This is a genomic window from Brevibacterium yomogidense, from assembly GCF_900163715.1.
Lineage (GTDB): Bacteria > Actinomycetota > Actinomycetes > Actinomycetales > Brevibacteriaceae > Brevibacterium > Brevibacterium yomogidense_A.
In genome coordinates this window covers 1-57,457 of sequence record NZ_FWFF01000004.1, presented here as the reverse complement: position 1 = coordinate 57,457, position 57,457 = coordinate 1, and the positions used below count along the sequence as shown (strand labels likewise).

Here is a 57,457-nt window from a genome sequence, read left to right as displayed (position 1 = left end):
AGCCACGGAGTCGATCGTCGCGCACCGTTGGCGGGACGTCTTGGAGCTCGCCCAGTCGGTAGCGGTGGTCGGCGACTGCTGCGCGGGTGAAGAGCGATTGATTGCAACAGGCGCCGTGCCCGCGCCTGCGTGAGCTGTGCTGACTTGCAGCGCGCAAGCCCCCGATATGAGATTTTGACCACATCCAGCTGTGTGCGTACAGTGAACAGGTGCCCGTATGACGAACAAGATGTGAGGTGGGACAGATGGTGAAACCAACTGCGGCGATCGGAGTGTGGGACGGTCTGAGTGCGAAGGCGGCTGAGGCGGCCGGGGCCCAGATGCTGTGTGCGTCAGGGTTCGCGATCTCGGCGTCTCTGGGACTTCCCGATGCTGAGCTCTATACCGCGACGGAAAACCTGCGGGCGGTCGCGGGGATCCGTGAGTCCTCGAGCCTGCCCGTAATCGCGGATATCGACACTGGTTACGGCAATGCACTCAACGCCGCTCGGACAGCCAGGAAGTATCGTGACCTCGGTGTGGACTACGTCTTCATGGAAGACCAGCAGTCGCCCAAGGAATGTCCAGTCTCCTCCGCCGCTGAACTTCCCCTCGTGACCACGAAGCAGTTCGTTGGGAAGATTCGAGCAATCAAGGACGCAGTCGGGGGCAGTCTTAAACTCGTGGCGCGTACTGACGCCCACGGCGAGCAGGCGATCGCCAGAGCCGTCGCCTATGCGGAGGCTGGTGCCGACTTCGTGATGCCAGTGAGTAAGACGTTTACCACGCAAGAAGAGTGGTTGAGGTGCCGCACTGCCTCCGGCCTGCCCCTGGTGGCCACACTGACTCCGTCCACGTGGATCGAACGAGACTTTACCGACGAAGTGATGGAACGACTTGGCATCAGCATCGCCATCCTCCCTACGCAGGGCCTAATGGCGGCTACCCGGGCAATGACGGACGTATTCGCCAATCTGGCTCGAAATACCGACCATCGCCAGGACTGGGGCATGGAGCACAGCGAGTTCTCCGACTTCATCGGGTTCGAACAGGTCCATGCCGACCAAGCCAAGTACCTGCCGGCCGAGGTGACTGCGTGATGCGTGCCGAGACCATTACAGAAAAGATTCTGGGCGGGACCATCGGCCACGCCGTTGTGGCTGGCGAGTCCATCAAGGCCCAGCCAGACTTCATGATCGCCTATGACTTTCCCGGTTACACAGACAAGATGTTCCGGCAAATGCATGACGACTTCGGAATTACCCAGCTTGAAAATCCGGAGCGGTACATCGTTTTCATGGATCACATGCTCACGCAGCAGTCCGCGAAGGAGCGGGACATCCACCAGGTCACTCAGGAGTGGTGTGACTTCTACGGGATCAGGGCCTACGAGGCCCAGGGGATCGGGCATCAACTAACTGTGGAGTACGGTTTCGCTCAACCTGGACGCTTCCTGATCCACTTCGATGGCCACATCAGCGGTGTCGGCGCAGTCAACGCTTTGGGCTGGGGTGTACGGAGAGATCTCATCGAGGGGTGGGTTAGCGGAGCCGTAACAGTCACAGTGCCCGAGACTGTCCGGATCAACCTCTATGGAGACCTGCAGGACCACATAGATTCTCGAGATCTGCTGCACACCATCATTCGGGACCAGGGTGCTGACGGTTGCGCCCATAAGGTAATCGAGTTCGGCGGCCCGGGCGCCGCAAGCTTGTCCATTGACCAGCGACAGGCGCTATGCGGCATGGCGATGTTCACCGGTGCTGTCAGCGCAGTGTTCGAGCCAGACCTGGTCATCACGGACTACCTCGGCCATGCGGAAGGCCTCGTGTATCCGGATAAAGGCGCCAGCTACGCGAAAGTCGTCGAGATGGACCTGGGTGCGGTAGTCCCTCAGGTGGTCTTACCTGGCTCGGCCAAGGCCACGAACACCCTCCCTGAGCTCGAGCTGCGTGGCACCCAGATTAATCGGGCCTTCATCGGCTCTTGCGTGTCTGGCCGGGTGGATGACTTCCGGATCGCCGCCGAGCTGTTGCGCGGACGCAAGGTCGCCGAAGGGGTGGAACTGAATGTTGTTCCCTCGTCGCGCACGATCTACAAGCAGGCTGAGGAACTGGGGTACGTGGCGGTATTGCAGGAAGCAGGCGCACAGATCGCGGAATCAAGTTGCGACTTTTGCTTCGGGTACCAGAAGCCTCTGGTTAAGGGGGAGAAGAGCATTTCAACTGGGGTGCTGAACATCTCTGGCCGCATGGGTGACCCAGAAGCGGAGATATATATGGGCTCCGCCGCGACTGTGGCCGAAAGTGCCGTTCGCGGGCACATCACGTCTCCTCTGGCTGGAGGTCACTGATGGCCTACGCGAATGCACTCATCACAGGACGGGTCCAGGCCGTCTTCGGGGACGACTTCGACATCGACCTGACTATCGGCGTTGAGAACATCAAAGGTGGGGACCTCGACTTCCTCAAGGAGCAGTGCATGCAGCGCCTGGACCCGGACTTCCGGTCACGGGTGGCGCCGGGGGACATCTTGGTGGGCGGACGAAACTTTGGATACGGGCACCCGCACTACCCACCGATGGTGGCCCTCAAAGCCTGGGGAATCCAGGCAATCGTGGCGGAATCGTTCGCACCTGGCTTCTGGCGGGGGGAGACTCACAATGGCTTCCCGCTCATCGCCATCCCCGGCGTCTCACGGTCTGCGGCGATAGGCGACCGAATCGAACTGGACTGGAGGAACGCGTCTCTCTCCTTCACGGCGAGCGGCGAGGTCCTTACCGGTGAACCACTGAACGACCATCAGGTCCGAGTTATCGAAGCAGGTGGGGCGTACAACCTGCTTCTGAACCAGTACGCACTCCGCACGGCTGAGACCGTCTGATCTTTCAGCGTCGAAAGGCACATCATGAGCACAGCCCCAACTGAACTTAAGGTAGACCGCACCAAGGCGAAAAAGGCTGCCCTTGCCGGCGGTGTCGGCACACTAATTGAGTACTACGACTTTGGTGTCTATGGATTCCTCTCCATCTATATCGCCCCGCTGTTCTTCATCTCTGATAACCCTGCGGTGCCTCTGTTGGCCACACTTGCGGTCTTTGGCGTCGCGTATGTGGCGCGACCCTTCGGCGGGATCTTCTTCGGGACTCTAGGAGACAAGGTCGGGCGCAAGTCCGCCCTTGTACTGTCTGTCATCTTGATGGGCGTCGCCTCGAGTGTCCTGGGACTGTTGCCGACCTATGCGGCGGTGGGTGTGCTTGCTCCGATCCTACTCGTGCTCGTCCGGCTGGTGCAGGGCTTTTCGGCGGGTGGCGAGATCGGCGGCTCGGCCACCTACATCGCCGAGTCGGCCCCGCCGAACCGCCGAGGCATGTTCGGCAGCTTCACTCCCATCGGATCGACGCTCGGATTCTCCGTTGCGGCGGCAGTGGTCGGGCTGACCACCCTGATCGTGGGTGCAGACAACATGGCTGCTTGGGGGTGGCGCATCCCGTTCCTCATATCTATCCTGTTGACCGCAGTCTGCCTGGTCATCCGGCTCAGGCTCGAGGACACAGACACTGTCCGAGAGCTCGCAGCCACAGACCAGAAGGCTTCCAACCCGTTCTGGACCGTCGTCAAGAATCATCCCCTGGCGGTGTTACGGGTTGTTGGTATCGCCATTGCTACGAACGGCACCGGCTACGTAGGCCTGACGTACTTCTCCGTGTACCTGATCAACGACGTGGGGTACTCGCCACAGACAATCCACTGGATCTCTGCGCTGGGCATAGCATTGGCCTGCCTGACGTACCCACTGTCCGGTCTGTGGTCAGACATCGTTGGCCGAAAGAAGGTGTTTGCAGCCGGCTGCATTGGCTATCTGGTGCTGACCTATCCAATGCTCTATGTCCTCGGCCTCGGCAACTCGCTGATCGTGGTGCTCCTGGTCTACGTCGTCTACATCGGTCTCAATGGTGTGCTGCAGGTACCTGCGTTCCCGCTCTTCACGGAGCTGTTCCCAGGGAAGGTCCGATACTCAGGGGTGGCGCTGGGCTTTAATGTCGGCACTATCATCGCCGGCGGTACTGCCCCGTACATCGCTGCTCAGCTGGTGGCTTCCACCGGGGACCCGGTTTCTCCAGCTTTCTGGGTCATCGGGGTGGCGATTGTCGGTCTTGCCACGGTGCTCACCATCAAGGAGACATCTAGGATGGAACTTCCAAAGTAGTGGGCGCCCGATAGCGAGCGGACAAGGCTCCGGGCTCAGCCGGCGTATGGAAGGCAACGAGCACACGTATGGCGAATGATGAGGGAACCAGCCCACGGAATGACGTGGTGTCTGCCGTGATGCGGGCGTGTGATTTGATGTCAAGGTTCAGCCCGGACCAGGAGCTGTGGACGTTGGCCGAGCTGACGAAGGCAACCGGGCTGAACCGGACCACGGCTTACCGTCTCGTGAACACCCTCGTGGATGCTGGCTGGCTCGTCCGAATTGACGAGACGCATTTCGGAGTGGACTGGCGGGTCTACCGGATTGGCGCGAGCGCCTACTCCCGGAATGACCTGCGCGGCATCGTCCGCCCTCATCTCCAAAGGCTGGCGGACACCTTTGGTGACACGGCCTACTTCATGATCCCGGACGAACAGTCGGTGGCCTGTGTAGACATGGTGGTGGGCCATTCGCCCTTGCAGATCCACGGGATGCAGATCGGCTCCCGGCTTCCGTTAAACGCAGCCGCGGCCCCGCTGGCGATGCTAGCCCGGTCCCCGGCTCTTCTGGAGCAGGCGATGGCCTCGCCGTTAAAGTCGTACACCGAGCAGTCGATCACGGATTCCCAGACGCTGAAGGAGACGGTGGGTGCCGTGCGGCGTGACGGCTATGCCGTAAGCCGGGACGATTTTCTGAACGGGGTTTCCGCCGTGGCCGTGGCCGTGATGCTAGGGGAGGACCTATTCGGCACGGTGAGCTTGGGTGGGGCGTCGGTCCACTTCGGTTACGACGACCTTCAGCGTCGGATTGGGGGAGTGCGGGTGGCAGCGCAGGAACTCTCTGCGCAACTCGAGACTATGCCACAGGCTCATCAGCTCGCTCCTTGGATCACCGCCGCGAGATCGTGACACTGGCCGGGTATTGGCCGAGATTTGCTGGGTCTTGATGCGTACGGCTCTGTCGAAGTTCTGGTCTGCGTATCGACGTACTGTCGTGGGGGAACGAAAGCCAGGGCACGTCACTTCAAGGCGCGGTACTGGAAGGGCTGGCGGAAATCCGCGATAGTCGTCAACTGTTCGAGTTGGCACTTCTGTCACGTGTGACGGTCCGTCACTTGAAGATGGATCGGTGTGGCGGCTTCGACTGTGAGCCACCAGTGAGCGTCCGCGCGGTGCGGTATCGGGGCGAGTGCGCGGTGCCCTGCCACGCGCAACGATTCTTCCGGCCAGGGGCCCAGGAGCAGAGTCGGCCCGGCCCCGTCCACGGGGGGCGCACCTGATGGCGGACCGGTGGACGGGCCGCCGAACCTGGCGGTGTGTGAGGCGCTGTGAGGCGCGGCTGGGTTTCCGGATACGAGGCGGTTTCCAGAGATGATGCACACCGGTCTGCGCTTCGCGGCAGCGGCATCCGCTGCTGCACGCTGCGCGGGATCATCGGAGTCGAGGACGACGGTCGTGCCCTGGTCTCGCAGGTTGCCGACGAATGCAGTGAGGACAGCAGGTTCCTCTGCGGCAGCGACGAGAACGGTGAGGACGTGTCCGTGGACTTCAGGTTCCCAGAGGACCTCGGTGCCGGCCGGATCGCAGCCGATGCGCACGGCGCCGGCCGAACGGCCCGGCTGGGTGTGTTCTGGCTCGGCTGCGGTGAAGTGGGACCACAGCAGGTGGGGTCGAACTGGTTCCCCAGTCGGTTCCCCGATCGGGGCCCGGTCGGTTCGCAGCGATTCCCTCACGATCTGCAGGTCTGCTCCTTCATGGCTGTCGGTGACGGCTGCCTCGCCGATGATGGCGGCCCGTCCCGGCGGCCAGTCTCCGGAGAACCGCGAGGCACTCAGCCCGAAGAACACGGCGTCCTGCTCGGAGGCGGGAGGAAAGACGATCCGTGTCTGAGCGGTCTGCGCGAGCCTCTGTGCGAGTGCTCGCCGCTGACCCGACACGACGAACTTCATGCCCGCGCTTCCGGTGAGCAGCCGTTCCAGACGATCGACGCGCGGAGAGGTCTGGTGTGCGGTGATGAACTCGTCCCAGTCGTCGACGGCCCACACGACGGGGCGACGCATCCGCTCGCACTCGGCGATGAGGTGATCGATCGCCCAGGCCTCCGCATGCCCCAGGCGGAGGATCCCCTCAGCGTCGACGTGCGGCGCGTCGGACTGCGGTCCGATGTGGATGACCGGCAGCCCGGCTGAGTGGAACGCGCGAGCACAGGCCTCGACCGCGGTCGACCAGCCGCGGCCTCGGCCCCCGGAGACCGTGATGGAGCCGGAATCGGCTGAGAGGTCGACGTGTGCCACACGGTTCTCGTCCGGCAGATCGACGAGGCCGATGGTCGTGGTGTCGGTCCACGGGAGGTGATCGGGCAGCAGGTGATCGGGCAGTGCGGGGGCGATGACCTCGTGCCGCGGTCCCGGAGGCCCGTCCGAGACGACGGGCAGAGAAGGGGGGCGGAGCGGAAGCGGGAGGACGACCTCGGCAGCGCCCGTCAGGGACGTCACCGTCACGTGCGGCCCGGAGGACGCTGCGGGCTCGGGATCTCCGGGACGTGCAGAACGGAAGGCGCGGATGCCGTTGTCATCGGACACGAGGGCGGTCCCCGGGCGGTGTGGGTCGAGCCACGCGGCGTCAGGCACTCCCAGGACCTCGTGCGAGTCTGACTCGTCGCGCACTCGCAGGCAGATGCGGAGCGAGATGTTCGCCCGCATCCGTGCGGAGACCACTCCGGACGGCCGCTGGGTCGCCAGCACGAGGTGGACGCCCAGCGACCGGCCGACCGCGGTGAGGTGCTCGAACTTCGCGACGATGTGCGGGCTGAGCGATGTGAGCACGTGGAACTCGTCGATGACGACGAGCAGACGCGGCAGCCGGCGGACTGAGGGGTCGTGCCGGGAGCGTTCGAGCAGCTCGTCGATGTCGCGGCACCCCGAGTGGGCCAGATGCCGCTCGCGGCGCGCGATCTCTGCGGTGATGCTGCGGACGGCCCGCAGCGCGGCGGGTTCGTCGAGGTCGGTGACGAGGCAGTCGGTGTGAGGGCGGTGCAGGAATCCGCTGAGGCTTGCGCCGCCCTTGAAATCGAGCAGGACGAGGCGGAGGTCGTCGGGTGAGTGGGTGCGGCAGAGTGCGTCGAGCCACGCCTCGAGGAGGACCGATTTGCCGCTGCCGGTGGTGCCGGCGACGAGTGCGTGGGGGCCGGAGGTGCGCAGGTCGAGCACGGCGAGCGGGTTCTCGGGTCGGAGGGTGGCGGCCACATCCTTCGGGGCGCCGATGCTGCCGCGGCCGGGTTCGGGACGGATCGAGCCCCGCGGTGCCTCCGGCATCGGAACAGGAGGCCCCAGCGGAACGGACAGCGGACCTGCGTCGGGCTGACCTGTCGCGACCCAGTGCGCGAGGACGTCGGACACGAAGCTCGATGAGTCAGCGTGTTGAACGCGGGGGCCCTGAGAGTGCACGTGCGATCCGAGAGTCCTCGCGGCCAGGAGTCGGAGGAGCGTCGAGCGATGCATGCGATGAGCGTCGAAGAGTCCGCTGAGCGGCGAGCCGACGACGGAGGAACTCGTCGTGTCGAGTGGGGTGGAACCGATGCGGTGTGCCTGCGCCGAGTGGGCTCCGTCTGATCCCGGTCGGGTGAGGGAGTCGGGCCGTGCTGGGCTTCCGCAGAGGATCTCGAGTGGCGGTGCGTTGAGGGCATCGGGGCCGGTGACCACATAGGAGACCTCAGTCGGATCCGTCGTGGCTGAGGTCTGCGGCGGCGAGACACGGCACGAGTTCGCGGGATCGGCGAGCCCGGCGAATTCGGGGAACGCTTCATCGGCGACGCATCCTCCGCCCGCGGAGAGGTGTGCGGCGACGACGGACCGCACGATCGCGTGTGCTCGCTCGGGCGGACCCGTCACGCGGACGCGCGCACTGCGGGGTATGAGGAGCGGCTCGTCCTCGAGGATGAGGAGTGCTGTGTCGCCGTCCAGCTGATGGGGCGGTAGACGGCGCTGTGCGTGAGCGCGCTCGTCCTGATCGCGCGGGAGCCGCACGCCCACGGTGCTGAGGCACCGCCCCGTGCCGAGCACCAGCAGATCCTCCCGCTGCGGCGCAGCGCTTCTGCGACTCGTCCCGCCGTAGGCGATCTCCTCCAGACGGCGGGAGAACGTGCGGCACTGCGCGTCCACGCCGGCGAGGGTGCGTGTCACAGCCTGGGCGTGCCGCCGTCGGCTCTCGATCGTCTCGCGGGCGAATCGGCGGCGTTCGACGCGCAGCGTGACGGCAGCCGTCGCAGGTCCGGCGAGGCTGAGGAGGAGGAACCACCACGTGCCGATCACCAGAGCGAGGATGATCCCGATCCCGATCGGTGCGGCGTAGACGAGCCAGGACGGGGACCGGACCGGCGTGACGTCCTCCGGCTCCGGCCACGCGAGGGGTGCGGGGGAGGCATCGGTCCTGTGGTCGCCGCTGTGGCCACCAGCAGTCGGATCACCGCTGTTCGCGAGGGTGAGGGTCGTGGATCCGACGACGCAGCGAGATGGGTCCGCTGCCGCATCGTCGAGTGTGGCAGAGCGGAGCAGTGCTCCGTCCACGGTGATGCCGGCTGGACCGTTCGCCAGGGTGAGGGGGCGTCGCGAGAGATACGGGTCCGCGAGGTCGACGTCGAGTCCGGCACCGCGTCCCAGTGTCCATTCGCCGCGCGGCACTGCGATCGCGAATCCGGATTCCGGCCCGGAACGGACGATGACCCGTGCGTGGCCCCCGGGAGTGGGCTGCGCGGGTGTGAGGAGCGTGAGCCCGGGGGAGTCGACGGTGACCGGGTGGGCCCCGGCCCAGGTCGCCCACGGGAGCGGATCCGCGGCAGATGAGGTCCCGTGCGCGGCCCGGTCGGTTCCGAATGCACGGACTGCGCCGACCGCACTCAGCACGCGGGCTGCGGGAGCCCACCCGGGGGCGACGATGCGATGACTGGACGTCCGGGTCCCGGAGACGGAATGGAGGATCGCTGAGTACACGACCTCCACGATCTGTGGGAATGCGCTGTCGGGGAAGGCCGATTGTGCACGTGTGGACGAGGACCGCGGGTTCCACAGGTGCGTGTGCGGGTGGTCGGCGTGCCGAGTCGGTGGCCTGTGACGCGAGCAGAGGTGACTGGCAGAGGTGAGTGATCGTCACAGCCGAAGAGCGCCGCGGACCGTCGCGGTCGCCTCGAGCTCGATCCATGACGGTGCGAAGGGGGACAGGAGCGCGGGCACATACGCCGTGCGGAGGGTCACCTCCGCGCTGAGTCCGTCGGGGCTGCGACCGGAGACGGAGACGTCCGTGTAGCCGGCAGGGACCTCGACGGCCGACAGGTAATGGCGGGCCGACTCCGTCACTCCCTCGTCGGTGAGAAGGATCGCCGGTTCGTCGGTGGGCGCGGCGTCGAAGGATTCCGCAGAGGCGAGGGCCGCGGAGTCCGCGAGGGCGAACAGCTTCCGCTGCGCGAGCCACATGTCGGTGATGAGCGCCGCGAGCAGGATGAGCGCCAGCGCGATCGTCGCGAATCCGATCGCCAGCGGAGTGATCGACCCGTCGTCACGTCGACGGCGGGGTGCCGGGGTGCGTCTCATCATTCCTCCGCGGGTGCGACGAGGTCGGTGTGGCTGGAGCGGACGGTGAGGGCGGGAAGCCTCGTCTCACCGAGCACGGCGGGGATCCCGGGAATCGGGATCCGTGCGACGACGGTCGCGGTGACCCGCGTTCCGGCGGTGGTGCAGGTACCCGAGCAGCTGAGGTCGATCTGCCAGTCCGCCTGTTCGAGACCGTGGTCCGCGAAGTGCAGGGCCCCGAGGTCGCGCGCAGTCGTCTGCGCGGCGGTCGGGTGGCGGGCCGCGGAGTGAGCGGCGTCGATCGCCGTCGACTGCGCCGCGTACGCGCCCGCCTGCACCTGCGCGAGGGCGACGAGCAGGTAGAGGAGGGGGATGAGGAGGACGACGGAGCCGAAGACGAACTCGATGAGGGCACTTCCCTCGTCAGCGCGGCCTCGGGCGCGGGGCTGGAATCGGGGTCCGCGGGAGCTCACAGGTCCGGACCCTCCAGGTCCAGGCCGTCCAGATCCCGATCGTCCAGGTCCGGATCCTCGACCAGGGCACGGCCCTGCAGCTCCCACATGTCGCCTGGACCCACGAGTCCGGCGACGGGCACCGGAGTCCGCACCGTCACCGTGACGAGGGTGTGCGGTCCGGCCGGCGACGTCGTCACATGGACGTCTTCGGCGTAGGACGAGCTGAGCGCTGTCGAGATGAGCTGGGCGGTGTGCTTCGCGCCATCGTCAGTCGTGCGGTCGGCCGCCGCTGCGATCCGTGCACCGGCGATCGCCGAATCGACGACTGTGTTCCGCACGTGCATCGCCAGACCGATCTGCAGCACTGCGGCGAAGACCAGGGTGAGGAGCGCGGAGACCATGACGAACTCTGCGACTGCTGAGCCTGAGTCCGCGGGGCGAGCGGGTGCGACGACCCGGCGGGGCGCTGCGCGCCGAGGGGGTGCGAGGGGCACTGCGATTCCGTCCGCCGTGGTTCAGCCCGCCTGCCGGACCTTGTTGATGCTGTCGGTGAAGAGCGAGGTGAACGCTTCGCCCGCGAGCGCCCAGAGCGCGACGACCAGCGCGGCCGTCATGACCGTGATGAGGACCCAGCCGGGCACATCGCCGCGGTCGGGCCGGGAGTCGCGGCGGCCTCGGCGGCGGGATGGTGAGGCCGGGGAGGCGAGGCCTCCGACCAGCGCGAGCACGCTGAGCAGGGCGGTGATGAGGAGGGCGCGGGTGCGGACGAGCATGGTGTGTCTCCTTCGTGAGGGGTCGGGTTCGTGAGGGGTCAGGGGCCCAGTTCGAGGACAGCGAGGGTCGGATAGATGGCGAAGAGCACGGTGACGGGGAGGACGAACGCCACGACTGGAATGAGCATCGCCACCTCCTTGCGACCGCTCACCTCCATGAGCGAGCGCCTCCCGTGCTCGCGGACGTCGGCGGCCTGTGCCCGCAGGACCTCCGCCAGGGGAGTGCCGCGGGAGGTCGCCACTGCGATGCCGTCGACGAAGCGGATGATCGACGGGTTCCCCGTGCGGGTCCCCATCGCGTCGAGTGCCTCGACCAGCGGTGTGCCGGTGCGCACCTGGGACAGCGCCCGGGTCAGTTCCTGGCTGAGCTCGCCCGTCGTGGACCGGCAGACGCGCTCCAGCGCGTCGATCGTGCCTTCGCCGGCGGTCATGGACAGGGCCAGGATCTCTGCGACGGTCGGGAACTCCGCCATGATGCGCCGTTCGCGTCCGCGCACCTGCTGCGTGAGCCACCAGTCGTTGACGATGTGCCCGATGACGGCGCCCAGACCGATCAGACCCAGGAGGACGACGGGAGAGAAGCCGCGCGTGACTGCGGAGACGGCGCCGAGTACGGCGCCGGAGGCCAGTCCCGCGAGGATGCAGAGGACCTGGCGCGTGCGGAATCGCTCCACCGTCGTCGCGCCGCCCAGTTGCTGGAGTCGCCGCAGGACGGACGAGTCCGTCGTGATGCGGGAGGCGAGCCAGGTGCCCCACGACGACGCCGTCGTGTGGAGTATCCCCATGAGGCCGGTCGTCGGCGCGGCGGGTGCGCCGTAGAGGGAGGCGACGCGCGGCTGGTCGCGCAGGTAGGGGCCGATCCGATCGGCGAGCGTGGGCCGGCGGAGGATGGGGAGACTCGCCGCCGTGAACGCGGCGCTGAGTCCGAGGACGAGTCCCACGATGATCGCGACGGCCGGATTGAAGACGTCGACCTGGGACCACACGGCGGTGCTCATCGACGCGGTGCTCGTCTCAGCGACGCTCAACGGTGCCGCGCTCATCGGTGCCGCGCTCATCGGTGCCGCGCTCATCGCAGCACCCGCGGCTCGTTCGGCAGGCGACCGATCCGCTTCATGACCCGGTAGGCGCTGAGTGAGACGACCATCCCGGTGAGCAGCAGGACCATGCCGCCGGGCGTGCTGTAGGCGGCAGCGGCCTCGGACCGGGTGGCGAGGAGCGCGAGGACGATCCATGGTGCGGCGACCGCCAGCCGCGCCCCCGTGACCGTCCAGCTCTGGCGTGCCTTGAGCTCGGACCGTGTGCGCGCGTCCTCCCGCAGAAAGTGCGCGAGGGTCCGCAGCAGGGTGCCCAGCTCCGTCCCGCCGACGTCGCGCGTCACGGCCAGGGCTGCGACGATCCTGTCTGCGACGGGGTCCGCGCTCGCCCTCTTGAAGGCGTCGAGCGCCATGGTGAACGAGCCGGTGGCCCGGTACTCGTCCTCGAAGACGTGGAACACCGGGCGGAGACCGTCAGGACCGCGATGCGCCAGCGCGGCGAGGGCCTCGGGCAGGGACATCCCGGCGCGGACTCCGGAATGCAGATGGTCGATCGCATCGGGCCACAGGACTCGGCGCTCCACCTCGCGGGAGCGCGAACGCCGGCGGACGTAGGCGAGCGGCACCGCTGATGCGAACACGGCGAAGCACGTGCTGATGGGGGCGGAGGCCGTGACGGCGTATCCGATGAGCCAGACGAGGGCCGCTGCTCCCGCGCTGATCGCTGCGAGGTGTCCGGGTGTGACGCGCGGGAAGTCCGCTGCGACGAGGTCGTCCGCGAGTTCGTCGACGAAGGGCGACCGGCGGCGCGTCCGCGTCCGCGTCTCCCAGAAGGACGACCAGATGAACAGGAGGCCTGCGGCGAGCACGACGCCGCAGAGCGCTCCCATGAGCGTGGTGGTCACGCGGCCTCCAGCAGGGAGTGGACATCCTTGCCGATCGCGGCGATGCGCTCGCCCAGATGGCTGAAGCCGCTCCCGCGGATCAGGGGACCCGACCCTTCGGTGTGGAAGATGGTCTCGAGTTCGACGGTTCCGGACTCGACACCGCCGGGGACCGCCACGATCTCGTGCACGCGCCGCGAGCCGTTGCGCAGGAGGGTGAGGTGGACGACGAGGTCGATGCAGCCCGCGACGGTGGGGGTGACGAATGACGACCCGATGTTCGGACCTGCGAGCAGCGGCAGTGTGCACATCTTGGTGATCGCGCTGCGTGCGGAGTTCGCGTGCAGGGACCCCATCGCCGGCAGGCCTGCGTTCATCGCGATGAGCATGTCGAGGCTCTCCGCCTCCCTCACCTCGCCGACGATCACCCGGTCGGGCCGCATCCGCAGCGCTTCCTTCACGAGGCGGCGCAGCGGCACCTCTCCGGTCCCCTCGAGACTCGGTTGGCGGCACTGCATGGCGATCCAATCGCGTGCGGGGACGGAGAGCTCGAACACCTCCTCGCAGGTGATCACGCGTTCGCGGGCCGGCACGGAGCCGCAGAGGGCGTTGAGCATGGTCGTCTTGCCGGCCTGGGTCTGCCCTGTGACGAGGATGTTGGCGCCTGCCACGACAGCGGCGTCGAGGAACCCCGCCGCGGCAGGAGTGAGGGAACCCGACTCCACCAGGTCGTTGAGGCTGCGGGTCCGTGCGATGAACTTCCGGATGTTGATCGCCGGGTGGCTGCGGGTGATGTCCGGAAGCACGATGTGCAGGCGGGAGCCGTCCGGCAGCGCCGCGTCGACGAACGGGGAGGACAGGTCGACGCGACGCCCGGTGGTGCGCAGGAGGCGCTCGATGAGCTCCGCGATCTCTGATTCAGTCAGGACGGTGGTGGTGAGCTCTGAGACGCCGTGCCGCGAGACGAACACCGCGTGCGGCCCGTTCAGCCAGATCTCCTCGACGGTGGGGTCGTCCAGGTACTTCTGGATCGCGCCGAAGCCGGTGAGGTCGTCGAGCACGCTGCGGCGCAGGGCGTCCGGATCGCCCATGACGGGAAGGGATCCGGACAGGGTCCGTTCGTCGTAGGCGCGGATGACCTCGTCGATGAGGTCTGCCGTGGGCCGAGCCTCCGATCGCGGATCGATGCCGCGCGCGCGGATGAGTTCGCGCACCTCCGCCCGGACGATCTCCACGGCTTCCACAGGGTCTTCCCAATCCTCGGGGTCGTGAAGGCGTAGGTGTGATCCGCTTCACTCTCGGTACGAGAACCAAAGTAGCGGTAAAGGTCCGGTACTGGAAGGGCTCACGCAAAGTTGTGGACAACCGCCGCGTCGTCCACGGAGGCAATCGACCGTCCGCACCCCGCTCTGATCGAACGTTCTACTATGGGCCCATGCCTGACAACGCCGCCCGGCCCGATGCCGTCACCCTTCCGACCGACGAGCCCCAGCGCCTCCGCTCCATCGCGGACGATCTGAGGATCCCCGGATTCGTCGACATCCACACGCACTTCATGCCGGAGAACGTGCTGGCCAAGGTGTGGGCCTACTTCGACCGGGCGGAGGAGCGCGGACTGCAGACATGGCCGATCGCCTACCGCTGGTCGGAGGAGGAGCGGGTCGCCCGCCTGCGTGACATGGGCGTCATCGGCTTCACCTCGATGCTCTACCCTCACAAGCCCGGCATGGCCGCATGGCTCAACTCCTGGTCCGCAGACTTCGCCGCGCGCACGCCGGCGTGCGCGCAGACGTCGACGTTCTTCCCCGAGCCCGAGGCCGCCGCCTACACCCAGCGCGCGCTGGAGTCGGGGACCCGCGTCTTCAAATCCCACATCCAGGTCGGCGGCTACGACCCCTCCGACCCGCTGCTGGAACCCGTCTGGGCGCAGATCGAGGAGGCAGGCACCCCCGTCGTCATCCACTGCGGATCCGGTCCGGTCCCCGGGCGGCACACGGGCCTGGACCCCGTGGTGGAGGTCCTCAGGCGGCATCCGAAGCTGGTATTCGTCATCGCCCACACGGGCATGCCGGAGTATCGGGAGTTCATCCAGCTCGCGGAGGACTTCGAGAACGTCTGCCTCGACACCTGCATGACCTTCACTCCGTATGTCGAGGCGACGATGCCCTTCCCCGACGACCTCCTCGGACGGCTCGTGGCGCTGCAGGACAAAGTGGTGCTGGGCAGCGACTTCCCCAACATCCCCTATTCGTACTCCGTGCAGATCGACGCGATCCGCGGCCTGGATCTGGGGGAGGAGTTCGAGCGGAAGGTGCTCCACGACAACGGGGCCCGTCTGCTGGGACTGGACTGAGGCCTCGGCGGCGGGACCGGGCCGATCCCATCATCCGGCAGGGACCTCGACGTCCTCGCGCGGAATGGGCAGACTCGGGGGAGGCGCGCAGGTGCACCGTCGCCTGCGCGCACGGTCCCGTCCCGGGTCCGCGTTCCCCGACGAAGGAGCAGCACATGCACTACCACGAGTCCGGAGACTTCGACTACGCCAAGGCCCTCGCTCAGGCGGCACCCGACCAGGTGAAGGCGTTCGGCGCCTTCGACGCGGCGGTGTTCGACAAGGACGATGAGGTGCTCGATCTAAAGACGAAGGAGCTCATCGCGATCGGCGTCGCGTCGACCACGCAGTGCCCCTACTGCCTCGACGTCCACGTGGGCAATGCGAAGAAGGAGGGAGCCAGCCGCGAGGAGGTCGCCCGCGCAGTGTTCGTCTCCGCCGGCCTGCGTGCGGGCGCCGCCTACACGCACGGCCTGCTCGCTCACAAGATCTCCGAGCAGGGTGCGGACCTGGAGCACTTCCAGGAGCCCGGCGATGTGAAGCACCTGCGTGCGCTGCGCAAGGCGTCCGGCGGAACCGTCGAGGCGTTCGGCGAGTTCGACGCGGCCGTCTTCGACCCCAGCGATGAGGTGGTGTCCGTCAAGGTCCGCGAACTCATCGCGATCGCGGTCGCCGCGACGACGCAGTGCCCATACTGCCTCAATGCGCATGTGGGCAACGCGAAGAAGGCCGGTGCGACGGACGAGGAGATAGCCCGCACCGTCATGGTCGCCGCGGCCCTGCGCGCCGGCGCCGCCTACACGCACGGATTCCTCGCGATGAAGCTCTACGACGAGAAGTGAGCCCTGCGAGTCCACGCGGACTCGGGCAGGAGCGCCTCCGGGCCGCTCCGACCCGGGTCCGCGTGTGCCGTAGGCTAGGACGACTATGGCAACAGACTTCTCAGCAGAGATCACATCACTGCAGAACACCTTCGCCTCCATCCGTGAGGTGTCCGACGTCGACACCCTGCGCAGTGAGGTGGAGGAGCTCACGCACGCTGCGGCGGCCCCGGACCTGTGGGACGACCCGGACGCCGCCCAGAAGGTGACGTCGAAGCTGTCGCACAAGCAGTCGGTGCTGGAGAAGCTCGACCGCTTCGACCAGCGCATCGAGGACGTCGAGCTCCTCGTGTCCATGGGCGAGGACGAGGGCGACCAGGACGCGATCGACGAAGCGACCTCGGAGATCGAGAAGCTCCGCTCGGAGCTGGGCGATCTGGAGATCTCCACTCTGCTGTCCGGCGAGTACGACGAACGGTCCGCGGTCATCACCGTGCGCGCGGGCGCGGGCGGCGACGACGCCTCGGACTTCGCACAGATGCTCACACGCATGTACGTGCGGTGGGCGGAGAACCGCAAGTACTCGGTGCAGGAGCTCGACACCTCCTATGCAGAGGGTGCGGGCGTGAAGTCCGCGACGATCCAGGTCAACGCCCCCTACGCGTACGGGACGCTGTCCGTTGAAGCGGGCACGCACCGTCTGGTCCGCATCAGCCCCTTCGACAACCAGGGGCGCCGCCAGACGTCGTTCGCGGCAGTCGAGGTGATCCCGCTCATCGAGTCGAGCGACCACGTCGACGTCGACGAGAACGATCTGCGCATCGACGTCTACCGCTCATCGGGCCCCGGCGGTCAGTCGGTCAACACGACGGACTCCGCCGTGCGCATCACCCACGTGCCGACCGGTGTGGTCGTGAGCATGCAGAACGAGAAGTCGCAGATCCAGAACCGCGCCGCCGCGATGCGCGTCCTCCAGTCACGCCTGCTCCTGCTGAAGCAGGAGGAGGAGAACGCCCAGAAGAAGGAGCTCGCCGGCGACATCAAGGCGAGCTGGGGCGACCAGATGCGCTCCTACGTCACGCACCCCTACCAGATGGTCAAGGATCTGCGGACGAACCACGAGGTCAACAACCCCTCGAACGTCTTCGACGGAGCGATCGACGGGTTCCTGCGGGCCGGCATCCGCTGGCGCAAGGAGCAGGAGATGGCCGCCGAATCCGAGGACTGATCCCCGACACGCGGGAGTGCCTGGGGAAACGCGACGAGGGCTGCCCCGCGCCTCTAGAGTGAGCGTGGACGCCCTGCGTCCGTGTCCCTCTTCCTCTTCAGCCCCGGAGCATGTGTGATCACGTTCGACAAGGTCGCGAAGTCCTACGACCACCGGGTGGCTCCTGCCCTCGGCGACCTGTCCTTCACCGCAGATGCGGGGGAGTTCGTGTTCCTCGTGGGGGCCTCGGGATCGGGGAAGTCGACCGTCATCCGCCTGGTGCTGCGTGAAGAGGTGCCCACCCGCGGCCGCATCACCGTGGCCGGCACGCAGACCGCCCGGATGCCCAGCTGGAAGGTGCCCCACCTGCGGCGCGGCATCGGCACCGTCTTCCAGGACTTCCGGCTGCTGCCCAACAAGAACGTGTTCGACAACGTCGCGTTCGCGCTGCACGTGATCGGGAAGTCGCGGGCCGCGATCTCCACTCTGGTGCCCGACGTGCTCGAGACGGTCGGCCTCGACGGCAAGCAGAAGCGGTATCCGCACGAACTGTCCGGCGGCGAGCAGCAGCGCGTGGCGATCGCCCGCGCGGTCGTCAACAAGCCTGGGATCCTGCTCGCGGACGAGCCGACCGGCAACCTGGACCCGGCGACCAGCCAGGACATCATGGACGTCATCACGCGCATCAACAGCTTCGGCACGACCGTGCTCATGGCGACCCACGACTCCTCGATCGTCAACTCGATGAACAGGCGCGTGATCGAGCTGCGGGGCGGCGAGATGGTCCGCGACGAAGTGGGCGGCTACCGACCGGAGGTGACGCAGGCGTGAAGACCTCCTTCATCTTCTCCGAGGTGCTGTCCGGTCTGCGCCGGAACCTCTCGATGATCATCTCGGTCATCCTCGTCACTTTCGTCTCGCTGCTGTTCATCGGCGCCGCGATCCTCCTGCAGATGCAGATCGGCGGGATGAAGGACTACTGGTACGACCGCGTGCAGGTCGCAGTGTTCCTGTGCCCGCCCGATTCGGAGGCGCCCACCTGCGCGGACGGTGAGGCCACCCAGGAGCAGAAGGACGCGATCGAGGCCGCACTGGGATCGCCCGATCTCGACGACTACGTCCAAGAGGTGCACTTCGAGGACAAGGCGACCGCCCACCGACTCTTCGAGGAGCAGTTCGAGGGCACCAGCCTGGAGGGCACCGTGCCCCAGGACCAGATGCAGGAGTCATTCCGCATCCAGCTCGACGATCCGGAGCAGTACGGGATCATCAACGAGTACTTCTCCGCCACCCCGGGCGTGGAGGAGGTCGTCGACCAGAACCGGCTCCTCGACCAGCTCTTCAGGATCCTCAACATCGCCACCGCGGCCGCCGTGGGGATCGCCGGGATCATGACGCTGTGCGCGGTCCTGCTCATCGCGACGACCATCCGACTGTCCGCGTTCACACGACGCCGGGAGACGGGCATCATGCGACTGGTCGGCGCATCGAACCTCTTCATCCAGCTGCCCTTCATCCTCGAGGGGATCCTCGCAGCGGCCCTGGGAAGCGTCCTTGCGGGAATCGTGCTGGGCGTCGGCGTACACTTCGGTGTGTCCGGATGGCTCCAGTCCCGCATGGCCGGGGTGAACCTCGTGACCGTGGGCGACGTGGCAGTCGTGACCCCCATCCTCATCGCAGTCGGCGTCATCATGGCCGGCGCATCGTCCTGGCTCACCCTCCGTCGCTATATGAAGGTGTGATCGGCTCCGTGAAACAGAGCACCGTTCCGTTCCGTCGTCGGGTCCTCGCGTTCGTCGCCATCCTCCTCGCCCTCGTCATGCTCGCACCGGCCTCCCCGGGTGCGGCGAGCCCAGCGGATGAGAAGGAATCCGTCGACGAACGGGTCGACGAGCTGCAGCGGGAGCACGAAGGGCTCAGTGAGGAGCTCGCGCGCGTCGTCGCAGAGATGGAGGACGCGGAATCGCAGATGCCCGACGCCGAGGACGCCGTCGATGCTGCGACGGATGAACTCGACGAGGCGAAGCGCAAGGACGAGGAGCTGGGCGCCCGGCTCACCTCCGCGGAGAACGCGGAGGAGGAGCTGCGCGAGGAGATCGACAGCGGCACGGACCGGATTGAGGAGTCGGAGAAGTCCGTCGTCGGGGTCGCGCGCAAGGCCTACCAGAACTCCGGTGTGACGAGCGATGTCGCGATGCTCCTGCAGATGACGGAGAGCGACAACGGGCTGGACGGCCTCACGCGCGTGGACTCCGCAGTGCGCGGCCAGCAGCGCACGATCACCCGGCTGGGTGAGCGCCGGGCCGCGAACATCAACAACCAGGACCGGCTCGATGCAGTCTCCGAGGAGATCTCCGACCTCAAGGACGAGGCCGCAGAGGTCGTCCTCGAGAAGGAGGCCGCGGAGCGCGCCGCCACAGATGCGAAGGACGCACTGGACTCCCTCGTGTCGCAGAAGGACTCCGCTGCGAAGACGATCGAGGACAACCAGGCTGAGACGGCCGAGGAGCTCGAGCGCCAGAAGGAGGAGCAGGAGCGGCTGGCGGACGAGATCCGTGAGTGGCAGGAGGACAACGGCGACGGCAGCAGGAGCCTGCCCGGCGAGGGGTTCCTGAGGAATCCTGCCCCCGACCACCCGATCACGTCGCAGTTCGGATGGCGCGTGCACCCGATCGCCGGTGTGCGCAGGCTCCACTCGGGCACAGACTTCGGCGTGCCGTGCGGCACGGAGGTCTACGCCTCGGCCGATGGCACCGTCGTCTCCAGCGGGAGCGCCGGCGGGTACGGCAACCGCGTCGTGATCTCGCACGGCAAGTCCAACGGCGCGAGCATCGCGACGACGTACAACCACAACACGCGCAACCTCGTGACCCCCGGTCAGAGCGTGAGCCAGGGCGACGCGGTCGCACTGGCGGGCACGACCGGCTCGTCGACCGGCTGCCACCTCCACTTCGAGGTGATGCAGGACGGCGAGTACGTCGACCCCATGGACTGGATCTCCTGACCCTGCGCTAGACTGGAGCGTTCGCAAGCATCAGTCTGCGCACGCGCCATTCAGGAGAGGAGGGACCATGTCGAAGGACCAGGCGAGCAGGAGGGAACCCACTCGCAAGTCGATCGCGCGCAACCGCAAGGCGCTCCACGAATACCACATCGAGGAGACCTTCGAAGCGGGTCTCGTCCTCACCGGGACGGAAGTGAAGTCGCTGCGTGAGGGCCGTGCGAACCTCACCGACGGGTTCGGCCTGATCTTCCAGGGTGAGGCGTGGCTGGAGCACGCGTACATCCCGGAGTACACGCAGGGGACCTGGACGAACCACTCCGCGCGCCGCCGCCGCAAGATGCTACTGCACAAGACGGAGATCCTGCGGATCTCCCAGAAGATCCGGGAGGCCGGGCACACGCTCATCCCGCTCGAGCTCTACTTCGACGGGTCGCGGGTGAAGGTCGAGATCGCGATCGCGCGCGGCAAGAAGGACTGGGACAAGCGCCAGGCGCTGCGTGAGAAGCAGGACAAGCGCGAAGCGGAGCGCGCGATGAAGGACAAGGTCCGTCGCGGGGAATAGCGATGGTGCACCTCGTGTTGTGGGTGTACAGTGAAGCATCCGGATCTGGTTCCGACCAGTGATGGACGGTGTCGGGCCACCGCCTTCGGGTGGGGCCTCTGGCAACTGAATAGGGGGATGATCGGTTTCGACGCCGGCTGTTGAGCCGGGAGAAGCGGGCCGAGAATGCAGAGTCAACTCGTTAATGTCCTCTGCAAACCAATAGGTGCTGAATCCAAAACTCGCACCGATTTCGCCCTCGCTGCCTGACAGCGAGCTGAGCGAATCCGTCAGCCCGGGGTAGCTTTCGCCCCGGATTCTGGCGTCAGCTAGAAAGCCACTGCTGTTGACATTCGTCGAGGGTGTCAGCGGGACTCTTACTCGACTCCGTCCGTTGGTCTACGTGTTCGTGCGGTGACCAGGACCTAAGAAACTCTTCACGGACTGCGCCCGGAGAAGACCCAGCGATGAGTCGGCGGACGCGGGTTCGATTCCCGCCATCTCCACATCCCTCGGAAGCCCTCGGTGGTGAGCACAGTGCTCGCACCGGGGGCTTTCGCATGTCCGAAAGCATCCGGCGAGCGGTCCGCATACGCTGGCGCCATGGATGCGTATCCGTTCGACGAATCTCTTCCCGAGCCTCCCACCCACCTCAGCAGCGATGCCGCCGAGGTCCCGGTCGCCTGGTCGATCGATGTGACCGACCTGCGCACGGGGGCGCCGCTGCTGCTGCACGAACCTGACCGGGTGCTCGCGACGGCGAGCGTCGGGAAGGTCTTCCTGCTGCTCGAGGTCGCCGCCCGCATCGCCGACGGTCGGATCGACCCTGCTGCGCGTCTGTCGATCAGCCCGGAGCACGAGGTCGCCGATTCCGGACTGCTGCACCTCTTCCGCGACAGGACGATCACGGTCGCGGACGCCTGCCTGCTGGTCGGCGCGGTCAGCGACAACCTCACGACGAATGCGCTCACCGACCTCTGCGGACTCGACGCCGTCCGCGCACGGTCCGGGCGCCTCGGCCTCGTCGACACATCCTTCCTCGACGTCATCCGCGACGAGCGGACGGATGCCCACCCGTGGGCGCCCTCATGCGGAACCGCACGGGAGCTCTCGCGCCTCTTCGCGATGCTCCATGCGGGGGAAGCGGTCTCCGGCGAGGCGTCCGCGCAGGTCCTCGCCCACCTGGCAGCGGGAGTGGACACATCGATGGTGTCGGGCGGCCTCCACCTCGACCCGCTGGCGCACACAGACGCAGACGGCGGCGTGCTCCTGCGCCACAAGACCGGCCACGACTCGGGCGTCCGCGTGGATGCCGGGATCGTGACCGGTCCGGGCGGGGGAGTGGCGTACGCCGTCGGCGCCAATTGGCCACCTGGGGCGGATGCGGGACCGGACGGCACGAGGGTCGTGGTCGAGCACCATATGAGGACCATCGGAGACGCGATCCGCACTCACATCCTCGGTGAATGAGTGAGGCCCCGTCAGCGCATCGCCCTGACGGGGCCTCCCCCTCCTCGCACGTTCACGTCATCAGCGTCGCGCGGCGTCCAGTGCCGACCGCACGATGGAATCCGCGTCGATCCCGTGATGCCGGTGCACGTCCGGGACATCGCCCGACTGGCCGAACTCGCTGACGCCCAGACCGACGTGCTCCACGCGGTTGATCGTCGCGAGGAAGGACAGCGTGTGCGGGTGCCCGTCGAGCACGGTCACCATGGGCCTGGCACGCGACGTGGGGAACACCTGATCGAGGATCCATGCGTGCTCCGCCTGCTGCTCCGGTCGCCGCACGCTCTGCAGCGCGCGGAACAGCTGCCCGGGGCTCGTCACGCAGACGACGTCCGCGGCGATACCCTGCTCGTCCAGGCGGTCGGCGGCATCCAGCACCTCGGGCATGATCGCGCCCATGCCGACGAGCGTCACCGTCGGATCCTCCGCGGCACGCAGGAGGTACCCGCCGGCGACCACCTGGTCCCGGCGACGCTTCCGCGCCGCCGGATCCGCGGGCACCTCGGCACGTGACTGGTCGAGCCCCCGGGTCGAGAGCCGAAGGTACGACGATCGCCCGCCGACCCTGCCCAGCTGGGAGATGGCGTGCAGCAGCGTCCATTCGACGTCCTGCGCGAAGGCCGGTTCGTACGCGAGCAGCCCGGGCACTTCGATGCCCGTCGACGGCGTCGTGTTCGACTGGTGTGCTCCGCCCTCCGGGGCGAGGGTCACACCGGACGGCGTGCCGACGAGGATCGACTGGCCGCCCGCGTACATGCCGAACGTCCACGGCTCCAGTGCACGATTGACGAACGGGTCGTACATGACGCCGATCGGATAGAGCGGCTCGCCCCAGCGGCTCCACGTCGCACCGAGCTCACCCAGGAGTCCCACGAGGTTCGTCTCCGCGATGCCCAGCTCCATGTGCTGCCCGTGCGGGGACTCGTTCCAGTGGAGGATCGTCTCCTTGTCGTCCGCGAACCAGTTCGGAGCCTGCGAGGCGCTCCACGCTCCCACCTTGTTGACCCAGCCGCCGAGGTTCGTCGTCGACGACACATCAGGGCTCACCGTGACGACGCGACGAGCGGTGTCCGGCGACTGCCGGCTGAGGTCCATGAGCACCCGGCCCAGCGCTGCCTGGGACGACGACGTGCCGCGGTGCGGGCGCCCCAGGTCCAGGAGCGGTTCCGGCTCGGGGGCCGGAGGGAAGTCGGGTCGGGTGAGGCGCTGCGCTGCCTCTGCGACGGCTCGCCCCTCGGCGCTGTCCGGTGAGAAGCGCGACCAGGGGCTCGCGGGGTCCTGGCCGGACTGGACGGCGAACTCCTCGTACTCCTCCTGGCTGATGAGGGCGGAGTGGTTCTGCGGATGCCCGGAGCTCGGCAGCCCGTAGCCCTTGATCGTGTAGGCGATGATGACGGTGGGGCGTGTGTCGTCGATCCGGGCGAAGGCGTCCAGGAGGGTGGGGATGTCATGCCCGCCCAGGTTGCGGATCGCCGCGGTGAGGGTAACGTCATCGAGCGTCTCGATGAGTCCGCGCAGAGCCTCCGCACCGCCGTCGGGCCCGTCGCCGGGCAGCCGGTCGCGCAGCTCCTGCGGGTCGCACCGCAGCAGCCGCTGGTACTCCGGATTGGACATTGAGACGATGCGCGCGCGCAGCTCGGGACCGCCGGGCCGGGTGAACAGCTCTTCGAGGAGCGCCCCGAACTTCACGGGCAGGACCTGCCAGCCCGCGGCGTCGAACATCGCCTCGATGCGGCCGGCGGCGATGTCGGGGACCACTCGGTCCAGCGACTGGCGGTTGAGATCGACGATCCACACGATCTCGCCCAGGTGCTTGACCTCGGGGTCGATCACGGCCTCCCAGATCGCGCCCTCGTCCAGTTCGGCGTCGCCGACGAGTGAGTACTGCCGGCCGCTGCCCACGGGCCGCAGCACGGAGTCCACGTAGCGGCGGGCCACGGCGCCCCAGATCGGAGCCGTCGCGCCGATCCCCACGGAGCCCGTCGAGTAGTCCGCCGGGACCGGGTCCTTCGAGCGGCTCGGGTAGGACTGGAGACCGCCGTACTGGCGCAGCGTCGTGAGGTGCTTCTCATCGAGCTCGCCCAGCAGGTAGTTGATCGCGTGCCAGACGGGACCCGCGTGCGGCTTGACGCTCACGCGGTCATCGCGGGTCAGCGTCGTGAACCAGAGTGCGGTCATGATCGACGCGATCGATGCGCAGGACGCCTGGTGGCCGCCGACCTTGAGCCCGCTCAGGTTGGGGCGGACACGGTTGGCGTGGTGGATGATCGACGTCGACAGCCAGAGGACCCTGCGGTGGATCTCTTCGAGGAGTGCCGGGTCGACCGACACGGGGGCGGCTGCGTGCGTGGGCACTGCAGGGGTGGCTGCCCCGTGGGTCTGAGAGTTGGGGTGAGAATGCACGATCTGCCTCCGGTGGCGAACGACGAACTGGTCCGAGGGCCCGTGGGGCCGCCGGTGGGTGTGCCGGCGAAAGGTGGACGGATCGTCCGGATGCTGTGCAGACGGGGTGTGTCGTGCAGGTGCCGATGCGGTTGCCCTCGACGTGTGAGCCACACAACCACGAAGGTGCAGAGTGCTCAACCCTGCTCTGTAGAAGTGAGCGGTATGCTCAGAATGAGAGTGCCGGAATGGGCGCACGCTGATGGATTCGATGAACAGGAGACCCGCTGTGGGAGACGGAACCGCGTCGGACCCGATGCCGCCGCGCCGTCGGCGCAGGCTGAGCGACGCCCTGGACGCGAAGATCCTCCTGGCACTCGTGGCGGACCCTCGTTCCACGATCGCAGGGCTCGCGCACCGCCTGAGCGTCGCCCGGAACACGGTGCACGCGCGGATGAACCGCCTCGAGGAGGAGGCGCTGCACCCCAGCGACCACCGCATCGACCCCGCAGCCCTGGGGTACCCCCTGCGCGCATACGTGCTCGCGAACCTCAAGCAGCGCCGCCTCGACGAGGTGGGGGAGGCACTGTCGCAGGTCCCCGAAGTCCTCGAGGTCATCGGCATCACAGGCCCCGGCGACACCCTCATCCAGGTCGTCGCCCGCGATGCCGATGACCTCTACCGGGTCGCGGGGCGGATCCTCGCGATCCGCGGGGTGAAGCGCACCCGGACGCTGATCTCGATGCGGACGATGGTGCCCTACCGCCTGACGCCGCTCCTGACGCGGCTGCGCGATGGACGGCGCCTGGAAGCCTCACCCGAAGTCGACTAGTGTTCGCATCATCCCGGAGGGGCTCGCATCCGGCCGATCGCAGTGACGCGACCGGCGGATCCGTACGCGAAAGGCCGCGAACATGAAGAAGGCTTCTTCGTCGGGCGCGGAGTACCTCGCCCGCGAGTATCAGCGTGAGGTGACGCGCGCGTTCGGGCGGCTGTCCGCACGCGCCTCGGAGACCGGCCTGAACACCGTGCGCAGCATCGTCACGGAATCATGGCAGCGGTCGCTGGGCGCACTGCCGCCGACGGGTCGGGAAGCCGCGTCGATGGGCATCGATCCGGACGAACTCGCCCGCCTGCGCAGCGAGGGGCCGCTGGCGAACGCGCTGCCGATCGTCCGCCGCCTCCTCATCGAACCCGCGCGGGACACCGGTCTGGTCGTCGCGATCGGCGATGCGCAGGGACGCCTCCTGTGGGTCGAGGGCGACCACTCCGCGCTGCGACGCTCCGAATCGATGGGATTCGCCGTCGGCGCCGACTGGTCAGAGACCGGCATGGGCACCTCGGCACCGGGGATCGTCGTCGCCACCGGGGAGCCCGCGGCCGTCGTCGGCGAGGAGCACTTTTCACCCTCCGTGCGCGAGTGGAGCTGCACGGCCGTGCCGCTGATGGATCCGCACACCCGTGCTCTCCTGGGGGTCCTCGACATCACCGGAGGATCGGAGGCGGTGTCCCCGCTCAGCCTTCCGCTCCTCACGGCCGCCGCCGCGGCGATCGAGGCGGAGCTCGCAGCCCAGCTGCCGGCCCCGTCACCGGAGGCGACCATCGCCGAGGCGCGGGAGGCGCTCGTGGTGACCGGCACCTCGCACGCGGGAGACGCGGGTGGAGCCGGCTTCCCCGTCTCGGGGATCCGGACGGCGCATGCGGCGCAGCCCGAGGCAGACGCTGCCGGACCCGTCGTCCGGGTCACCGGACCGGGCGCACCCGCGCTGATGAGCGGCGGGCGGGAACAGCAGATCGGCCTGCGGCACGCGGAGATCCTGACCCTGCTCGACTGGCACGACGACGGACTCACCGGGCCGCAGCTGGGCGAGATGGTCTACACCGAAGTGCCGGAGGCGGCGACCGTCCGGGTCGAGATGCACCGGCTGCGCCGGGTGCTCGCGGAGGCCTCGGCCGGTTCCATCGAGCTCGCGTCGCGCCCCTACCGCCTGGTGTCCGCAGACGGCGGCGAACGGCCGCCGCTCACGGATGCGCGGGCGGCCCGCGACGCGCTCGCGGACGGCGACGTCGACCGCGCCGTCCGACTCTGCCGGGGCGAGGTCCTGCCTCCGTCGTCCGCACCGGAGGCGGAGCGGATCCGCTCCGTGCTGTCTGCGGAGCTGCGCGAGGCGGTCATGCAGTTCGCCGACCACGACCTCCTCTGGACCTACCTGCGACGGCAGGACGCCCAGGACGATCAGGACGCGTGGATGCTCGCTCTGCAGCTGCTGCCCGCGGATGACATCCGCCGGGCGGCCGCCGTCGCGCGTCTGGATGCGATCGAGGCGGAGCTCGGCGCGGGCTGATGCCGCCGAGGCGACCGTTGGTGACGCCGATGGGGCGACCGCTGCTGACGCTGCTGAGGTGGCCGCTGCGGTCGGTGTGATCCACGCAACGTCCGTGCAACGTGGTGCCTTCTAGTGTGGAATCACAGCCCGGCGGATCGGGCAGGTTCCCACGACCGCCGCCGGGGCACTCGAATGCACAGCGACGTGCAGAAGGAGGAGGCTGACATGGCCGTCTACTCACACCCCGGAACATCCGGAGCCCTCGTCGACTTCAAGCCCCGCTACGAGAACTGGATCGGCGGTGAATGGACGCCGCCGGCCAAGGGCGAGTACTTCGAGAACATCACCCCGGTGACCGGCAAGGTGTTCACCGAAGTCGCACGATCCACGGCGGAGGACATCGAGCTGGCCCTCGATGCGGCGCACAAGGCCAAGACCACCTGGAACAGGACGACACCGGCAGAGCGCGCACAGCTGCTGAACAAGATCGCGGATCGGATGGAGGAGAACCTCGAGAAGATCGCGGTCGCGGAGTCGTGGGACAACGGCAAGGCGATCCGCGAACCGCTCGCCGCGGACATCCCGCTGGCGATCGACCACTTCCGCTACTTCGCCGGTGCGATCCGAGCGCAGGAGGGCGGCCTGTCGCAGATCGACGAGGACACCGTCGCCTACCACTTCCACGAGCCGCTGGGCGTGGTCGGCCAGATCATCCCCTGGAACTTCCCCATCCTCATGGCGGTCTGGAAGCTCGCACCGGCGCTCGCCGCAGGCAACTGCGTCGTCCTCAAGCCCGCGGAGCAGACGCCGGTCTCGATCCTCTTCCTCATGGAGCTGCTCGCGGACCTCATCCCGGCGGGCGTCGTGAACATCGTCAACGGCTTCGGTGCGGAGGCGGGCAAGCCGCTCGCCTCGAACAAGAGGATCTCCAAGATCGCGTTCACGGGTGAGACGACCACCGGCCGCCTCATCATGCAGTACGCGTCGCAGAACATCATCCCCGTCACGCTGGAGCTGGGCGGCAAGAGCCCGAACATCTTCTTCGACGACATCGCCCAGGAGAAGGACGCCTTCTACGACAAGGCGCTCGAGGGCTACGCGATGTTCAGCCTCAACCAGGGTGAGGTCTGCACGTGCCCGTCGCGCGCACTCATCCAGTCCAGCATGTACGACAGCTTCATGGCGGACGCGCTGGAGCGGGTGAAGGCGACGAGGCAGGGCGACCCGTTCGACACCGACACCCAGATGGGTGCGCAGGCGTCGAACGACCAGTTCGAGAAGATCATGTCCTACCTGGACATCGGCAAGCAGGAGGGTGCCAAGATCCTCACGGGCGGTGAGGCCGTCGATCTGGGCGGTGCGCTGTCCGGCGGGTTCTACGTGAAGCCCACGGTGTTCGAGGGGACCAACGACATGCGGATCTTCCAGGAGGAGATCTTCGGTCCCGTCGTCGCGACGACGCAGTTCAAGGACTACGACGACGCGATGGGCATCGCGAACGACACCCTCTACGGGCTGGGCGCCGGCGTGTGGGCCCGCAGCGGCACGACCGCCTACCGGGCGGGGCGCCAGATCCAGGCCGGTCGCGTCTGGGTGAACAACTACCACGCCTACCCGGCGCACGCCGCGTTCGGCGGGTACAAGTCCTCCGGCATCGGCCGCGAGAACCACCTCATGATGCTCGACCACTACCAGCAGACCAAGAACCTGCTGGTGAGCTACAGCGACAACGCGCAGGGCTTCTTCTGATCCTGCAGCGCTGACGCCGCAGCACACTCACGCAGCATCCGGGGCCGGGCGGTCCGCCGCCCGGCCCCGCCATGTTCCAAACCCCTGAACCACTCGAAGAAGAGCGACACACAAGGAGCAGGACCATGAACGCAATGCAGGCAGCGATCGTCGAAGACTTCGGACACGAACTGACAGTGGGGGAGACGCAGAAGCCCACACCCGGACGGGGCCAGGCACTGGTGAAGGTCATCGCCACCGGCGTCTGCCACACGGACCTCCACGCGCTGGAGGGGGACTGGCCGGTGAAGCCCAAGCTGCCGCTGGTGCCGGGCCACGAGGGCGTGGGCATCGTCGAGGAGCTGGGCGAGGGCGTCACGAACCTCGAGGTGGGCCAGATGGTCGGCAATGCGTGGCTCTGGTCGGCCTGCGGCGAGTGCGAGCACTGCCGCCAGGGATGGGAGACGCTGTGCGAGCAGCAGCAGAACGGCGGCTATTCCACGGACGGGTCGTTCGGCGAGTACATGCTGGTCGACGCCCAGTACGCCGCGATCATCCCGGAAGGATCGGATCCCGCGGAGATCGCCCCGGTGCTGTGCGCCGGTGTGACGGTGTACAAGGGGCTCAAGCGGACGGAGGCGCGCCCCGGCCAGTGGGTCGTCATCTCCGGGATCGGCGGCCTGGGACACATCGCAGTCCAGTACGCGGTCGCCATGGGACTGCGCGTCGTCGCGGTCGACATCGCGGACGACAAGCTGGCGCTCGCGAAGAAGCACGGCGCGGAGGTCGTCGTGAACGCGATGGACGGTGATCCCGCCGCAGCCGTGCAGGAGGCGATCGGCGGCGCCCACGGCGTACTCGTCACCGCAGTCCACAAGGACGCCTTCGGCCAGGCGATCGGGATGACCCGCCGCGGCGGGACGATCGTCTTCAACGGGCTGCCGCCCGGTGAGTTCCCGGCCCCGATCTTCGACATCGTCCTGAAGGGGCTGACGATCCGCGGCTCGATCGTCGGCACGCGCCAGGACATGGTCGAGGCGCTCGACTTCTATGCGGCCGGCAAGATCCACCCGACGTTCACGAAGCGGCCGCTGGGCGACATCAACGCGATCCTCGATGAGATGAGGCACGGCAAGATCGACGGACGCGTCGTCGTCGAGTACTGAGCGGGACCGCCTCGCGCTCTGACCAGGAGCGGCGCACCTGCGCTCAGGAGCGCAGCGGCCCGGTGGAGGACGTCCTCCACCGGGCCGCTGCGCGTCGCAGGGCTCCTCACACGACGAGGCTCGCGAGCATGATGAGTCCGAGGGAGATGACGGAGGCGATGCACATCGGCAGGGTGAGGGTCTTGAGGGTCCCGAGTGTGGTCAGGCGCAGCAGAGGCTGGAAGATCCAGAAGAAGTTGCTGTTGAGCTGCATGCCGAAGAGTGCGCCGGACGAGGCGACCAGCGCGACGAGCACGGTCGGCACGTCGAGCGTGGACATGATGGGGGCCAGGATGCCGCCTGCGGTGATGATCGCCACCGTGGCGGAGCCCAGCGCGATCTGGAGGATCGCGGCGACTCCCCAGGCGATGAGCAGAGGGGCGAAGGCGCCGGCGGAGAAGTAGCCGCCGAGGATGTCCTCCAGACCTGTCTGCCCGATGACCGCGGCGAGCGAGCCGCCGGCGCCGGTGATGATGAGGACGATGCCGGACTCGCGGAAGCCCGTGCCGATGGCGTCATCGGCCCTCGTGCGACCGAGCGTCCTCCACGCCAGGAGATATGCGAGGACGAGTGCGGCGAAGATCGCGATGACCGGATCGCCGACGAATCCGAGGACTCCCTCGCCGGCACCGACCATGTCGGCCACGACTCCGGCGGCGACGAGCAGCACGGCGACGACGATCGGCAGCAGCGAGATCCGCAGCGGTGCCCTCGTCGCGACAGCCGCGTCGGAGGCGGCCGCGCCACCCGTGGTCGCCTCGCCACTCATGGTCTGTGCGCCACTCGTGGTCCCCGCGTCGCCGTGAGTGCCCGTACGGCCCGCCTCCGGGTCGTCCGCGGACGAGTCGGCCTCGACGTCGCCGAGGCCCACGAGCTCGTCCTTCTCCGGGTTCCACAGTCCGAACCGGAGGAGCTGGTTGTACACGAGCATCGTGAGCACCGCGGTGGGCAGGGCGAGGAGCAGTCCGGCGAAGAGCATGGTGCCGAGCGGCACGCCCAGCAGTCCGGCGATCGCGATCGCCGCAGCACCGGGGACGACGAAGACGAGGCCGACGTTGATGCCGATCGCCAGCGCGGTGCACATCTTGGCCAGGCCGCCTGGGCCCAGCCGTGGTGCGAGCGAGCGCACGATCGGAGCCATGAGGACGAGGAGCACATCGCCGTAGATCACCGGGAAGAAGACGGTGAGCGTGAGACCGGCGGCGTAGGGGAGCTGCTTCGGTGTGAAGAGTGCCAGGAGTCGATCGACGATGTTCTCGAGGGTGCCCATCGATGCGAGCAGGGATCCGATGAGGACACCCATGGCGATGATGAGGCCGACCTCGGCCATGATGTCGCCGAACCCGGTGGCGAGGGCCTCCGTGGTGCCGGTGAACCCGAGCCCCGCGGCGAGGCCCAGGTAGATGGAGCCGGCCAGGAGAGCGATGACGGCGTTGAGCCGGGCGCCCATGATGAGCAGGACGATCAGAGCGATCGAGATGCCGGTGTGGACCAGGACCATGACGTCTCCCACGGCGCTCACCCCCTGCCTGCGGCGCGCTCGAAGAGCGCGCGCGCTCCGCTGAGGTCAGCGAGGGACGCGCCCGCATCGATCCGTCGCTTCTGCTCGGGCTCGGCCGCCTCCTTCTCCGCGAGGAGCGCCGCGAGGTCCTCTGCCGATCCGGGCGGGAGCACCGCGAGTCCGTCGGAATCGGCGAAGACGATGTCTCCGGGCCTGATGACGGCGCCGCCGATCGAGACGGGGACGTTGACGCTCCCCTCGAGCCCGAGCAGTCGTGTGGTGTGCGCTGCGGTGCCGCGGGAGTAGACGGGGAACCCGAGCTCGGTGACCTCGCGGACGTCGTTGACGGGTCCGGAGAGGACTGCGCCCACGGCGCCCTTCGCCTGTGCGGCGTAGCTGCCCATGCCGCCGAAGCACGAGCGCGTATCGTCGCCGGACTGGTCGATCACGAGGACGTCGCCGGGTCGCAGCGAGTCGATGGCGATGTGGACGGCGGTGTGATCGATGTGGGGGATCTTCACCGTGACTGCCGGGCCCACGAACGCCAGAGGACGGTACAGCGGGGTCAGCCCGGTCGGGAATCCGAAGTCCGTGAGGTGGCCCAGCGTCGAGACGGAGGTCCTGGCGAGTGCTCCCAGCACATGGGCCGGAGGTGGTGCGGGGGCGTGGTTCTCGACGAACACGGCGGGTCCTTCCAGAGAGCGGATGATCGGTCGGGGGCGTGGAACGGCTGGGGTTGCAGAACGGCTGGTGCTGCGGAATCGGGCCGCCTGCGGTCCGCGCCTCAGCGGGGTCGAGCGCGCAGGCGGTCGACGACGCGCAGGAGGGCTCCGGCGTGGCGGTCCGCGTCCGTGGTGCCCAGAGCCGCGGTGGGGGAGTCGACCGCGAGCGATGCGGCGTAGAGGCCGTCTCCCATGAGCAGCACCGCACGGGCGACGTCGTCATCACCCACGTCGTCGGCGATGAGGCGCAGCCAGCGGGCCCGGATCTCCTGGAGGGCCTCCGTCACGCGGGAATCGGTGCCCAGGGACAGTCGCAGCGCTGCGAGCAGCGTCCGGTCGAAGGCGGAGTCGACCTCTGCGGACGTCCGCACGTAGTGGGCGGCGGACCCCTCCGGTGCGTCGCGCATCTCGTGGGCATCGACCTCCGCACGATCCTGCAGACGTGCGATGAGCCCCTCGAACAGCGCGGCCTTCGACCCGAAGTGGTAGAGCAGTCCGCCCTTGGACACGCGTGCGCGGGCGGCGACGGCGTCCAGGGTCGCTGCGCGCTCGCCCTCATCGATGAGGATCTCCTCGAGCGCATCGAGGAGCCCTTCGCGTGCCGTGGTCATGGGTGCGACCCTATCGGACGGCAGAGTGGGCCTGACGGGGAAGCGCGCGGACTGTGTGACGAAGCCCGCATAGTCACTGTACCGGCTGGACGGTATTGTTCTGTTCCGGGCCGCCGCCCGCCTTCCGCACCTCACGACGGAGCATCATGTCCGCCACCGCACCGACCACCACGACGACCAGCACCCCGACCGGCACCGCACCCGCCCTGACCACGCGCAGGCGATGGGCCGCGCTCGCCGTCCTCATGCTCCCGGTGCTGCTCATCGCGGTCGACAACACGGTCCTCGCGTTCGCACTGCCGGGGATCTCGGCAGCTCTCTCGCCGTCCGGGGCGCAGCTGCTGTGGATCGTCGATGCGTACCCGCTGGTGCTCGCGGGACTCCTCGTTCCCATGGGGAGCCTGGGCGATGCCATCGGTCGGCGCAGGCTGCTCATGATCGGCGGACTGGGCTTCGCCGTCGTGTCCGCATTCGCAGCGTTCGCGCCGACCGCGGCCGCACTCATCGCCGCGCGCGCCGCTCTGGGCTTCTTCGGGGCCATGCTGATGCCCGCGACCCTGTCGATCATCCGCAACGTCTTCACCGACCCCACGGAGCGGCGCACAGCGATCGCGGTGTGGGCAGCCGGATTCTCCGGCGGTGCCGCGCTGGGCCCGATCGTGGGCGGGGTCATGCTCGAGCACTTCTGGTGGGGCTCCGTGCTGCTGCTGGCCGTGCCCGTCCTCATCCCGCTCCTGGCGCTGGGCATGTGGCTGATCCCCGAGTCCAAGGATCCGGACCCCAGCCCCATCGACCCGCTGAGCATCGTCCTCGTGATGGCGACGATGGCCCCCATCGTGTGGGCCGTCAAGGAGGTCGCGTACGCGGGGGTGACGGGGACCTCGGCGGCGGCCGTTCTCGTGGGGCTGGTGAGCGGAGCGCTCTTCGTGCACCGCCAGCTGCGGCGCCCGCGTCCCATGCTCGACGTGCGGCTGTTCACCGTCCCCGCGTTCAGCGGAGCGCTGGCGGCGAACCTGCTGAGCGTGTTCTCCTTGGTCGGGTTCCTCTTCTTCATCTCCCAGCATCTGCAGCTGGTGAGCGGGCGCAGTCCGCTGGAGGCGGGACTCTTCCTGCTGCCGGGACTCGCGGTCACCGTGGTCGCGGGGCTCGCCGCCGTCTGGCTGGTGCGGGTGTTCACCCCCGCGACCGTCGTCTCCGGCGGTCTGGTGCTGAACGCCGTGGGCTACGGCGTGATCCTGGTGAGCGGGCAGGCCGGATCCGACCTGGGTCTGCTCATCGCCTTCGCGATCCTGGGCGCCGGCGTGGGTATGGCGGAGACGATCTCGAACGACGTGATCCTGTCAGCGGTGCCGGCCCACAAGGCGGGGGCGGCCTCTGCGATCTCGGAGACCGCCTACGAAGGAGGCGCGGTGCTGGGCACCGCGGTGCTGGGCAGCGTGCTCACAGCCGCCTACCGCTCGCACGTCGAGGTCCCGGACGGTGTGTCCGCCGCAGACGCGACCACGGCGGGAGAGACGCTGGGCGGCGCGGTCGAGGTGGCGGGCACGCTGCCTGGCCCTCTAGCCGCGGATCTTCTCGAGTCCGCCCGCAGCGCCTTCGACTCCGGAGTCGTGGTCACCTCGTCGATCGCGGCGGTCCTCATGCTCGTGGCCGCGATGATCGCCGGACTGACCCTCCGGCAGCGGCGCTGAACCAGGGTCAGAGCCGCTGAACCGCTGTCAGCGGCGCAGCCGCTCGTCCCAGGCCGCCAGCACGGGCTCCGGCGTGGGGCGCGAGGCCAACGAGCCCACGAGGTAGGCGACGATCGAGGCGGCGAGGCCCAGGTAGATCGGCGAATCCGCGAAGATCCCCGCGACGATCATCATGACGACCGTCGTCACGGTGCCTGCGATCATGCCTGCCAGCACGCCCACGATCGTCCCGCGGCGGAACACGAGACCGCCGATGATCGGGATGAGCAGACCCGCGACCAGGATGTTGTAGGCGACGGTCAGCGCTTCGACGACGCTCGGCATGACGAGGGCGAGCCCCATGCTCGCGATGCCGAAGACGACCAGCCAGATCCGTGATGCTCCGACCCGGTCCGCGGACTCGTCGACGCCGCCCAGGTCCTGGGCCGCTCCGGTCCTGCGCGCTCCCCACTGCTCGACGACGTCCTGGCGGAACACCGTGGAGCCTGCGATGAGGGCACCGGAGGCCGTCGACATGACTGCGGCCAGCGCCGCGGCCAGCACGAAGCCGGCGAGCAGAGGCGCCATCGAGTGGTCGACCACGGCGGTGAAGACATCGTCGCTGACCTCGATGCCGGGCACCAGCACCTGGGCGGCGGTGCCGATGAGTGCCCCGGCGACGGCGTAGAGCAGGCAGTAGAGACCGGTCGACAGTCCCGCCCAGCGGGCGACTCCGGGGGAGCGGGCGGTGAAGACGCGCTGCCAGATGTCCTGACCGATGAGCAGGCCCAGCGTGTAGATGAGGAAGTACGTGAAGATCGTCGACCCGCCGATCGCCACGGGGTCGAACGCGTCCGGGCCCAGCGTCGCGCCGATCTCTGAGAACCCGCCCGCCTGCACGATGACGATGGGCAGGAGGATCAGGAAGATGCCGATCGTCTGGATGACGAACTGCACGAAGTCCGTCAGCGTGATCGACCACATCCCGCCGAGCATCGAGTAGATGACGACGACGGACCCGCCCAGCAGGATCGCGGGGATCCTGTCGATGCCCAGCAGGGCGTGGAAGATGCTGCCGTAGGCCACGGTCGAGGTCGTGGCGATCATGAGCCCGTACGCGGACATGATGATCCCCGACACCTGGCGCGAACCGCGGCCGTAGCGCAGCTCGAGCATCTGGGAGACGGTGTAGATCTCCAGCCTCTGGATCTTCGGCGCGAAGAAGAGGCTTAGCGCGATGATGCCCAGGCCGATGCAGAAGACCAGCCACATGCCGGACAGCCCGAACTCATAGCCCAGGCCCACGCCGCCCACTGTCGAGGCGCCGCCCAGCACGACGGCGGCGAGGGTGCCGGTGTACATGAGCGGACCCAGGCGACGGCCCGCGACGAGGTAGTCCTCCTGGCTGCGCGTGCGGCGCATCCCCCAGATGCCGAAGCCGATCATGGCGGCGAGGTAGATGAGGACGACTGCGATATCCATGCTCGGAGTCCGTTCGCTTCCGGGACCGGCGTACCGGTCGGTCAGGTATCAGATGAGGAGGGCGGGCCGGACGGGGATCAGGCGTCGACGCGGACGTGGACGACGGTCGGCCGATCCGCGGCGAGGGCGGCCCGGATCGCATCCGGCAGGTGCTCGTCGAGGTCCGTGAGCCCGACCGTGCTCCCGCGCGCGCCCATGGACTCGCCCAGCAGTGCGAAGTCCGGCCGATGGAGGCGGACGGCGAAGGGGCTGATGCCGCGCTCCACCATCTGGTGCTCGATCTCCTCGTACCCGCCGTTGTCGACGATCACGAAGGGGATCGGCAGCGCCAGTTCGACCGCCGTGACGATCTCCTGGATCGCGAACATCGCCGCGCCGTCGCCCACGATGCACACGACAGGGCGATCGGGTGCCGCGAGGCGACCGCCGATCGCGGCGGGGATCCCGTAACCGAGCGTCGCGTAGCCGGGCATGTAGAGCAGCTGATCCGGCGTCCGGGCGACGAGGGCGTGGACGGACCCGTCGTAGGTGACGCGCGAGGAGTCGCCGGAGACGATGACGTCGTGGCCCGCGGCCTCCTGCACGAGTGCTGTGACCCGGGCGCCGATCTGAGTCGCGTCGAATTCGCGCGCGACCTCCCGTCGCAGAGCCGCGGCGCGGTCCGCTCCGTTTTCGCGGCTGCCTGCGGGGATCCGGCTGTCTGCGCCGCTGCCGGTTCCCACGCCGGTGCGACTGCCGAGGCGTGCGAGGAGTCCGTCCGTGAAGGAGTGCGCGTCGCCCAGGACGAGCACGTCGCCGCGGAGGTTCTTGTGCAGCTGGTCCGGGTCGATGTCGCAGCGGATCACCGTCTGCGAGCTGTCGTCAGCGCCGGACTGCTCCTGGACGCCGATGAGGCCGCCCCACAGGTCCGAATCGGCGATCTCCGTGCCCACGACCAGCAGCACGTCGGCATCCCGCGACGCCTGCTGGACCGACGGCCAGCGGACGTTCGCGCCGAGCGCCAGAGGGTGCGTCTCGTCGAGGATGCCCTTGCCGTTCGCCGTCGTCGCGACGGGTGCGTCCAGCGCCTCGGCGAGAGCCGTGATCTGCGCGGAGGCTCCGCGTGCCCCGCCGCCCGCGATGATGAGCGGGTGGACGGAGCCGGCGAGGGCCTCGGCGGCGGTGTCCACGGCGTCCTCGTCGAGGGGACGCGACCGCGGGGGCCAGGGGGCGGCCGTCGTGCCGTGCCACCCGCCTTCGAGCACGTCCAGCGGGACCTCGATGTGGACGGGACCGGGACGGGAACCGGCGAACAGCGCGAAGGCGTCCGCGACGGCCTGGGCAGCGCCCTCGGCCGTCCGCGTGCGGTGCGCCGCGACCAGCAGGTGGCTGAGCGCGCCGGAGGAGTCCTTCGTCTCGTGCAGCATGCCGACGTCGGCCCGCTCCAGTCCCGTCGGCACGCCGGGGGACAGGATCAGCATGGGCCGCGACTCCGCGTACGCGGTCGCCGCGGCTGTGATGACGTTGGTGAGGCCCGGGCCCGAGGTCGTCAGGACGACGCCGGGACGTCCCGACACGACGTGGTAGCCGTCCGCGGCATAGCCGGCGCCCTGCTCGTGGCGCGGTGTGATCGCGCGGATGCCGAACCGGCCGAGGTGTCGGTAGAACTCGAGGTTGTGCGTGCCGGGGATGCCGAACACCGTGTCGACGCCGTGCGCGGCCAGAGCCGCGACGACGGCGAGCCCGCCGTTGGCGTGCGCCTCGTCGGTCTGGGGAGCCTGGTCGGCAGCGGGAGCCTGGTCGTTCATCGCGCGTCTCCTTCCGAGCGCAGATGCTCCGCGACGGGGCCGCCGACCGCGGTCCGCCCCTGCTTCGCACCGGCCCACAGTGACAGGATCTCAAAGCCCAGCTGAGCGGCGGCGAGGCCCGTGACCTCTGCGTGGTCGTATGCGGGCGCAACTTCGACGATCTCCGCGCCCACCACGTTGAGGCCCGCCAGTCCGCGGACCGCGTTGAGGAGCTCGCGGTTCGTGAGGCCGCCGGTCTCCGGTGTGCCGGTGCCGGGTGCCGCCGCGGGGTCCAGCACGTCGATGTCGATGGACAGGTAGACGGGTGCGTCGCCCAGTCGTGTCCGCATCCGCTCGACGATCCGGGACAGCGGCTGGAACTCGAAGTCATCCGACCGGATCACCTGGAACCCCAGCACGCTGTCGGACTCGAGGTCCTCCTCGCCGTAGAGCGGGCCCCTGATGCCCACGTGGAGGCAGCGCTTGAGGTCGAGGAGGCCCTCCTCGCTCGCCCGGCGGAACGGGGTGCCGTGCGTGTACGGCGCTCCCATGTACGTGTCCCACGTGTCGAGGTGGGCGTCGAAGTGCAGCACGGCGATCGGGCCGTGGGTCCGGTGCACGGAGCGGATGTTCGGCAGCGCCAGCGTGTGGTCGCCTCCCAGGGTCAGCAGCTTCGCGCCGTCGGCGCGCATCGCGTCCGCGTTCTGCTCGACGTCGGTGATCGCGGCTTCGATGTCGAAGGGGTTCACCCCCAGGTTGCCGCAGTCCGCGACCTGCTGGGCGTGGAAGGGGCGGACGTCGACGGCCTGGTTGTAGGGCCGCAGGAGCTTCGACGAGGTCCGGATGTGGTCGGGGCCGAACCGGGCTCCGGGACGGTAGCTCACACCCGCATCGAACGGGACTCCGAGGATCTTCACGTCGATGTCCGCGTCCGGACGCGCCGCTTCGACCTCGTCGAGGCGGGGGAGGAGGCCGAAGGTCGGCGGTCCTGCGAAGCGCGGGGTGGCACTGTAGTCGGCGGGGCCCAGGGGCTGCTCGTCGGACATGGTCCTCCTTGTGGGTGGACGATTCTGTGAGTGGATCGATGCGGGGTGGAGAGGGTCAGCGCTCGGCGGTCAGAGCGGGAGGTCGGGGTGCTCCTCCAGGAAGGCGGCGGTCACGTCGAGGACGCGGTCGAGCGCCTCCTGCGGGCCGACGCTGATGCGGACACCTGCGCCGAGGTTGCGGACGGCGAGCGCCTGTCGGCTCGCCGCGATCTCGAACGCGTCGGACCACTCGCCCAGGGGGAGCCACACGAAGTTGCCCTGCGCCTGCGGGACGCTCCACCCCTGGGCGCGGAGTGCGTCCGCGAACGCATCGCGCTGGGCGGCGATCTCTCGGGCACGGGCGAGCACCTCGTCGTGCTGGTCCAGGGAGACGAGCGCGGCCGCCTGGCTGACCTCCGTCACACCGAATGGTATGACGGCCTTGAGGAGCCCTGCGATGACCGATTCGTGCGCGATCGCGTATCCCACGCGCATCCCGGCGAGCCCGTGCGCCTTGGAGAACGTCCGCATGAGGACGAGGTTCGGGTGGGAGTCCAGCAGCTCGAGGCCGCGGGCGGCGTCAGGGTCGGTCGCGAACTCCCAGTACGCCTCGTCGAGCGCGACGACGACGTGCGGCGGGACGCGCGCGAGGAAGGCCGTGAGCTCCGCGTGCGTGAGGACGGGCCCCGTGGGGTTGTTGGGGGAGCAGAGGAACACGAGGCCGGTGGAATCCGTGACGGCGTCGGCCATCGCCGTGAGGTCATGGCGACCGTCCGGCAGCAGGTCCACGGCGTGGCGCTTCGCTCCGGCGAGTCCGGTCACCTGCGGGTACATCTCGAAGGACGGCCACGGGTAGATGGCCTCGGTCCGATTGTCCGACGTGATCTGCGTGACCGCGACGAGGAGCTCCGAGGCCCCCGTCGTCACGATCGTCCGTTCGGGCGAGACCCCGAACACCTCGCCGATCCTGCGGCGCAGTGCGACGGCCGCGTCATCCGGATACCGGGTGGGCCCGGAACCCGGCCGGGCGAGCTGCTCGAGGACCGCGGGGAGGGGATCGAGATGGTTCTCGTTCGACGACAGGCGGAACGGGGTGAGACCGGCGACGTCGGCGGGCGCACGCCCGGGGATGTACGGAGGGAACGTCTGCAGTTCGGCGCGCAGCCGGATCGGATCGTCTGTGACCATGCGCACATGCTGTCATACGTGACGGACACTCACCACGGTTTCGAACCGGGTTCCCGCACCCCCGATCCGGTGCCGCCCTCATTCGTCTGCGAGTGGCGCTCCTCCGACTCCTGGCGGCGCTTCTCGAGCTCCTCCATGCGCTCGTCGCTCTCCCCGGACTCCTCGCCGGACGTGTCTCCGCCCGAACCGTCCTGGGACTCCTCACCGCCGCCGCTGCCGGCTGAGTCGCTGTCGCCGCCGTCTCCGTCCTCGGAGTCGCCGCCGTCCGACCCGTCGTCGCCGTCGGTGCCCTCCTCACCGCCCTCGCCGCCGGAGGAGGGGTTGTTCATCTCCTCCTGCGATTCGTCGACCCGCTGCTCCTGGGAATCCATCTCCTCATCCTGTCCTGAGCCGTCGGGGCGGCATTCCTCGGGAGCCTCCCTGAGCGTCGTGCGCGCCGCGTCGTAGCGGTCGTTGGCCGCATCGACGTCGTCGGCATCGCGGAACGCGTCGGCCTGCCCCTCCTGCACGAGCGCGAGGTTGACCCGGACCGCGCACTCGTCGCGTGCGGGAGCGGTGGACAGTGCTGTCTCCAGCTCCGCCTCCGCCTCGTCGAGCGCTCCGTCGCCCGCGAGCGCGGTGCCGGCCGCGAAGTGGCCCTTGTGGCGCTCGAAGGGGCTCATGTCGAGGAACCGATCCGCGGACTCCTGCGCGGCGGTGTAGTCGCCCGATTCGAACTGCGCGCTCGCCCGCGCCAGCTGCCAGTGGGTGAGCCCCGACCACGCGGCGACCGCCAGCAGGACGAGGATGACCGCGCCTGCGGCGATGAGTCTGCCGCGGGAGCTTCGGTGCCGGGTCTGCGGTGCATCGGTCTGAGCGCTCATGTCGACCGCCTCGATCCGGAGAGCAGGCCCAGGCCCCGGATCCGTCGCGCGACGAAGACGCCCTCCACCGCGAGCCAGGCCACGAGCGGGATGAAGAGGATCCAGGTGAACTCGGAGACGGCCTGGGTCGTGTCCTCCTTCTCCTGGACGATCCGGTCGACATCGGGGAACTCGTAGGAGACGGCGTCACCCGCGGTGCGGTGCTCGTACTCGACGCCCATATCGTCCGCAATGCCCTGGAGGTTCCCCTCGTCGATGGTCGAGACGGCGGGCGCATTCGTCGACGGGTCCGTGATGTACTCCGTCTCCTCGTCGTTCCAGTACCCCCGGGTCTCCTGCATGCGTCCTCCGCCCGACGTCCCGTAGCCCCAGACGGCACCGCCGTCGACGAGGTCGGCGACCCCGTCCATCGGCGCGGGCTCGTCGCCGGACGTCTGTTCGCCGTCCCCCAGGTAGAACACGAGGCGTGCGCTGTCCGGACGGTCCTCGGCGGCCTTCTCCAGGCGCTCGACGAGGTGGTCCCGCGCTGACGTGATCGAGCTGCCGGAGGAGTACAGCGTCACTTCGGGGCGCAGCACGTCGAGCGCGGAGCGCATGGCGGTGTCGTCCGTCGTCAGCGGCAGGACGGTCTGGCTGGTCGCAGCGAAGGTGATGAGGGAGTAGCGGGCCTCCGGCGCCTGCTCCATGAGCTCCGAGACATCCTCTTCGACGCCGTCGAGGCGCGGAGCGTCCCCGTCCCAGTCCTCGGCCACCATCGACGCGGTGACGTCGACGACGACGAAGACATCGAGAGCCGCCTCGCTGCGCTCCGTGACAGCGGTGACCGGGACGCCGGGACGGCTGAACGCGAGGGCCAGCACGACGACCGCGGCCGCACGCAGGACCCACTGGGTCCGCCGTCCGGCTGTGCGCACGGCGAGGACGACGCAGCCGGCGACCAGGACGAGGGCGATCGCGACGAGCACGGGCCACGGCAGGAGCGGATTGAAGACGAGGTCGTTCACAGGCGCATCCTCCATGCCAGGAGCAGCAGTGCGATGATCCCCAGCCCGCTGCCCACGAGCGGGACCACCGGCTTGTCGTGGAACAGCGTGACGAGACGTCCGTCCGTCAGCCTGGCCTCCGTCTCCTGGACCGAGGTGACGATCCGGTCGACGGCGCGTTCGTCGGACATCGAGTGGAACTCGCCGTCCGTCGCCTCCGCCGCGCCCTCCAGCTCTTCGAGGTTGAGGGGGAAGAAGTAGCGCGACGGTGCGAGCGCGTAGATGCGGACATCGGTCTCGAGCGCATGGTCGGAGGCCTCCGACAGGGTGAAGAGCGGATCGCCCGCCAGTTCGTTGTCGGTGGCGAGGATCATCGAGCGGGAGCGCTCCTCCTCCTTCCGGTCGAAGGCCTCGACGCAGTTCACCACGCCATCGCCGATCAGGGAGGATCCCGGCACGTTGTCCGGCTGGGTCGGGGTGATGAAGTCCAGGCCGTCGGTGCCGTACGACGAGAAGCCCTCATGCGCGTCCTCGAGGAACGACTTGGCCATGTCGTAGTCGTCCGTGAGGGGGAAGACGGTCACGGCGGTCGCGTTGAAGATCGTCATGCCGATGCGCTCGCCGTCGAACGAGTCGACCATGTCGATGTACGACTCGATGATCTCCGCGTCATAGCCGACCATCGACCCGGACACATCGAGGCAGAGCATCACGTCGCGCAGGTGGCGCTTGGGGCTGATGGTCTCCATCGTCGTCGGCCGGGCGACGCCCGCCAGGGCGAAGACCGCGGTGAGAGCGACGATCGCGAGTCCCGCGAGGCCCCCCAGCAGCAGGCGGCGGCGCGCCCGCACGTACTCCGGCAGGGCTGTGAGGCGGGAGAGGAAGGCGACCGGGGTGCGGCCTCGGCTGCGGGAGGGGAGCGCGAAGGCGATTCCCAGAGCGATGAGCCCGGCGACGCCCAGGACGATCGCCAGCCAGAGCATGGGGGTCGTCACCATCGGGTGATCACCTCCCGGGCCACGCGCAGCTCTTCCGCGGCCGTCTCCGGCACATCGCGCTCGAACTCCGCGGTGTAGAGACGGGAGACGGCATCGGCGAGGGGAGCGATGCCGGCCTCTCGCATCTCACGCTGCGTCATGTGCTTCGCCGAGGCGCCCCACGCCTCCGAGGCGAAGTCGCGCAGCAGTGCGCTGAGCTCCTGAGCCGTCGTCCTGGTCGTGAGGTCGCCGCTCGCGTAGCGCTCTTCGATCGCGTCGATGAGTGCGGCGTAGCGGCTGCGGACATGCACCGGCACCGAACGAGGGCCCGTCGCGTGGCCGCGCAGACGTCCGATGAGCGGGAGGAAGCCGACGAGGACGGCGAGGAGGACTCCGAAGACCGCGGCCGCGATCCAGAAGTCGGAGGCACCGAGAGGGGGTATCAGCTCACCGGGCACGACGGTGCCTCTCCGCTGCGCGGTGGAAGGCGGGCAGGGCCTGCGCCGATGCGCCGACCCTCTCCTGCACGATGCCCGCTGCGCGCAGGACTCGCGCCGTGCTGTCCCGGCGGGCGGATTCCGCCGCGCGGTACGCCTCAGCGACGCGGGGATCGGCAGCCAGCAGGGAGGGGACGGTGGAGCCGGAGCGCACGGTGCCGGCGGCTGCCCCCGCCACCGTCGCCCCGATGTCGAAGGGGGTGTCGTCGGCCGCAGCCAGTGCGAGGGGGTCGGCCTCGAGCACTGTGAGCCAGAGGACCTCGTGGTGCGCCGACATCTTGCGCAGGAGGCGCAGGTGGGCATCGGTGAGGTCGATCTCGTCGCTGATGACGATGACGAGGTGGCGGCGGCGCAGGCGCGTGCTCAGCCAGTCCAGGAGGTCGAGGGCGGTGGAGTCGTCGTGGGTCCCGCGGCGCGCGAGGATCCGGCGCAGCAGATGCTCCAGGCCCGCTTCGCTCGATTCCGGTCGGGTCAGGTGCACGCGGTGCCCGTCGTTCGCGGCCATGCAGACCTCGTCACCGCCGCGCACGGCGAACCATCCCGCCATGCCCGCCAGCAGGATCGCGAGGTCGCGCTTCGATTCGCCGCCGGCGGCGGTCGCGTCCATCGACCGACCGGTCGCGACGACGAGCGCGAGGCGCAGGCGCCGGTGATCCGTGTACCGCTTCACGAGGGGGACGGGGTGGCGTGCGGACGCCTTCCAATCGATGTCGCGGATCTCGTCGCCGTCGACGTATTCGCGCAGGTCGTCGAAGTCGAGCGACTGCCCGTGGAACAGCGACGCCCAGCCGCCGTCGAGCAGGCTCGCCACGCGCCTGTGCGTGTGGAGGGTGAGCCGTGCGCGGATGCGTGTGAGGAGGGCCGTCATCAGGGAGTCCTCACGCGGTTGAGGATCTCCGTCACGAGCTGGGTCGTGGTGATGCCCTCCGCGATGCCCTCGAACGTCAGGGCGATCCGATGGCCGAGGATCCGCTGGGCGAGGTCCTTCACGTCTTCCGGGATGACGTAGTTGCGGCCGCGGATCAGCGCGAGGGCGCGGGAGGCGCGGGTGAAGGCGATCGAGGCGCGCGGTGAGGCGCCGGCTTCGACGAACGCTCCCCGCGGACCGATCACGCGGTCCGCCGCGCGGGTCGCCCAGACGAGCTCGACGATGTAGCGGCTGATGGCGGGGTCGATGTAGATCTTGCTCGCCGACTGCTGCATGGCACGCAGCTCTTCGACGGTGCAGGCCGGTTCCGGGTGCGATTCGAAGACGCCGTCGTCCAGACGGCGCAGGATCTCCAGCTCCTCGTCCGGGGTGGGGTAGGCGAGCACGTCCTTGAGCATGAAGCGGTCCAGCTGCGCCTCCGGGAGGGGGTACGTGCCCTCCTGCTCGATCGGGTTCTGCGTCGCCATCACGAGGAAGGGGTTGGGCAGGTCGAACCGCTTGCCGCCGATCGTGGTCTGCCGCTCCTGCATGGCCTCGAGCATCGCCGACTGGGTCTTCGCGCTCGACCTGTTGATCTCGTCGAGCAGGATGATGTGCGCGTGCACGGGCCCCAGCCTGGTGTCGAATGCGCCCGTCGACGCGTTGTAGACCTGGGTGCCGATGATGTCGCTGGGCAGCAGGTCCGGGGTGCACTGGATCCGGGCGAAGGACGAGGACACGGCGCCGGCGAGCGCGGAGGCCGCAGTGGTCTTCGCGAGGCCCGGAACGCTCTCCAGCAGGAGGTGGCCCTCCGTGAGGAGGCCGATGAGCAGCGATTCGCGCAGCCGCTGCTGTCCGACGACGAACGTGTCCACATACCCCTGGACGCGTGCCAGGACCTCTGCCGCAGACGTGATCTCACGGGTGTTCGCCGTCGACGGCTGGTGCGCTGTCATGCTGTCTCCTCCGGTGTGGGGCCGAGCGGTGGAGCCCCGTGCGGTGCGGGCCCCGCGCTGCAGGGGCCGGTGCGGTCCCGTGGTCGCTGCACACCACGGTATCGGTGCCCGCTGACACCGCGCTCACTCCGGTGTGGCGGTTCCGGAACAGTGGGGTCGGACACCGTCCATCGGTGAGCTGCGACCCATCGGCGGAAAATCTTCTGGTGTGGATCCGCAGGCTCCGGTTGGGGACGACATGGGGACGCGAGGTGCTCTCCGGAACCCCGTCGGACTCCGCATCCCGCGCGAGGGGCGGGAAGGCGAACCACACGGCTGTTGTTCACACCCTGTGGAGAAGTCGGATCGGGTGTGTGCACCCCCTGTGCACGACACGCGGAGAGCGGTCGAACCACACTGGTGTAACACACCATATGGGGGTACCGTTGTCCATGAACACAACATCTAGTGGTCTGGTCGCTGCGGGAGCGCAGCGGTCGGACGGCACTCAGACAGCGGACGAAGGACGGGAATCCCATGATCACGGTGTACACGAAGCCCTCTTGCGTGCAGTGCAATGCCACCTTCCGCGCCCTCGATGCACGAGGTGTCGAGTACCGCACGGTGGACCTCAGCAGGGACCCGGGGGCGCTCGACGTCGTGAAGGCGATGGGCTACATGCAGGCACCGGTCGTGGTGACCGACGACGATCACTGGTCGGGCTTCCGCCCTGACAAGATCGGGACCCTCGATGCGCAGGCGGACGCGGCATCCTCCGTAGCCTGAGCGAGGTGATGCTCGTTGCTCGTCGTCTACTATTCGAGCCCCTCCGAGTACACCCATAAGTTCGCGCAGAAGCTGCATCATCCGGTGCTGCGCCTGCCTCTCGTGACGAAGGCCCCCACCCCGCTCATCGCTGAGCCCTTCGTCCTCATCACCCCCACCTTCGGCGCGGGCATCAATCGGGGCTCCGTGCCGAAGCAGGTCATCAAGTTCCTCAACGTCAAGGACAACCGCGACAAGCTCGTGGGAGTCATCGGCGCGGGGAACACGAATTTCGGCGAGGACTACTGCCGCGCGGCGCACATCGTGGCCGCCAAGTGCGGAGTGCCGGTCCTCTACCGCTTCGAGCTCCTCGGAATGCCCGAGGACGCCGAGAACGTCAACAAGGGATTGGACGAACTGTGTCAAGCACCAGTGTAGAAAGAGACGTCGAGGCGATCATCCGCGAGGAGACAGAACTCGACTACCACGCACTCAACGCCATGCTGAATCTGTACGATGCGGACGGCCGCATCCAGTTCGAGCGTGACCGCCAGGCAGCGCGTCAGTACTTCCTCCAGCACGTCAACAACAACACGGTCTTCTTCCACAACCTCAGGGAGAAGCTCGACTACCTGGTCGACCACGACTACTACGAGAAGGACGTGCTGGACCAGTACTCGTTCGAGTTCATCCAGCGCCTCTCGGACCTCGCGTACTCGAAGAAGTTCCGCTTCCAGACATTCCTGGGCGCCTTCAAGTACTACACGTCCTACACGCTCAAGACGTTCGACGGGAAGCGCTACCTCGAACGGTTCGAGGATCGTGTCGTCATGGTCGGGCTGTTCCTCGCCCGCGGCGATGAGACGCTCGCGACCCGCCTGGTCGAGGAGATCATCACCGGCCGCTTCCAGCCGGCGACCCCCACCTTCCTCAACGCGGGGAAGAAGCAGCGCGGCGAGCTCGTCTCGTGCTTCCTCCTGCGCATCGAGGACAACATGGAATCGATCGGCAGGTCGATCAACTCCGCACTCCAGCTGTCGAAGCGCGGCGGCGGCGTGGCGTTCTCGCTCACGAACATCCGTGAGCACGGGGCGCCCATCAAGAAGATCGAGAACCAGTCGTCCGGCGTCATCCCGGTCATGAAGCTGCTCGAGGACTCGTTCTCCTACGCGAACCAGCTGGGCGCCCGTCAGGGCGCCGGCGCGGTGTACCTCAACGCCCACCACCCGGACATCCACCGGTTCCTCGACACGAAGCGCGAGAACGCGGATGAGAAGATCCGGATCAAGACGCTGTCCCTGGGCGTCGTCGTCCCGGACATCACGTTCGAGCTGGCGAAGACCAACGAGGACATGTACCTCTTCAGCCCGTACGACGTCGAGCGCGTCTACGGCGTGCCGTTCACGGAGATCTCCGTGACGGAGAAGTACTACGAGATGGTCGACGACGCACGGATCCGCAAGACGAAGATCAGCGCGCGCGACTTCTTCCAGACGCTGGCGGAGATCCAGTTCGAGTCGGGCTACCCCTACATCATGTTCGAGGACACGGTGAACCGGGCGAACCCGATCGACGGCCGGATCACGATGTCGAACCTGTGCTCGGAGATCCTCCAGGTGTCGGAGCCCAGCCAGTACGACGCGTCGCTGGGCTACGACCAGGTCGGCAAGGACATCTCCTGCAACCTCGGCTCGCTCAACATCGCGCTCACGATGGACTCGGAGGACTTCGGCGGCACGATCGAGACCGCCATCCGGGGCCTCACCGCAGTCTCCGACACGTCGGACATCAACTCCGTGCCGTCCATCGCACGCGGCAACGACATGAGCCACGCGATCGGCCTGGGACAGATGAACCTGCACGGGTACCTCGCCCGCGAGCGCATCTTCTACGGGTCCGATGAGGGCCTGGACTTCACGAACATGTACTTCTACTCCGTCACCTACCACGCGGTGCGTGCGTCGATGGAGATCGCGAAGGAGCGCGGACGGACGTTCGCAGGCTTCGAGCGCTCGAAGTACGCGACGGGGGAGTACTTCGACAAGTACACCGAGCAGACCTGGGCCCCGCGCACGGAGCGCGTCGCGCAGCTGTTCTCCGAGGCCGGCATCCAGATCCCCACGCAGGACGACTGGCTGCAGCTGAAGGCTGATGTCGCCGAGCACGGCATGTACAACCAGAACCTCCAGGCCGTGCCGCCGACCGGTTCGATCTCGTACATCAACAACTCGACGTCCTCGATCCACCCGGTCGCCTCGAAGATCGAGATCCGCAAGGAAGGCAAGATCGGCCGCGTCTACTACCCCGCGCCGTTCCTGACGAACGACAACCTGGAGTACTACCAGGACGCGTACGAGATCGGCTACGAGAAGATCATCGACACGTACGCCGAAGCCACGCAGCACGTGGACCAGGGCCTGTCGCTCACGCTGTTCTTCATGGACACCGCGACGACGCGCGACATCAACAAGGCCCAGATCTACGCATGGCGGAAGGGGATCAAGACGATCTACTACATCCGTCTGCGTCAGCTGGCGCTGGAGGGCACAGAGGTCGAGGGCTGCGTCTCATGCATGCTCTGACCCTCGCCCCGCACCGCACACATCCCGTTTCCGAGGAGATCGTATGACTGAGAACCTCCAGCAGATCGTCTCGCCCGTCGACGCGATCAACTGGAACCGCATCGAGGACGAGGTCGATTCCGAGGTCTGGGACCGCCTCACATCCAACTTCTGGCTGCCGGAGAAGGTGCCGCTGAGCAACGACGTGCAGTCGTGGACGACGCTCACGGAGGCGGAGAAGCTCCTCACGATGCGGGTCTTCACCGGCCTCACGCTCCTGGACACGATCCAGGGCACCGTGGGCGCGGTCTCGCTGATCCCCGATGCGATCACGCAGCATGAGGAGGCCGTCTACACGAACATCGCGTTCATGGAGTCGGTGCACGCGAAGTCGTACTCCTCGATCTTCTCCACGCTGGCGAACACCACGGAGATCGACGAGGCGTTCCGCTGGTCGGCGGAGAACCAGAATCTGCAGAAGAAGGCGCAGGTCATCGTCTCGCACTACGAGGCGGACAATCCGCACAAGCGGAAGATCGCCTCGGTGATCCTCGAGTCGTTCCTCTTCTACTCCGGGTTCTACCTGCCGATGCACTGGTCCTCGCGGGCGAAGCTCACGAACACCGCTGACCTCATCCGCCTCATCATCCGTGACGAGGCGGTGCACGGGTACTACATCGGGTACAAGTACCAGCGGGGCCTCGACGGGGCGAGCCAGGAGCTGAAGGACGAGCTCAAGGACTTCACGTACAACCTGCTCTTCGACCTGTACGAGAACGAGGTCCAGTACACCCACGACCTGTATGACGAGGTCGGGCTGGCCGAGGACGCGAAGAAGTTCCTGCACTACAACGCGAACAAGGCGCTCATGAACATGGGCTACGAGCCGATGTTCCCGAAGGACGTCACGGATGTGAATCCGGCGATCCTCGCAGCGCTGTCGCCCAATGCAGACGAGAACCATGACTTCTTCTCGGGGTCCGGTTCCTCCTACGTCATCGGCAAGGCGGAATCGACCGAAGACGACGACTGGGACTTCTGATCCGGCTCTGATCCTCTGCGAGAGCAGATCTGCGAACGCCTCCGCCCGCCGCGTGAAAACGTGGCGGGCGGAGGCGCTTCTGCGTGTCACGAGTCGTGATGCGCAGAGTATCGTGCCCTGGTCTCACACATCCGCGACTCCGAGGGCGCGGGTGATGTGTCTGAGCCACTCCGGGGTGATCTATCCGGAGGGCCGGGAGCGGCTCGGGTCGATGGAGGTTCAGCGCTCGTCTGAGAGAGCGAAGATCGCGTTCATTCCGTCATCCGGGTGGTACGACCATGACACTGTGAACCCGCTCCATGAGGCATCGCGACGGCCGTCCAGGGCTCGTGTCTGCTCCATCTCGGACGTGACATGGCCTGGCATGCCCAGTTCAGTCCCGAAGCACTCCACCTCGTCGAAGTAGACGTCAGAGGACGTGAGTCCCACACCGTCGAAGGTCACGGAATCGCCTGATTCCGGGTAATCCACCGACCAGTTGTCGGTCGCGATTCCGCACGTGTCCAGCGCAGTCTGCATCGTTGCAGCACCTGAAGAGGACAGTGCTCCAGAGATACCCCATGTGGCGCTGACGGTTCCACCACCGAGGACGAGGCCCACAGCAAGACTGCCGAGTGCCCACCCCCAGGGGATTCTCTGTCGCGGCGGCGCAGCGTGCGAATACTCCTGGTGTCCCACTGAACCGGGCGGAGCGGTCGGCATGGTGAGTCCTGTGCTGTCGGGAGTTGGGGTGTGCGGATAGAGAGAGCTGGTCACGCGGCAGTCCTTCTGAGCAGGGGTGACAGTGGGTCACACGCGGCGGCCCGGGGGTGCGGAGCACCAGCTCGAGGCCAGTACTTCAAAGTTAAACCATGTGCCTCGCCGCCGCAACGCCGAAAGTCGAAAGGTGCTGCATCTCACCCGCCCGCCGCATGCCTGCCCTCCCTCTGACGGTTCGGCCGACGCTCACACAAGAACCGCCCGCCGGAAGAATCCGACGGGCGGCTGCGTGCGCAGCGATGCTGCAGGGCGGTGAGGGCCGTTCAGCTCCTGGAAGCCTCTTCGGCCGGCACCTTCGCCGCGTCAGCGGCGTCTTCGAACCACTCTTCGACGAGCTCGTCGTAGCTGCCGTCCTCGCGCATCTCCGCGAGCAGGGCGTTGAACTCGTCGAGGACGGGACTGCCGCCCGTCTGCACGGCGGCCGCAAGGTGCTCGTCCGTGTCGAACGATTCGACGAGTTCGACGGAGTCGTCCGCCTGCATCACTGCGAGCACCAGCGAGATGTTCGCGATGCCGGCTTCGATCTGTCCGGCCTGCAGCGACTGCTGGAGGAGCGACGACGCCTCGAACTGGACCGTGGTGAGGCCCTGCTCGGCGGCGAATTCGGAGCTCGTCGTCGCATCCTGCACGCCGACCTTGGAATCGCCGAGGTCGTCGATCGACGAGTAGCCCGCGTCCTCCTTGGCCATGAGTGCGAGGTTGTCGTAGACGATCGAGTCGGAGAACTGCATCTTCGACTCGCGCTCCTCGGTCACCGTCATCGCAGCCAGCGCGATATCACACTGCCCCGTGTCCAGGGCGGCCGCCGATTGAATCGACTCGAAGGGGGAGTTGATGTACTCCGGCTCCACCTCGAGCCGATCGGCCAGTGCCTGGGCGAGGTCGATCTCGAGACCCTTGGCCTCCCCGTCCTCCTCGAACTCGAAGGGCGGAGCGGGCATCGTCGTGCAGACGGTGAGGACTCCCGATTCGACGAGGCCCAGTCCATCGTCGGAGCCGCTGTCATCGGATCCGCCGCAGGCGGATACCGCGAGCAGCGGCAGGAGTGCTGCAGCGGCGATGTATGAACGCCGTCCGGCGCGTCGACTGGTCACGCGGCTTGCCCGAGGCCGGCCTGTGCCTGCCGGTATTCGGCTGCGAGGCGGGCGATGAGATCACGTGCGGAGACCGATTCGCTGATCATGCCGATCCCCTGACCGGATCCCCAGATCTCCTTCCAGGCCTTCGGCTTCTTGCCGTCCCGGTCGGATCCGAATGTCATCTTCGAGGGGTCGGATACTTCGAGATCATCCGGGTTGAGGCCGGCCTTCTCCACGGATCCGCGCAGGTAGTTCCCGTGCACGCCCGTGAAGAGGTTGGAGTAGACGATGTCGGAAGCGCTCGAATCGACGATCATCTGGCGGTATCCGTCGACGACGTTGGCCTCCGGTGTCGACAGGAAGGCCGACCCCACGTATCCGAAGTCCGCGCCCATGACCTGGGCTGCGAGGACGGAGCGGCCGTGGGCCAGTGCGCCGGACAGCGCCAGCGGGCCGTCGAACCACTCGCGGATCTCCTGCACGAGCGCGAAGGGAGAGAGCGCACCGGCGTGTCCGCCGGCACCGGCGGCCACGGCGATGAGCCCGTCCGCGCCCTTCTCCATCGCCTTGTGGGCGAAGCGGTTGTTGATGATGTCGTGGAGCACGATGCCGCCGTAGCTGTGGACGGCTTCGTTCACCTCTTCACGCGCACCCAGGGACGTGATGACGATCGGGACCTTCTTGTCGACGACGACGCCGAGGTCGTGCTCGAGGCGGTCGTTCGTCCGGTGCACGATGAGGTTCGCGGCCACGGGACCCACCGGCTTGCCGGGGTTCGCCTGAGCGAAGGCATCGTTCTCCTCGTAGATCTCATCGAACCAGTCGGCGAGCATCTCCGCAGGGCGGGCGTTGAGCGTGGGGAACGATCCGACGATGCCGGCCTGGCACTGCGCCTTGATGAGGTCGAGTCCGGATGCGATGAACATGGGTGATGCGATGACGGGCACGCTCAGGGGGCGAGCGAGTGCTTCAGGAAGTGACATGTTTCTCCTTCTGTGCGTCTGCGATGACGGCGTGTGAACAGCCTAGCCCTTAGTCGAACGCTCGAAAAGTGCGGCCGGGCGGCGGCTGTGCGAACGACTGCGGGCCCCACAGCGACTCGTCGTCGCTCCGGGGCCCGCAGATCGCGAGGGTGAGGATCAGGAGTCGGTGAAGTCCGGCTTCCGCTTCTCGATGAACGCCGCCATCCCCTCGGACTGGTCGTTGGTCGCCAGCGACGAATGGAAGAGCCGGCGCTCGTAGGAGAGGCCCTGCTGGAGGGTCGTCTCGAAGGCGGCGTTCACTGCCTCCTTCACCATGCTCGAGGCGATGAGCGACTTCGACGCGATCGTCGCGGCGATCGACTCCGCCTCCTCGAGCAGCGCATCGTGCGCGACGACTCGCGCGACGAGACCGGACCGCTCCGCCTCCTCGGCATCCATCATGCGGCCGGTGAGGCACAGGTCCATCGCCTTCGCCTTGCCGATGGCGCGGGTGAGCCGCTGGGAACCGCCCATGCCAGGGAGCACGCCGAGGTTGATCTCCGGCTGGCCGAACTTCGCCTTCTCCGATGCGATGAGGATGTCGGCCATCATCGCGAGTTCGCAGCCGCCGCCCAGAGCGAAGCCGTTGACTGCGGCGATGATCGGCTTCGAGACGTCGCTGAGGCGCGACCAGCCGGCGAACCAGTTCTTCCGGTAGGCGGTCGCGAAGTCCAGCGAGGCCATCTGCTTGATGTCCGCGCCGGCGGCGAATGCCTTGCCCGCACCGGTGAGGATGATCGCGCGGACGCTGTCATCGGCATCCGCATCCGCGGCCGCAGCGGTGACGTCCTCGAGGACCGTGAGGTTCAGCGCGTTGAGGGAGTCTGGTCGGTTGAGGGTGATCGTCGCGATGCCCTCGGCGTACTCGACGAGGATCGTCTCGTATGTGGCGGGAGTGCTCATGAAAAGACCTTTCGCGTCTGCTCTGTTGCAAGGATGGAGATGACGAGCTCGTCATCGACGTCGTCGAGCGTCGCCGGTGACCACTGGGGATTGCGATCCTTGTCGATCACCTGGGCGCGGATGCCTTCTCGCAGATCGGGCTGGGCGCTGATGCCCGCACCCGTGCGGAGATCGCGTTCCAGCACCTCGTCGAGCCCCATCGCACCGGCTGTCCTCACCAGTTCGAAGGTGACGGCCACGGACAACGGGGACTTCGCGGCGATGAGGTCGCCGGCCGCCCGCGCGCGTTCGTCGTCGTGGGCACGCAGGGCGGCCACGACCTCGGCGGCGGTCGAGCTGTCGTACGAGGAGGAGATCCAGCCCTCATCGGCCGCCAGCTCGGACGCAGGGGCATCGTCAGCGAAGCGGGCGATCACGGCATCGACGTCGTCAGCCGATTCCGCCAGCGCAGCCGCGAGGTCATCGAGGTGCTCCCGGGGGACGAAGGTGTCCGCGAACCCGTACCGGATCGCGTCGCCGGCGCCGAACGGCTGCCCCGTGAGTGCCAGGTGCATGCCGACGCCCGGCTGGGGGACGCGGGCGAGCAGGTGCGTGCCACCGACATCGGGGAACAGCCCGATCCCGGTCTCCGGCATCCCGACCTTCGACGTCTCCGTGACGATCCGATGGGAGCCGTGCGCGGAGATCCCCACGCCGCCGCCCATCGTGATCCCGTCCATGAACGCGATGTAGGGCTTCGGGTAGTGGGCGATCTCGTAGTTCACGGCGTACTCGTCCGCCCAGAACTCCAGTGTTTCGCCCGTCTCCTCGACGAGGTCGCGATGGATGGCCTTGATGTCCCCGCCGGCGCACAGGCCGCGGTCGCCGCGTCCCGTCACGAGCACGGCTCTCACCGCGTCGTCGTGCTTCCACGCTGCGAGTGCCTCCGCGATGATCGCCACCATGTCCGCGGACAGTGCGTTGATCGCCTTGGGCTTGTTGAGCTCGATGCGACCCAGCCCACCCTCGATGCGGGTGAGAACCGAGGCTTCGTCGCCCGTTGCTGTCATCGTCATCCCACTCCTGTGCTCCTGCGCGAGATGATCACGCGCATGATCTCGTTGGTTCCTTCGAGGATCTGGTGGACCCGCAGGTCCCTGACCAGCTTCTCCACTCCGTACTCTGCCAGATAGCCGTATCCGCCGAAGAGCTGCAGTGCGCGGTTGGCGACATCGAAGCCCGTGTCCGTGGCGGTGAGCTTGCCCATCGCGGACAGCAGCGTGGTGCTCGGATCGTCCGCATCGTAGGCGGACGCGGCGCGCCACAGCAGGGAGCGGGCGGCCTCGAGCTTCGTCTGGAGGTCTGCGACCTCGAAGCGGAGCGCCTGGAACCCTGTCAGGTCCTGGCCGAACGCCTGCCGCTCGCCCATGTAGGTGATGGCCTTCTCCAGGGCGGACTGAGCGCCGCCGAGCGACGAGGCGCCGATGTTGAGACGACCGCCGTCGAGGCCGGACATCGCGATCCGGAAGCCGGTACCCTCGTCGCCGATCCTGTTCTCGAGGGGCACGCGGACGTTCTCCATGAAGACCTGGCGGGTCGGCTGGGCCTTCCATCCCATCTTCTTCTCGTTCGGTCCGAAGCTGAGTCCTTCGGTCCCGTCCTCGACGATGAAGGCGGAGATCCCGCGGGCGCCGTCCTGGCCGGTGCGGGCCATCACGAGGTAGAGGTCCGAGCTGCCGGCGCCGGAGATGAACTGCTTCACGCCGTTGAGGATGTAGCCGTCGCCGTCGCGGCGGGCGGAGGTCTTGAGCGCCGCGGCGTCCGATCCGGCGTTGGGCTCCGTCAGGCAGTAGCTCGTCAGCGCTTCGAAGGAGGCCATCGGGACCAGCCAGCGCTGCTTCTGCTCTTCTGATGCGAACAGCTCGAGGCACTTCGCGACCATGTTGTGGATCGAGATGTAGCTGGAGATGGCCGGGCAGCCGGTGGAAAGCGCCTCGAAGACGAGGACTGCGTCCATGCGGCCCAGGCCGGCGCCTCCATACTCCTCATCGATGTAGATGCCGCCCATCCCCAGCTCCGCCGTCCGGCGGATGGCGTCGACGGGGAAGTGCCCGTCAGCGTCCCAGTCGAGCGCGTGGGGGGCGAGTTCTTCGTCTGCGAACGTGCGGCACATCGCGAAGAGCTCCTGCTGCTCCTCGGTGAGGCCGAACGGTATGACCGATGCTGTGCTGCGCGGCATGCGCGCCTCCGATCTTCTGCTGGTGTCCGCGTGCTCGGCGGTCGCAGCCGGTCGCAGACCGCCCGACGACCGCACAGATGCGGGTTCGTTCCAATCGTACGCAGAATTGCTAGGACGTCCAAGTAATGCAGGTCATGATTCCGCCGAGGTCCGGGCTGGGGCGGGCGGAGACGGTGCCGGGTGGGTCGGAGACCTGTTGAGTCAGAGCCCAGTTGAGTCAGAGAGGGGAGTCGGGGCTCTCCAGTGCTCCGCGCAGCTCCGCAAGGCGGGTGAGGAGGTCGTGGACGCTGTCCTGGGGGACCCCCGGCTGCCCGAAGACCGCGCTGTTGAGCTCATCGGTGGCGCGAGCGACCAGTGAACGGCCGTCCTCCGTGATCTCCACGAGCGTGGTGCGTCCGTCTTCCGGGTGCGGTCGACGTCGTGCCAGTCCCGCGGCCTCGAGCCGGTCCACCGAGTTCGTCGTCGACGTGGCATGCACCTGCAGGCGCTTCGTGATCTTGTTCATCGGAAGGCTGCCCCGTCGTGTGAAGGCGAGGAGGGCGAGCACCTCATAGCGGGAGAATGTGAGCGACAGCGGTCGCAGGACGCGGTCGACCCGTGCGAGGAACAGCTGGTGGATGCGCATCACAGAGATGACCAGCGTCATCCCGTCGGCCTCGTCCTCCCAGCCGTGGAGCGTCCACTGTCGTCGGGACTCATCGATCGGGTCGAAGCCTTCAGTCATCGTCGGCAGCACATCCTTCCGTCCCCTTTGCCCGGGTGCCGAGGGGGTTGGCCCGAGTGTATAGAGGTGGAAGGATCAGGAGCATGTGCGGTCGGATCAATATGGCGCTCGATCCCTCGGACCTGGTCGACGAGCTGGACATCGAGCACAGCTCATACGAGCACCGGGAGCGCTACAACGTGCCACCGGGGGGAACCGTACCGATCATCGTCGATCGCCCGGACGCTGATGGGCTCGTCCAGCGTCGCCTCGAACCGGCCCGGTGGGGACTCGTCCCCGGGTGGGCGAAGGATCTGAAGATCGGCTTTCGGGCCTTCAACGCCCGGTCGGAGACTGTGCGGACGAAGCCCATGTTCCGATCCGCCTTCGCGCGGCAGCGGGCGGTGATCCCGGTGCACGCCTACTACGAATGGGTGAAGACGCCGGAGGGGAAGCAGCCCTGGATGATGCACGCCATCGGGCACGACCACCTCTTCATGGCCGGCCTCTTCGAGTTCAAGAAGCTGGACGAGGAGGAGAGTCGCGCGGTCGGGACGGATGCGGCAGCGTCCTCGGGGTGGCTGGTCTCCGCCACCATCCTCACTGCGGAGGCTCAGGGGCACCTCGCCGAGGTGCATGATCGAATGCCCGTCATGCTGAGCCGTGACGAGGTCGGGGAGTGGATCGACCCGACGGCCGACGCGGGCGATGCGGAGGAGTTCCTCTCCCGCAATCTCACATCGTTCGACGCGCGGTCGATCGACCGCTACAGGGTGGGAACCGCTGTCGGGAACGTGAGGAACGAGGGCCCGGAGCTCGCGCAGCCGCTGTGACTCGCACAACTGCTGTGAGCGGGCGACGCGCAGTGAGCGGGCGAGGCTCCGGCGGTGAGGCGCACATCACCCCCGATCGAGTTGCGCGGCTCTGAACGAAAGACATAGGTTTGTCCTCGTTGCCTCGACGAGATGCAGCTTCGGGACGTTGAAACTACGGTGAAACCGCAGGTGAGACGGGCTGGAGTGAATCGAGGGGCAGACGATGAAATTGAATGCGGAGAAGCCTCAGGGCTGATCAGGTGGAGCAGATCACGCCAAGCGGATTTGCGAAGCACGCAGCGGATGACCTAGAGTTATCTCTCGTTGCCTCAAAGCGAACATCTCAGGATGTGAGCGAGGCGGTGAAGCTCGAATGAAGTTCTGGAGCACGACGGCGAGTCGAGTTGCAGGAAGCGAGTTCGGGCGCTAGACTAACGAAGCCCCTTCGGGAGAAGCGGGCTTCTGAATACGGAGAGCACCTTTCGGTGAGGGCTGGGCGTTGTTTGTGTCTGGTTGGATCGGTTT

52 protein-coding genes and 1 other RNA gene are annotated in these 57,457 nt (G+C 67.7%); 24 read left to right on the top strand and 29 right to left on the bottom strand.

Annotation, left to right across the window (positions count from 1 at the left end):
- The first annotated feature begins 245 nt into the window (after window positions 1–245).
- From FM105_RS03905 to FM105_RS03885, 5 genes are all read left to right on the top strand, one after another.
- The gene (locus FM105_RS03905) at window positions 246–1,079 is read left to right on the top strand and encodes an isocitrate lyase/PEP mutase family protein (RefSeq protein WP_087005085.1); all 834 of its coding nucleotides are present in this window, start codon (window positions 246–248) and stop codon (window positions 1,077–1,079) included.
- Window positions 1,079–2,332 (top strand): aconitase family protein, encoded by a 1,254-nt coding sequence (locus tag FM105_RS03900; protein WP_179207055.1) that lies wholly within the window; start codon window positions 1,079–1,081, stop codon window positions 2,330–2,332. The genes FM105_RS03905 and FM105_RS03900 overlap by 1 nt, the downstream gene beginning before the upstream one ends.
- Window positions 2,332–2,862 (top strand): 3-isopropylmalate dehydratase, encoded by a 531-nt coding sequence (locus FM105_RS03895; protein WP_087005083.1) that lies wholly within the window; start codon window positions 2,332–2,334, stop codon window positions 2,860–2,862. The genes FM105_RS03900 and FM105_RS03895 overlap by 1 nt, the downstream gene beginning before the upstream one ends.
- A 24-nt stretch (window positions 2,863–2,886) precedes the next feature.
- Entirely contained in the window at window positions 2,887–4,188 is a 1,302-nt protein-coding gene (locus FM105_RS03890; RefSeq protein WP_087005081.1) for an MFS transporter, read from the top strand.
- Window positions 4,189–4,256: 68 nt separating this feature from the next.
- Entirely contained in the window at window positions 4,257–5,078 is an 822-nt protein-coding gene (locus tag FM105_RS03885) for an IclR family transcriptional regulator (RefSeq protein WP_087005079.1), read from the top strand.
- A gap of 185 nt (window positions 5,079–5,263) precedes the next feature.
- Here FM105_RS03885 and FM105_RS03880 read toward each other — a convergent pair whose 3' ends face one another.
- The 8 genes from FM105_RS03880 to FM105_RS03845 form a co-directional block, all read right to left on the bottom strand.
- A complete protein-coding gene (locus FM105_RS03880; protein WP_179207054.1) occupies window positions 5,264–9,166 on the bottom strand; it encodes an FtsK/SpoIIIE domain-containing protein in 3,903 nt (1,300 codons plus the stop codon).
- Between the two features lie 147 nt (window positions 9,167–9,313).
- Complete coding sequence (locus FM105_RS03875) at window positions 9,314–9,754, bottom strand: pilus assembly protein TadG-related protein (RefSeq protein ID WP_087005073.1); 441 nt, start codon at window positions 9,752–9,754, stop codon at window positions 9,314–9,316.
- Window positions 9,754–10,206: a hypothetical protein gene (locus FM105_RS03870; protein WP_087005071.1), complete on the bottom strand. Its 453-nt coding sequence runs from the start codon at window positions 10,204–10,206 to the stop codon at window positions 9,754–9,756. Before FM105_RS03870 ends, FM105_RS03875 begins: the two co-directional genes overlap by 1 nt.
- A complete protein-coding gene (locus tag FM105_RS03865) occupies window positions 10,203–10,682 on the bottom strand; it encodes a TadE family protein (protein WP_256970213.1) in 480 nt (159 codons plus the stop codon). Before FM105_RS03865 ends, FM105_RS03870 begins: the two co-directional genes overlap by 4 nt.
- 21 nt (window positions 10,683–10,703) lie before the next feature.
- Window positions 10,704–10,961, bottom strand: coding sequence for a hypothetical protein (locus FM105_RS03860; RefSeq protein WP_101599996.1), 258 nt, complete (start codon window positions 10,959–10,961; stop codon window positions 10,704–10,706).
- 38 nt (window positions 10,962–10,999) lie between these two features.
- Window positions 11,000–12,019, bottom strand: coding sequence for a type II secretion system F family protein (locus FM105_RS03855; RefSeq protein ID WP_256970212.1), 1,020 nt, complete (start codon window positions 12,017–12,019; stop codon window positions 11,000–11,002).
- An 11-nt stretch (window positions 12,020–12,030) separates the two neighbouring features.
- Window positions 12,031–12,903 carry a type II secretion system F family protein gene (locus tag FM105_RS03850; protein WP_087005068.1) on the bottom strand — a complete coding sequence of 291 codons (873 nt, stop codon included), beginning with the start codon at window positions 12,901–12,903 and terminating at the stop codon, window positions 12,031–12,033.
- On the bottom strand, window positions 12,900–14,126 hold the full coding sequence (locus tag FM105_RS03845) for a CpaF family protein (protein WP_087005066.1): 1,227 nt from the start codon (window positions 14,124–14,126) through the stop codon (window positions 12,900–12,902). The genes FM105_RS03850 and FM105_RS03845 overlap by 4 nt, the downstream gene beginning before the upstream one ends.
- 191 nt (window positions 14,127–14,317) lie before the next feature.
- On the opposite strand from FM105_RS03845, the gene FM105_RS03840 reads away from it, so the two are divergent.
- From FM105_RS03840 to FM105_RS03800, 9 genes are all read left to right on the top strand, one after another.
- On the top strand, window positions 14,318–15,235 hold the full coding sequence (locus tag FM105_RS03840) for an amidohydrolase family protein (RefSeq protein ID WP_087005063.1): 918 nt from the start codon (window positions 14,318–14,320) through the stop codon (window positions 15,233–15,235).
- Between the two features lie 155 nt (window positions 15,236–15,390).
- Window positions 15,391–16,056, top strand: coding sequence for a carboxymuconolactone decarboxylase family protein (locus FM105_RS03835; RefSeq protein ID WP_087005060.1), 666 nt, complete (start codon window positions 15,391–15,393; stop codon window positions 16,054–16,056).
- A gap of 85 nt (window positions 16,057–16,141) precedes the next feature.
- The gene (gene prfB, locus FM105_RS03830) at window positions 16,142–17,263 is read left to right on the top strand and encodes a peptide chain release factor 2 (protein ID WP_087005057.1); all 1,122 of its coding nucleotides are present in this window, start codon (window positions 16,142–16,144) and stop codon (window positions 17,261–17,263) included.
- A 114-nt stretch (window positions 17,264–17,377) separates the two neighbouring features.
- Window positions 17,378–18,073 carry a cell division ATP-binding protein FtsE gene (ftsE, locus tag FM105_RS03825; protein WP_087005054.1) on the top strand — a complete coding sequence of 232 codons (696 nt, stop codon included), beginning with the start codon at window positions 17,378–17,380 and terminating at the stop codon, window positions 18,071–18,073.
- Window positions 18,070–18,984: a permease-like cell division protein FtsX gene (gene ftsX, locus FM105_RS03820; protein WP_087005048.1), complete on the top strand. Its 915-nt coding sequence runs from the start codon at window positions 18,070–18,072 to the stop codon at window positions 18,982–18,984. The genes ftsE and ftsX overlap by 4 nt, the downstream gene beginning before the upstream one ends.
- 8 nt (window positions 18,985–18,992) lie before the next feature.
- A complete protein-coding gene (locus tag FM105_RS03815; RefSeq protein ID WP_256970211.1) occupies window positions 18,993–20,246 on the top strand; it encodes a peptidoglycan DD-metalloendopeptidase family protein in 1,254 nt (417 codons plus the stop codon).
- A 67-nt stretch (window positions 20,247–20,313) separates the two neighbouring features.
- Window positions 20,314–20,808, top strand: coding sequence for an SsrA-binding protein SmpB (gene smpB / locus FM105_RS03810; protein ID WP_087005043.1), 495 nt, complete (start codon window positions 20,314–20,316; stop codon window positions 20,806–20,808).
- 113 nt (window positions 20,809–20,921) lie between these two features.
- Window positions 20,922–21,296, top strand: a transfer-messenger RNA (tmRNA) gene (ssrA, locus tag FM105_RS03805).
- A 94-nt stretch (window positions 21,297–21,390) separates the two neighbouring features.
- A complete protein-coding gene (locus tag FM105_RS03800; protein WP_087005040.1) occupies window positions 21,391–22,257 on the top strand; it encodes a serine hydrolase in 867 nt (288 codons plus the stop codon).
- 60 nt (window positions 22,258–22,317) lie between these two features.
- Here FM105_RS03800 and FM105_RS03795 read toward each other — a convergent pair whose 3' ends face one another.
- A complete protein-coding gene (locus tag FM105_RS03795) occupies window positions 22,318–24,651 on the bottom strand; it encodes a transketolase-like TK C-terminal-containing protein (protein WP_143275811.1) in 2,334 nt (777 codons plus the stop codon).
- A gap of 316 nt (window positions 24,652–24,967) precedes the next feature.
- Here FM105_RS03795 and FM105_RS03790 point away from each other — a divergent pair, with 316 nt between their 5' ends.
- The 4 genes from FM105_RS03790 (at window position 24,968) to adhP (ending at window position 29,899) form a co-directional block, all read left to right on the top strand.
- On the top strand, window positions 24,968–25,510 hold the full coding sequence (locus FM105_RS03790; protein WP_256970210.1) for an Lrp/AsnC family transcriptional regulator: 543 nt from the start codon (window positions 24,968–24,970) through the stop codon (window positions 25,508–25,510).
- 82 nt (window positions 25,511–25,592) lie between these two features.
- Entirely contained in the window at window positions 25,593–27,023 is a 1,431-nt protein-coding gene (locus FM105_RS03785) for a GAF domain-containing protein (protein WP_087005038.1), read from the top strand.
- Window positions 27,024–27,230: 207 nt separating this feature from the next.
- Entirely contained in the window at window positions 27,231–28,754 is a 1,524-nt protein-coding gene (exaC, locus tag FM105_RS03780) for an acetaldehyde dehydrogenase ExaC (protein ID WP_087005106.1), read from the top strand.
- Window positions 28,755–28,879: 125 nt separating this feature from the next.
- A complete protein-coding gene (gene adhP, locus FM105_RS03775; protein WP_087005035.1) occupies window positions 28,880–29,899 on the top strand; it encodes an alcohol dehydrogenase AdhP in 1,020 nt (339 codons plus the stop codon).
- Between the two features lie 106 nt (window positions 29,900–30,005).
- On the opposite strand, the gene FM105_RS03770 is transcribed toward adhP, so the two are convergent.
- The 3 genes from FM105_RS03770 to FM105_RS03760 all read right to left on the bottom strand — a co-directional run bounded on the left by FM105_RS03770 (window position 30,006) and on the right by FM105_RS03760 (window position 32,772).
- On the bottom strand, window positions 30,006–31,451 hold the full coding sequence (locus FM105_RS03770) for a GntP family permease (protein ID WP_087005104.1): 1,446 nt from the start codon (window positions 31,449–31,451) through the stop codon (window positions 30,006–30,008).
- Window positions 31,452–31,456: 5 nt separating this feature from the next.
- Complete coding sequence (locus FM105_RS03765) at window positions 31,457–32,122, bottom strand: RraA family protein (protein WP_087005032.1); 666 nt, start codon at window positions 32,120–32,122, stop codon at window positions 31,457–31,459.
- Window positions 32,123–32,223: 101 nt separating this feature from the next.
- Window positions 32,224–32,772: a TetR/AcrR family transcriptional regulator gene (locus FM105_RS03760; protein WP_087005029.1), complete on the bottom strand. Its 549-nt coding sequence runs from the start codon at window positions 32,770–32,772 to the stop codon at window positions 32,224–32,226.
- 146 nt (window positions 32,773–32,918) lie between these two features.
- On the opposite strand from FM105_RS03760, the gene FM105_RS03755 reads away from it, so the two are divergent.
- Entirely contained in the window at window positions 32,919–34,463 is a 1,545-nt protein-coding gene (locus FM105_RS03755) for an MFS transporter (RefSeq protein WP_087005026.1), read from the top strand.
- A gap of 27 nt (window positions 34,464–34,490) precedes the next feature.
- On the opposite strand, the gene FM105_RS03750 is transcribed toward FM105_RS03755, so the two are convergent.
- From FM105_RS03750 to FM105_RS03705, 10 genes are all read right to left on the bottom strand, one after another.
- The gene (locus tag FM105_RS03750) at window positions 34,491–35,924 is read right to left on the bottom strand and encodes a sodium:solute symporter (protein WP_087005024.1); all 1,434 of its coding nucleotides are present in this window, start codon (window positions 35,922–35,924) and stop codon (window positions 34,491–34,493) included.
- Window positions 35,925–36,001: 77 nt separating this feature from the next.
- Complete coding sequence (locus tag FM105_RS03745) at window positions 36,002–37,711, bottom strand: thiamine pyrophosphate-binding protein (RefSeq protein WP_087005021.1); 1,710 nt, start codon at window positions 37,709–37,711, stop codon at window positions 36,002–36,004.
- Complete coding sequence (gene speB, locus FM105_RS03740; protein ID WP_087005018.1) at window positions 37,708–38,736, bottom strand: agmatinase; 1,029 nt, start codon at window positions 38,734–38,736, stop codon at window positions 37,708–37,710. Before speB ends, FM105_RS03745 begins: the two co-directional genes overlap by 4 nt.
- Window positions 38,737–38,805: 69 nt before the next feature.
- Window positions 38,806–39,903 carry a histidinol-phosphate transaminase gene (locus tag FM105_RS03735; RefSeq protein WP_087005101.1) on the bottom strand — a complete coding sequence of 366 codons (1,098 nt, stop codon included), beginning with the start codon at window positions 39,901–39,903 and terminating at the stop codon, window positions 38,806–38,808.
- Window positions 39,904–39,932: 29 nt separating this feature from the next.
- A complete protein-coding gene (locus FM105_RS03730) occupies window positions 39,933–40,766 on the bottom strand; it encodes a hypothetical protein (RefSeq protein ID WP_087005015.1) in 834 nt (277 codons plus the stop codon).
- Window positions 40,763–41,770, bottom strand: a complete 1,008-nt coding sequence (locus tag FM105_RS03725; protein WP_179207053.1) for a vWA domain-containing protein — start codon at window positions 41,768–41,770, stop codon at window positions 40,763–40,765. Before FM105_RS03725 ends, FM105_RS03730 begins: the two co-directional genes overlap by 4 nt.
- Window positions 41,767–42,747 carry a vWA domain-containing protein gene (locus FM105_RS03720; RefSeq protein ID WP_087005010.1) on the bottom strand — a complete coding sequence of 327 codons (981 nt, stop codon included), beginning with the start codon at window positions 42,745–42,747 and terminating at the stop codon, window positions 41,767–41,769. Before FM105_RS03720 ends, FM105_RS03725 begins: the two co-directional genes overlap by 4 nt.
- A complete protein-coding gene (locus FM105_RS03715) occupies window positions 42,741–43,184 on the bottom strand; it encodes a hypothetical protein (protein WP_087005007.1) in 444 nt (147 codons plus the stop codon). Before FM105_RS03715 ends, FM105_RS03720 begins: the two co-directional genes overlap by 7 nt.
- Window positions 43,174–44,091: a DUF58 domain-containing protein gene (locus tag FM105_RS03710; RefSeq protein WP_087005004.1), complete on the bottom strand. Its 918-nt coding sequence runs from the start codon at window positions 44,089–44,091 to the stop codon at window positions 43,174–43,176. Before FM105_RS03710 ends, FM105_RS03715 begins: the two co-directional genes overlap by 11 nt.
- Window positions 44,091–45,086: an AAA family ATPase gene (locus FM105_RS03705; RefSeq protein ID WP_087005001.1), complete on the bottom strand. Its 996-nt coding sequence runs from the start codon at window positions 45,084–45,086 to the stop codon at window positions 44,091–44,093. Before FM105_RS03705 ends, FM105_RS03710 begins: the two co-directional genes overlap by 1 nt.
- Window positions 45,087–45,602: 516 nt before the next feature.
- Between FM105_RS03705 and nrdH the strand changes: the two genes are divergently transcribed.
- From nrdH to nrdF, 4 genes are read left to right on the top strand one after another with little or no spacing between them, the layout of a single operon-like run.
- Window positions 45,603–45,851: a glutaredoxin-like protein NrdH gene (nrdH, locus tag FM105_RS03700; RefSeq protein WP_087005098.1), complete on the top strand. Its 249-nt coding sequence runs from the start codon at window positions 45,603–45,605 to the stop codon at window positions 45,849–45,851.
- Between the two features lie 15 nt (window positions 45,852–45,866).
- Complete coding sequence (nrdI, locus tag FM105_RS03695) at window positions 45,867–46,268, top strand: class Ib ribonucleoside-diphosphate reductase assembly flavoprotein NrdI (protein ID WP_087004998.1); 402 nt, start codon at window positions 45,867–45,869, stop codon at window positions 46,266–46,268.
- Window positions 46,250–48,412: a class 1b ribonucleoside-diphosphate reductase subunit alpha gene (nrdE, locus tag FM105_RS03690; RefSeq protein ID WP_087004995.1), complete on the top strand. Its 2,163-nt coding sequence runs from the start codon at window positions 46,250–46,252 to the stop codon at window positions 48,410–48,412. Before nrdI ends, nrdE begins: the two co-directional genes overlap by 19 nt.
- A 43-nt stretch (window positions 48,413–48,455) precedes the next feature.
- The gene (gene nrdF / locus FM105_RS03685) at window positions 48,456–49,433 is read left to right on the top strand and encodes a class 1b ribonucleoside-diphosphate reductase subunit beta (RefSeq protein ID WP_087004991.1); all 978 of its coding nucleotides are present in this window, start codon (window positions 48,456–48,458) and stop codon (window positions 49,431–49,433) included.
- A gap of 219 nt (window positions 49,434–49,652) precedes the next feature.
- Here the strand turns inward: nrdF and FM105_RS03680 are convergent, their stop codons facing one another.
- From FM105_RS03680 to FM105_RS03650, 7 genes are all read right to left on the bottom strand, one after another.
- On the bottom strand, window positions 49,653–49,952 hold the full coding sequence (locus FM105_RS03680) for a hypothetical protein (RefSeq protein WP_087004988.1): 300 nt from the start codon (window positions 49,950–49,952) through the stop codon (window positions 49,653–49,655).
- A 503-nt stretch (window positions 49,953–50,455) separates the two neighbouring features.
- Entirely contained in the window at window positions 50,456–51,286 is an 831-nt protein-coding gene (locus FM105_RS03675) for an ABC transporter substrate-binding protein (RefSeq protein WP_256970209.1), read from the bottom strand.
- On the bottom strand, window positions 51,283–52,254 hold the full coding sequence (locus FM105_RS03670; protein WP_087004985.1) for an NAD(P)H-dependent flavin oxidoreductase: 972 nt from the start codon (window positions 52,252–52,254) through the stop codon (window positions 51,283–51,285). Before FM105_RS03670 ends, FM105_RS03675 begins: the two co-directional genes overlap by 4 nt.
- A 156-nt stretch (window positions 52,255–52,410) precedes the next feature.
- Window positions 52,411–53,196, bottom strand: coding sequence for an enoyl-CoA hydratase (locus tag FM105_RS03665; protein WP_087004982.1), 786 nt, complete (start codon window positions 53,194–53,196; stop codon window positions 52,411–52,413).
- Entirely contained in the window at window positions 53,193–54,251 is a 1,059-nt protein-coding gene (locus FM105_RS03660; RefSeq protein WP_087004979.1) for an enoyl-CoA hydratase/isomerase family protein, read from the bottom strand. Before FM105_RS03660 ends, FM105_RS03665 begins: the two co-directional genes overlap by 4 nt.
- Window positions 54,248–55,414, bottom strand: coding sequence for an acyl-CoA dehydrogenase family protein (locus tag FM105_RS03655; protein ID WP_087004976.1), 1,167 nt, complete (start codon window positions 55,412–55,414; stop codon window positions 54,248–54,250). Before FM105_RS03655 ends, FM105_RS03660 begins: the two co-directional genes overlap by 4 nt.
- Before the next feature lie 217 nt (window positions 55,415–55,631).
- Window positions 55,632–56,138, bottom strand: a complete 507-nt coding sequence (locus FM105_RS03650) for a MarR family winged helix-turn-helix transcriptional regulator (RefSeq protein ID WP_087005092.1) — start codon at window positions 56,136–56,138, stop codon at window positions 55,632–55,634.
- Window positions 56,139–56,221: 83 nt separating this feature from the next.
- On the opposite strand from FM105_RS03650, the gene FM105_RS03645 reads away from it, so the two are divergent.
- Window positions 56,222–56,950: an SOS response-associated peptidase gene (locus tag FM105_RS03645; protein WP_087004973.1), complete on the top strand. Its 729-nt coding sequence runs from the start codon at window positions 56,222–56,224 to the stop codon at window positions 56,948–56,950.
- Window positions 56,951–57,457 lie beyond the last annotated feature (507 nt).

Excerpts from the sequence above, each read along its gene's own strand:
- FM105_RS03750 (WP_087005024.1), bottom strand. The coding sequence starts at position 35,924 with ATGGATATCGCAGTCGTCCTCATCTACCTCGCCGCCATGATCGGCTTC.
- FM105_RS03860 (WP_101599996.1), bottom strand. The coding sequence starts at position 10,961 with ATGCTCGTCCGCACCCGCGCCCTCCTCATCACCGCCCTGCTCAGCGTG.
- FM105_RS03840 (WP_087005063.1), top strand. The coding sequence starts at position 14,318 with ATGCCTGACAACGCCGCCCGGCCCGATGCCGTCACCCTTCCGACCGAC.
- FM105_RS03895 (WP_087005083.1), top strand. The coding sequence starts at position 2,332 with ATGGCCTACGCGAATGCACTCATCACAGGACGGGTCCAGGCCGTCTTC.
- FM105_RS03670 (WP_087004985.1), bottom strand. The coding sequence starts at position 52,254 with ATGTCACTTCCTGAAGCACTCGCTCGCCCCCTGAGCGTGCCCGTCATC.
- FM105_RS03800 (WP_087005040.1), top strand. The coding sequence starts at position 21,391 with ATGGATGCGTATCCGTTCGACGAATCTCTTCCCGAGCCTCCCACCCAC.
- FM105_RS03735 (WP_087005101.1), bottom strand. The coding sequence starts at position 39,903 with ATGGTCACAGACGATCCGATCCGGCTGCGCGCCGAACTGCAGACGTTC.
- FM105_RS03665 (WP_087004982.1), bottom strand. The coding sequence starts at position 53,196 with ATGAGCACTCCCGCCACATACGAGACGATCCTCGTCGAGTACGCCGAG.
- FM105_RS03645 (WP_087004973.1), top strand. The coding sequence starts at position 56,222 with ATGTGCGGTCGGATCAATATGGCGCTCGATCCCTCGGACCTGGTCGAC.
- FM105_RS03890 (WP_087005081.1), top strand. The coding sequence starts at position 2,887 with ATGAGCACAGCCCCAACTGAACTTAAGGTAGACCGCACCAAGGCGAAA.
- nrdF (WP_087004991.1), top strand. The coding sequence starts at position 48,456 with ATGACTGAGAACCTCCAGCAGATCGTCTCGCCCGTCGACGCGATCAAC.
- FM105_RS03705 (WP_087005001.1), bottom strand. The coding sequence starts at position 45,086 with ATGACAGCGCACCAGCCGTCGACGGCGAACACCCGTGAGATCACGTCT.
- exaC (WP_087005106.1), top strand. The coding sequence starts at position 27,231 with ATGGCCGTCTACTCACACCCCGGAACATCCGGAGCCCTCGTCGACTTC.
- FM105_RS03755 (WP_087005026.1), top strand. The coding sequence starts at position 32,919 with ATGTCCGCCACCGCACCGACCACCACGACGACCAGCACCCCGACCGGC.
- prfB (WP_087005057.1), top strand. The coding sequence starts at position 16,142 with ATGGCAACAGACTTCTCAGCAGAGATCACATCACTGCAGAACACCTTC.
- FM105_RS03875 (WP_087005073.1), bottom strand. The coding sequence starts at position 9,754 with ATGAGACGCACCCCGGCACCCCGCCGTCGACGTGACGACGGGTCGATC.
- FM105_RS03835 (WP_087005060.1), top strand. The coding sequence starts at position 15,391 with ATGCACTACCACGAGTCCGGAGACTTCGACTACGCCAAGGCCCTCGCT.
- FM105_RS03655 (WP_087004976.1), bottom strand. The coding sequence starts at position 55,414 with ATGCCGCGCAGCACAGCATCGGTCATACCGTTCGGCCTCACCGAGGAG.
- FM105_RS03710 (WP_087005004.1), bottom strand. The coding sequence starts at position 44,091 with ATGACGGCCCTCCTCACACGCATCCGCGCACGGCTCACCCTCCACACG.
- FM105_RS03855 (WP_256970212.1), bottom strand. The coding sequence starts at position 12,019 with ATGAGCGCGGCACCGATGAGCGCGGCACCGTTGAGCGTCGCTGAGACG.
- FM105_RS03760 (WP_087005029.1), bottom strand. The coding sequence starts at position 32,772 with ATGACCACGGCACGCGAAGGGCTCCTCGATGCGCTCGAGGAGATCCTC.
- FM105_RS03745 (WP_087005021.1), bottom strand. The coding sequence starts at position 37,711 with ATGAACGACCAGGCTCCCGCTGCCGACCAGGCTCCCCAGACCGACGAG.
- FM105_RS03885 (WP_087005079.1), top strand. The coding sequence starts at position 4,257 with ATGGCGAATGATGAGGGAACCAGCCCACGGAATGACGTGGTGTCTGCC.
- FM105_RS03720 (WP_087005010.1), bottom strand. The coding sequence starts at position 42,747 with ATGGTGACGACCCCCATGCTCTGGCTGGCGATCGTCCTGGGCGTCGCC.
- FM105_RS03680 (WP_087004988.1), bottom strand. The coding sequence starts at position 49,952 with ATGCAGACTGCGCTGGACACGTGCGGAATCGCGACCGACAACTGGTCG.
- smpB (WP_087005043.1), top strand. The coding sequence starts at position 20,314 with ATGTCGAAGGACCAGGCGAGCAGGAGGGAACCCACTCGCAAGTCGATC.
- speB (WP_087005018.1), bottom strand. The coding sequence starts at position 38,736 with ATGTCCGACGAGCAGCCCCTGGGCCCCGCCGACTACAGTGCCACCCCG.
- nrdH (WP_087005098.1), top strand. The coding sequence starts at position 45,603 with ATGATCACGGTGTACACGAAGCCCTCTTGCGTGCAGTGCAATGCCACC.
- FM105_RS03660 (WP_087004979.1), bottom strand. The coding sequence starts at position 54,251 with ATGACGATGACAGCAACGGGCGACGAAGCCTCGGTTCTCACCCGCATC.
- FM105_RS03650 (WP_087005092.1), bottom strand. The coding sequence starts at position 56,138 with ATGACTGAAGGCTTCGACCCGATCGATGAGTCCCGACGACAGTGGACG.
- FM105_RS03905 (WP_087005085.1), top strand. The coding sequence starts at position 246 with ATGGTGAAACCAACTGCGGCGATCGGAGTGTGGGACGGTCTGAGTGCG.
- FM105_RS03900 (WP_179207055.1), top strand. The coding sequence starts at position 1,079 with ATGCGTGCCGAGACCATTACAGAAAAGATTCTGGGCGGGACCATCGGC.
- FM105_RS03730 (WP_087005015.1), bottom strand. The coding sequence starts at position 40,766 with ATGAGCGCTCAGACCGATGCACCGCAGACCCGGCACCGAAGCTCCCGC.
- FM105_RS03785 (WP_087005038.1), top strand. The coding sequence starts at position 25,593 with ATGAAGAAGGCTTCTTCGTCGGGCGCGGAGTACCTCGCCCGCGAGTAT.
- adhP (WP_087005035.1), top strand. The coding sequence starts at position 28,880 with ATGAACGCAATGCAGGCAGCGATCGTCGAAGACTTCGGACACGAACTG.